Source organism: Bacillus sp. N12A5 (genome assembly GCF_026790125.1).
In the GTDB taxonomy this organism is placed as follows: domain Bacteria; phylum Bacillota; class Bacilli; order Bacillales; family Bacillaceae; genus Bacillus.
Genome location: NZ_JALAMR010000006.1, coordinates 1 through 57,671, shown reverse-complemented (window position 1 = coordinate 57,671; position 57,671 = coordinate 1). Strand labels below are relative to the sequence as shown.

Sequence of the window (57,671 nt, the reverse complement as noted above, 5' to 3'; positions counted from 1 at the left end):
GATTTGATCGCCGATTTCATCTTTCAGCTCAGTCGGGAAAGGACCGTCGCCGACACGAGTCGTATATGCTTTTGATACACCGACAACGTGCTGAATTTTGGTCGGACCGACACCAGAACCGATCGTGACACCGCCGGCAACCGGGTTAGATGACGTAACAAACGGGTATGTTCCTTGGTCGATATCGAGCATAACCCCTTGCGCGCCTTCAAACAATACACGGCGCCCTTCATCAAGAGCATCATTTAAGACAACAGATGTATCGCAAACATACTTTTTAATCTGCTGGCCGTACTCATAATATTCGTCTAAAATATCCTCAATTTTAAATCCTTCTGTCTCGTACATTTTCTCAAGCAGACGGTTTTTTTCTTCCAGATTGCGTTCAAGCTTTTCCGCAAATGCGTCACGGTCTAACAGATCCGCGATGCGAATTCCGATGCGGGCTGCTTTATCCATGTAAGCAGGGCCGATTCCTTTTTTCGTTGTACCGATCTTGTTAGCCCCTTTTCGCTCTTCTTCCACTTCATCCAATTTCAAATGATACGGCAGAATGACATGAGCCCTGTTGCTGATTCTCAGGTTATCTGTACTGACGTTGCGCTCATGAAGATACGCAAGCTCTGTGACTAATGCTTTCGGATCTACAACCATTCCGTTTCCGATCACACACGTTTTATCCTTATAGAAAATTCCTGACGGGATTAAGTGAAGCTTGTATGTGATGCCGTCAAACTTGATTGTATGCCCTGCGTTATTTCCGCCTTGATAACGGGCGATCACTTCTGCATTTTCTGACAGGAAATCTGTGATTTTACCTTTCCCTTCATCGCCCCATTGCGTACCTACTACAACTACTGAAGACATGTCCGTGCACCTCCGTTAACCTTTCAAAACGATTCTATTCAAACAAATCAAGTTTATCAGTGAAGAAACAGAAAGTCAATTGTAAATCCGAACATTAAATTCTTGTAAATCTATATTCGTTCGCTTTCATTCGTTTTATAAGCGTTTTCTCACCGTTTTGTCATAAAAAGCTCGTGAAACTTTCATTCTTTAGCATAAAAAAGACTCACTTGCCTGATATTCCTTTTGTATTCATAAAAACGACTCGCCATCCATCCGGATCCTCTATTGTGACGCCGCCATGGCTCCAGTACGGATTCTCAGATTCGACCTCTTGATAGCCCATTCTTTTCAGCCTTAAAGTGATTGCTGTCAATTCCTCTGCATTCGGCACATAAAAAACGAGGAGGCTGTCGGGGTGAGGAACAGGGACACTGCTTTCCTCCTCATGCTGAGTGAATTCGAGATGATAATCGGCTTGAGGGAGACCGAACATGACACCGTCATACCCATTATGCTTCGAAAACCCTCCTATTCGTTTTAAACCCAGCCCTTCTTCATAAAAAAGAATGATCTCACGAAGCTGGCCCGTAGGCCGCGCAATCCGTATTTGCGCTGCATGAAAATATGAAAAATGATTTCCCATATTACCATCTCCTTTTTGCACCATTTTATTAAAACGCTTTCAAATAAACATCCGCTGAGCGGACGGTATTTCTTCCGCCTTTCGAATGAAAAAACCCCAAGATCAGCTCTTGGGGGTTATGCGCCGGGCGGAACACCTGCGTCATCAAAACGCCGTTCCAGATTGACGAATTTGTTGTATTCTTTTACGAACGCAAGAGACACGGTTCCTACCGGGCCGTTACGCTGTTTGGCAATAATGATTTCGATAATGTTTTTGTTCTCTGTTTCTTTGTCATAGTAGTCATCACGATAAAGGAACGCAACAATATCCGCATCCTGCTCAATACTTCCTGATTCCCGGATATCAGACATCATCGGACGTTTGTCCTGACGCTGCTCAACGCCACGTGAAAGCTGAGAAAGCGCGATAACAGGGACTTGCAGCTCCCTTGCAATCGACTTCAGTTCACGGGAAATTTCGGATACTTCCTGCTGGCGGTTATCCTTCGAACGTCCGCTTCCCTGAATCAATTGCAGGTAGTCGATCAAAATCATGCCAAGTCCGCTTTCCTGCTTTAAGCGGCGGCATTTGGCGCGGATTTCACTCACACGGATCCCCGGTGTATCATCAATGTAAATTCCGCTGTTCGACAGGCTTCCCATCGCCATCGTCAGCTTGCCCCAATCCTCTTCCGTCAGGTTGCCGGTACGGAGATTCTGGGCATTGATATTTCCCTCGGCACAGAGCATACGCATAACCAGCTGCTCAGCACCCATCTCTAGACTGAAAATCGCTACGCTCTCGTCAGTCTTGGTCGCCACGTTTTGTGCGATGTTCAGGGCAAAAGCGGTTTTCCCCACTGACGGACGGGCAGCCACAATGATCAGGTCGTTGCGCTGGAACCCGGCAGTCATCCGGTCAAGCTCGGTAAACCCTGTCGGAATCCCCGTGATATCGCCTTTTCGATTGTGAAGCTGTTCGATATTGTCATAGGTCTGCACAAGGACGTCCTTAATATTTTGAAAGGCACTCGTGTTCTTGCGCTGCGCCACTTCCATAATCGTTTTTTCCGCTTCACTGAGTAAATCCTCGACCTCATCCTCACGGGTATACCCATCTTGAGCAATCGTTGTCGCTGTTCTGATCAATCTGCGAAGAATCGATTTTTCCTCAACGATTTTCGCATAATATTCTATGTTAGCCGCTGTCGGCACCGAGTTTGCGATATCTGTCAGATATGAAATCCCGCCGACTTCTTCCAGCAGGTCTGTATTCGCAAGCTCTGACGTTACCGTCACTAGATCAACCGGTTCACCTCGGTCACCGAGCACAAGCATCGCATTATAGATTTTTTGGTGGGACATTCTATAAAAATCATCTGGAATCAATACTTCTGAAGCCAGTGTTAAAGCAGACGGCTGTAAAAAAATAGCGCCTAACACGGCTTGTTCAGCTTCTATATTTTGCGGAGGAAGCCGATCATTCAGAAGGTCTGTCATGCTAAGCACCGTCCTCTCATTAAAAAATCTCCAAACTCCATTCTACCATTTCTGCAGAAAAAAAATAGAAGAATTGTCTGTTTCCTGTTTTTTTCAGCTAGCAGATTGAATCGTTTCGGACCATAACAGGGCGGGAAAAATGCAATAAAACATAAGGGAGGAATGAAAGATGATCAAAAAATATGCGGTTACACCTAATGTTGATGCGGATGGCTGGTTTATTAAGGTGGAGAATGTGGCCCCGACAGCTTTGTATACATCTAAAGACGCCGCGATTGAAAAAGCCAAACAGATGGCAAAGGAAAACAGCCCGGCAAAGCTTGTGATCTATGACCAGTTTAAGAATGTGGAAGAAGAACACTCATTTTAAAGAATGAAAACCTTCGCTGCAGCGAGGGTTTTTTAGCGAATATCAGCTTATTTCATCCATTGGATGCCTGTGTGCATCATCAGATCCGCCGCCTTTTGATACAGATCCCACTCCTCGAACGAAGCACATTTCCCCATCAACTCCTGAAGCTTTAGCCTCACCGCTATATATTCTTCAAAAGTGTCAGCCTTCTCAGAGTCTAATTGGTGTTCCTTCAGCATTTGTTTTAATAATGACAACGGTGCATACATAAGACCCCTCCTTTCCTCTTTTATAACGGTCATTTTCGGATTGCTCCATTCCTTTGTGACATCTTCTTACATTTCACATCTGATTCTTGTACAATGGACAGAAGAGAGGAGGGATCTTTTGTGAGACCTTTGCAAATTTCTGCTGAAACTGCACAAAAGCTTGCAGCGTCCTTGAATCTGCCGCTTGAACAAATGATGCATATGCCTCAGCATATCCTGCTTGCCAAGTTGGCTGAATTGCAGAAAGAAGAACAACAATCGTAGCGTTCATTCGCATACTTGCTTACACCTTACGGAATCATAATCATTATATGTTAGAAAGAAGGAGTAACTGCTTTGCCACATACACAAAATAAAAAAGTCCAATCATTTTGGCTGATCGCCGGCATTATCTTTATCGCGTTTAACTTACGGCCCGCGATCACTTCAGTCGGTCCGGTCATCAGCTCTATCCGCGCAGAGCTGCACATGTCCAATGGGGCAGCCGGGTTTTTGACCGCACTTCCGCTACTTTCGTTTGCAGTTCTCTCTCCGCTTGCGCCTAAGCTCGGACAGCGACTCGGAAATGAGCGAACCTTATGGCTGGGTCTCATGGTACTTTTTATCGGGGTTTTGACTCGTTCTATCGGCTATACTGCCGCTTTGTTTTTCGGAACAGCACTCATCGGTGTCGGAATTGCGATTGGAAACGTGCTTTTGCCAAGCTTAATCAAACATAAATACCCTGAAAAGCCAGGGATTATGATTAGCCTGTATACGACATCAATGAACATATTCGCTGCTTTAGCATCGGGTGTCAGTGTTCCTTTAGCGACCCAGATGGACGGCGGATGGAAGCAGGCCTTTCTCTTATGGGGCGGACTGGCTTTCCTTGCATTGCTGATCTGGATCCCTCAGCTGCGCCACCGGGATACGGCAAACCAGACGATGAAACTTCAATCAAGTTCCATATGGGCTTCCAAAATGGCATGGTTTGTCACAATCTTTATGGGACTCCAATCATTTTTATTTTACAGCAGCATCGCCTGGTTTCCTGAAGTACTCCGTTCTCATGGGATTGATACGTCAACAGCCGGATGGATGGTGTCACTCATGCAATTTGCGAGTCTGCCCTCCACTTTTCTGACACCGGTTTTAGCTGACCGTGTGAAACATCAGCGCGGAATCGTTGCGGCGCTGGCCGCAGTCTATTTGATCGGCCTATGCGGATTATTAGCAGGCGGCAGCCACACCATGCTTGCCATCTGGATGGTGATTATCGGTATCGGGCAGGGCTCCAGCATTAGTTTGGCGCTCACTTTGATTGGTCTCCGCAGTGAAAATGCCCAGCAGGCCGCGGCGCTGTCAGGCATGTCACAGTCATTCGGCTACCTGCTTGCAGCCGTCGGGCCTATCTTTGTCGGCTATCTCTTTGACCAGACACATTCATGGACAATGCCGTTAGTGCTTCTCATAGCCGCCTTGATCGCTATGGGTGCAGCCGGGCTGGGAGCCGGACGAGATCGATACATTCTTCAGACAGAGAAGCAAAGAAATTCAGCATAATAAAGCGGGGAGATATCTCCGCTTTTTTCTTTGAAATTCTACGAATATTTATGGTTTATTCATAAGTTTTTCATATTTGTTTTTTACAATAAGACACCATAAAGAGGTGAAAAACGATGAAAACCAAACGACTCGACTTCATTCTTATTCTCATTTTGCTTACAGCGGCTTTTCTGAATATGTACAACATTTGGCAGGATGACACTGCGAACCAGTACTATTTGGCAGCGGTGAAAAGCATGACGCAAAGCTTCCACAATTTCTTCTATGCATCATTTGACCCTTCCGGATTTGTAACAGTGGACAAGCCGCCAGTTGTGTTATGGATTCAAACGATTTTCGCACTGATTTTCGGTGTTCACACGTGGAGTGTGATTCTTCCTCAGGCTCTCGCGGGAGTTGGATCTATATTCCTTCTCTACAGAATGATCAAACCGGCCTTTGGAATCGGGGCGGCCCGCATTGCCGCGCTTGTCATGGCACTGACGCCTATCTCAGCGGCTGTCAGCCGGACAAACAATATCGACAGTATGCTGGTCTTTACCTTATTGCTCGGTTCAGCTTGCCTGCTTCAGGCAGTGAAACAAGGCAAGCTGATTTGGCTGCTGACAGCATTTAGCCTGATTGGACTCGCCTTTAATATGAAAATGATGCAAGCGTTTATGGTATTGCCTGCGTTTGTGTTATTCTACTTGATTGCATCTTGGGCATCTCTGAAGAAAAAAATCGGGTCACTGATTCTGTCTCTCGTCCTTCTGACGGGCCTTTCCCTCTCATGGGCAGTTGTGGTGGATTCAACCTCATTCTCCAGCCGGCCTTATGTAGGAAGCAGCCAGACCAACTCAGTGTTAGAATTGGCCTTCGGCTACAACGGCACAGAGCGTCTGCTAGGACAAACCACCGGCCTTGCAAGGGGTGATATGAATGCCGTTGGCGGCGGGAAGATGCAAAATCAAAACACCACGCAGGTGCCAAACGGAAGCGAATCATCTTCCTCTCAGAACGGAAACAGCAGGCCTGACGGAAGTGCCGCTAATCAAAATGGCAATCAGTCATTCGGGAATCATTCGGCGCCTCAGCCGCCTAGCGGACAAAACGGCACCTCCAGTGAAGGCAGAGGCACACCACCAATAGGCGGTGGCGGACCTGGAAAGGGAGGGCCTGGCGGTGGCGGCGGAAAAAGCATGAATATGTTTGGCACCGGTGATGCTGGACCGCTTCGTCTCGTCCAATCGGCGCTTTCAGGCCAAATCAGCTGGATGCTTCCATTCGCATTGATCGGATTGCTGGGCGGTATCGTCAGCTGGTACCGTGATCGCCGAGGACAGGCAGCTGAAATGAAAGAAACGATTTTCTGGACGGCTTGGCTCGTTCCTGTGGCTGGTTTCTTCAGCATCGCAGGATTCTTCCACCAGTATTATTTAATTATGCTGGCACCTCCGATTGCTGCCCTTTCCGGTATCGGATGGTATACGATGTACCGCTTATACAAAAACAATAAAGACTGGGCCAGCTATCTTCTGCCGGCAGCCGTTCTGATCACAGCCGTGTTCCAGGTGTATATTCTAAGCGATTATACAAGCCAAATCGGCAGTGTATGGATGTACGTACTGGGCCTCTTAGGACTCGGCATCACCCTTGCGCTTCTGATGCTTAAACGCAGCCATCCGTTCAGTAAGCAGCTGACCATCATCAGCTTATGCATTCTGCTGCTCACACCGGTCTACTGGTCAGCAACGCCGCTTCTATACGGAGGCAACAGCGTCCTACCTGAATCGGGCCCGCAGCTCAAAAGCCCAACAAACGGCGGGAACATGTTCTCCTCGGAGGTTGATACCGGACTCCTGTCCTATTTGAGAAAACATAATACCGGCGAAGAGTATCTATTTGCTACTTTGACAACCGTAACCGCTGCGCCATACATCATTCATGAAAATGAATCAGTGATGGCAATGGGCGGATTTAACGGCACAGATCCCATTCTGACTGTGTCCGAACTGAAAAAGCTGGTCAAAGAAGGCAAAGTGAAATACTTCCTTCTCACCGAAAATAACTCAGGCAACAGCGAACTTGTTTCTTGGATTAAGAAAAACGGAAAGGAAATATCAGCTGACAAGTACAGCAGTTCCACAGGCAGCTCAAACAGCAGCCTGCAAGGCATGAGAGGAGGACCTGGCGGAGAAAGCCAGCAAACTCTTTATCTCGTGGAATAAAAAAAGAGGCTTGGGTTGCCCCCAAGCCTCTTTTCTATTAAGCTTCTTCTTTCACATGTACCTTCAACACAGCCTGCACCTCAGGATGCAGCTTCACAGGCACGTTGGTATATCCTAACGCACGAATGCCATCCGGCAGTTCAAGCTTCCGCTTATCCACTTTAATATTATGGTCTTTTTGGAGCTGTTCAGTAATTTGTTTGCTTGTCACAGAACCAAATAACCGGCCGCCTTCACCTGATTTTGCACTGAGCTCAACAGTCAGTTTTTCTAATGTCTCTTTTAAGCTCTTTGCCTGCTCAAGCTCAGCGATGGCTTCTTTTTTCTCTTTCTGCTTTTGTCCGTTTAACGCGCTGATGTTTGACGCGTTCGCTTCAACCGCGAGGCCTTTTTTAATCAGAAAGTTATGCGCATAACCGTCTGCTACGTTTTTGACTTCGCCTTTTTTCCCTTTTCCTTTTACATCTTGTAAGAAAATAACCTTCATCTCTGTACGCCTCCCTCAAAATACTCATCTATGGCGTGCTTCAGCCGTTCCAGCGCTTCAGAAACTGATATGCCGGACAGCTGAGTCGCCGCATTTGTTAAATGTCCTCCGCCTTCCAGCGCCTCCATGATGATTTGAACATTTACCTCGCCAAGTGACCGTGCACTGATACAAACGGTTTGTTCATCCCGTCTCGCCACCGCAAACGAAGCCTCAACCTCACTCATCGACAGCAGCGAATCAGCCGCCTGCGCAATCAGCACTTGATCGAAGTATTCCTCTTCATTTTCAGGAAGAGAGGCAATCGCAATGTTCTCTTTATAGAGGACCGTATGCTGAATCAGCTTAGCCCGTTTAATATAGGAATCAACGGTTTCTTTCAAGAACTTCTGTACAAGCACCGTATCGGCGCCCTTTGCCCTTAAATAAGAAGCCGCATCAAAAGTCCGCGAACCTGTGCGGAGAGAAAAGCTCTTTGTATCCACTATTATACCAGCTAATAGGGCAGTTGCTTCAATCATATTGATTTTTAAGCGCTTCGGCTGATATTCAAGCAGCTCTGTGACCAATTCCGCTGTCGAAGAAGCGTACGGCTCCATATAGACGAGCAGCGGGTCTCTGATAAACTCCTCACCCCTGCGGTGATGGTCGATGACTACGATATGTTCAATTTTATTGACCAGCCGTTCCTCCATGACAAGTGACGGCTTATGTGTATCAACGATCACAAGCAGCGTGTCATCATTGGAAATCTCCATTGCTTCCTCAGGGGTAATAAACCTTGACCACAGTTCTTCATATTTTTTGATTTCCTCAATCAAACGCTGCACACTGGAACCGATTTGATTTGGGTCAATCACGATAAACCCATCTTTGTTATTTGCCTGAGCCACCTTTAAAATCCCGATCGCAGCGCCGATAGAATCCATGTCGGGGAATTTATGCCCCATGATAATCACATTGCTGCTTTCGGAGACAATTTCCTTTAAGGCATGAGAAATCACGCGGGCCCTCACCCTTGTTCGTTTCTCCATCGGGTTTGTTTTACCGCCGTAAAACTTCACCTTGCCGTTCGGCAGCTTGATGGCTACTTGGTCTCCCCCGCGTCCCAACGCTAAGTCCAAGCTGGATTGCGCCAAATCGCCAAGTTCTTTCAGTGAGGAGACGGAAGCTCCAATACCGACGCTTAACGTGAGCGCTACACCGTCAAAAGAGGTTTTTTCCCGTACCTCATCAAGGATCGAAAACTTCGAATTTTCGAGTTCAGTTAAGATGTGTTCATTAAGTACAGCGATAAAGCGTTCTGAAGACGTTCTTTTCAGGAAGATCCCGTACTCCTGTGCCCAGGCGTTCAGCAAGGATGTCACCTGGCTGTTCATCGTGCTTCTCGTCTGGTCATCTAATCCTTGTGTCACATCATCATAGTTATCAAGGAAAATATACGCCAGCACGGTTCTTTCGTTTTCATATCGCTTTTCAATCTGGATTTGTTCCGTTACATCAAAAAAATACAGAAGGCGCTCATCCCGTTTGATGACAACCTTAAACTTGCGGTCATTCAATGTAACCGTTTCCGATTCCACCTCTTGTTTGATGAGCGGCACAACCGATTCACACGTGTCGTAAAGGGATCTCCCCACTAATGTGCTTTCATTAAAGCAAGAAGAAAGAAACGGATTTGCCCATTCTATATAATATTGGTCATTAAAAAGCATGATGCCGATCGGCATTTCCATCAATGCCTCTTCACCGACTTTTTTCAACCTGTAGGATAACGTAGAAATATAAGCATCAATCTCTTGCCGAATAAGAGAATCAGCACGTTTAATAAAAAACAAAATAACTGCAAGCAGCAGCACTTCGACGGTTCCTAAAATCCAGTTAAAATAAAAGCTGATGAGGATTGTAATGATTGACAAAGCAATCAAAGCATAGATGGGATACCGAAACAGCGGTTTTTCATAAAAGCTTGGCATTTCTATCACTCCCCACCATGTGAGTAAAACTCATGTTCACTTCACCTTATTCCTTATATTAAAGCCCATATCTATAACGCCTAAAATGCGAATGGCTGCCATAAAGATCGGAAGCATCAGTCCAAGAACCACCGCAATCACAGCCGCAGCCTTCGGATAATTTTTCTTATGGCAATAGAAAAAGATAAATGATAAACCTTGGATGAAAATCAGAAACCCGAGTATAAACTCCCCATTTAAAGCGATAGAGTACAGCATATGGCCTTTTTCTAAAGGCAAAAATGATAGCATGACAATCATTAAATACAGCACTACAACACTTTGCGGAAACTTCAACTCTCTAAAAGGCTTTAGATTAGGAATATCGGGGGAGAATCGCCTTAAGAGCGGCTTAGCGATAAGGTAACTGAGGAAAGAAAAAATAGCTCCTACCATCACAATAGCTGTTGGAAAAAGATATTGAACGATACCCAATTGTTCTTCCATCAGTTTCAATTGCTTCTCAAGCTGTTCAGCATTCCCCGACTGCTTCACTACATTTTCTACAATATCAAGGGACTGCCGGTATTGTGTCATCGCTTCATCAATGATATTGATACCCAAAAACTGAATGCTTATCACAAAATAGATGACAATACAAAGCATATAAATAAGAGCGCCCGAAATAATGGCGTGCCCGGGTTCTTTCCTTTTGAAAAAATGCCCCATGGCAATGCCGGCGCATGCTGACATAAAAGCTACAGTAAGCCCGGTAAAGGACCCGACAATAAAAACAACCGGAAGACTGACAGCACCCATCCATATCCCTAACCTCAATCCATGTCTGATTGTATACAGGATCATGGGCAGCGGCAGTGCAAATAACAGAATTGTTCCAATCACAGGAACATAAACGACCAAAAGCGTGATGATCGCAAACAGACTGATTAAAATAGCACCTTCCATTAATGCTCTCGTTTGTTTCACTTAGTCACCTCGTATCATCCTGAACATACGAATAGAAAAGAGCAGCATAAACGACTGCTCTTTTTTCATCGCTGCAACATGTTTTGCACCGAATGTTTTTATATCATCTCTACATTTTGCTTTTATATTTTAACATAAGTCCAAATCGCAAGTAAAATGACGCTAATGTTTCATGTGGAACATTGCAAATGAAAAGACATTCTTTAAAAAAGAATGCCCATCTCGATTAATGTTTATCATCCATAAAGCCAGAAGATTCCTTGTTTTTCTTTTTTGTTTTTCTGACATACATAAAGATTAAGATCACCAGTAAAAGGGTTGTTGCTTGCAGAACGCCGCTGCTAAACAAGAAAAAGTCCTTTATCATGTCCCACATCGTGTTTCACCTCTTTTGCATGTTCTCAACCCGTATCCTATATAATGTGAATTTCCCTTTTTAAAAACTTCAAAACATCATGAACAACATTGAGCGCTGGGCATATGCTGATATGGAATCTGATTGATAAAGGAGAATTGTTACATGGATGAACGCAGAACATTGGCTTGGCATGAAACATTAGAAATGCACGAGCTGGTTGCTTTTCAATCAAATGGACTCATTAGACTGAAGAAAATGATAAGAGAAGTAAAAGACCCTCAGCTCAGACAGCTTTATAGTGTGTCCATTCAGGCCGTTGAGCAAAATTTAAGAGAGCTTCTTCCATTTTTTCCGCAGGCGCCGCACAGAGAGGATGAAGAAGAAGAACGTGCAGATAACCCTTTTTACAGCGGTGATCTGCTCGGTTTTGCCAAAACATCTGTCCGAAGCTATGCCATCGCGATTACAGAAACAGCAACACCTCAATTAAGAAACGTACTGGTCAAACAGCTGAATGCCGCCATCCAGTTGCATGCCCAAGTTTATCGATACATGTATCAGCATGGTTACTATCCATCTTATAACCTGGCTGAACTGTTGAGAAATGACGTCAGAAATGCCAACAGAGCCATTTCAATGAAATAAAACAAGCAGCAAAGGAGCTCCCTTTGCTGCTATTTCTGCTGATCCTTCAGCATGCCGTTCGAACGATAAGATTCTAGGACATCTCTGTTGGATTCTCCCCATTCTTTCATTTGCAATACAATCGGTTCAAGCGTTCGCCCAAATTCCGTCAGAGAGTATTCGACCTTGGGCGGCACCTGGTGATACACCTCGCGATGCACGATGCCGTCTGCTTCCAGCTCCCGCAGCTGAAGGGTGAGCATTCTTTGGGTGATACTCGGACAGATTCGGCGAAACTCATTAAACCGTTTCTTGCCATCTATCATGTGATATAAAAGAATTCCTTTCCACTTTCCGCCAATGACATCTAGTGTAAATTCAACTGGACAGCCTTCTTTGTTCGGGTATATATTCTTTTTTTCACTCATTCTTGACCCTCCAATAGTACCTTTTTTGATACTACACTACGTTTCGCAACTAAGCTACCCAGTATTTTACACACCTTTCCTTCTCAGCTCAACGAAAATGCTTCTTATTCACATCAATTTTTAAGGGTTTGCATGATTACACCTGCAGCAAGACGTGTTAAACTATATAAAGATTACACTACTTAAAAAAGGATAAGGAGCTATCATGGAAAAGATACTTATTTTCGGACACCAAAACCCAGACACAGATACGATTTGTTCTGCGATTGCTTATGCTGATTTGAAAAACAAACTCGGCTTCAATGCTGAGCCAGTCCGTCTTGGACAAGTCAACGGCGAAACACAATACGCGCTTGACTATTTCAAACAAGAAAGCCCGCGTCTTGTTGAAACCGTTGCAAACGAAGTCAACGGCGTCATTCTGGTTGACCATAACGAACGCCAGCAAAGCATCAAGGACATTGAAGATGTTCAGGTTCTTGAAGTAATCGACCACCACCGCATCGCTAACTTTGAAACAGCGGAGCCGCTTTACTATCGTGCTGAGCCTGTAGGCTGTACAGCTACAATCTTAAACAAAATGTACAAAGAAAATAACGTGAAAATCGAGAAAGAAATTGCCGGCCTTATGCTGTCTGCGATCATTTCCGACTCACTGTTATTCAAATCTCCGACTTGCACAGACCAAGACGTAGCGGCAGCAAAAGAGCTTGCGGAAATCGCTGGCGTAGATGCTGAAGAATACGGCTTGAACATGCTAAAAGCTGGCGCTGATCTAAGCAAGAAAACAGTGGAAGAGCTGATTTCTCTTGATGCGAAGGAATTTACACTCGGCAGCAAAAAAGTCGAAATCGCACAAGTGAACACAGTGGACATTGAAGATGTGAAAAAGCGCCAAGCTGAATTAGAAGCTGTGATCTCAAAAGTTGTGGCTGAGAAGAACCTTGACCTGTTCCTTCTTGTCATCACAGACATCTTAGAAAATGATTCACTGGCGCTTGCGATCGGCAACGAAGCAGCGAAAGTGGAAAAAGCGTTCAACGTTACATTAGAAAACAATACAGCCCTCTTAAAAGGCGTTGTCTCCCGTAAAAAACAAGTCGTTCCTGTCTTAACAGACGCAATGGCTGAATAATCAAAAAGCATCCCGTCATCGGGATGCTTCATATTTACTGACAAAATCCTAAAACGGTTTATCGTTTTAGGATTTTGTCATCTTTTCAGCGTGATTAAACCCTTGAAGTCTAGGAAGGTCGGAGCACAGGCCGGACAACAAATGTGAGGTTTTGTCTGTTACTCTAATTTTTCTTATTCGCCAAGCTTTTCAATCTGTCCCATCACATCAGTGATTTGCTTTGCATTTTGGACAAGATCTGACTGCTCCAATTCTTCAAGTGACACCTTGCCTTCCTCCACTTGTTTCAGCACATCTTCAGCACTTTTCTGCAAGGTTTCATTATGCTCCTGAATGGATTGATGGATCTCTGCGGCGGCATCAGGCGGTGTTAATTCATTAAAATCAGCGGCGGCCTTCTGAATCGATTCAAGCTGTGCCTCTAGTTTTTCTTTCGCCTCGGTGTCATTCACAGCCTTCTCTGCCAATTCTGGCGCCTCCTCTGCAAAAGTCTTGACCTTCTCCACATAGCCCGTTGCTTCGCTCGTATAGTTCAAACCGTCATTCACCTGATCAAGCATGCCGCATCCGCTCGCACTCATAAGCCCCACTCCGGCAAGAACAGTCAAAAAGATTTTCATCGTCAGCCTCCTCATCGTTTCTTCTTCATTTTTTCTTTTAAGATCGGAATCAATTTCTCTTTCGCTAACGGTAGCCCTTTCTTCACCAATTCACGCTTTAGCCACTTTTTCAGCTTAGACATCCTGACGCTCCTCTCCCTTTTTGATAAAAATGAAAAAACTCCACCGATTTGGTGAAGTTCCGAAACAAAAAGACCTTCACCAAATCAGATTTGGCAAAGGTCTCGCTAACAATTAGATTGCCAGCAAAGCCGAGGACGCCTTGTCCCGTAATGACGACTTTACTGTGAAAGCTACTCCCCTTTGGAGTGTTCATTTTTATTACTTTCATTTTAAAGTACAGGGCTTTTCCAGTCAAATTCCTGCTGTCCGTTTACACAAAAGCGCGCTGTGGTATTTAAAATTTGAATGGTATTTCCATTAGGAGATCATGCTATGACAGAGGAGGTTTTCATCATGAGTCAAGAGCGCGTGAAACGGCCTGGGCATACCAGATGGTACATATCTTCGTTACTTAGCGGCATTATTATTCTAAATTACTTTGACCGAGTGGCCATCTCAGTAGCGGCCCCTGCGATACAAGAGTCGTTTCACCTTACTGCAACTGAACTCGGTATCGTGTTTTCCATATACACTTATTCCTATACACTGATGCAGCTGCCTGTCGGAAGCTTGCTGGACCGGTTTGGGGTCGCATGGGTCACGAGGGTTGGAATGACAATATGGAGTTTTTTAACGATCCTTCTTGCTTTTTTACAAGGAAAACTGCTGTTGTATCTGTTCCGGTTTCTCATTGGCCTGACGAGCGCCTCTGCGTTCCCTGCTGCCTCAAAGGCAACCGCTCTTTGGTTTCCTCCAAGTGAGCGGGGATTGGCAAACTCACTGTTCGATTCGGCCGCCAAGTTTTCAAACGTCATCGGAGCGCCATTGGTCGCCTTTCTTGTCACCACATTTGACTGGCGTGTCGCCTTTTTGACGATTGGATGCATCAATGTGCTGTTTACGATCTTTTTCTGGCAGTATTATGAGCAGCCGGAACGGCACAAACGAATTTCCAAAAGCGAATTAAACTATATTCAAAAACACAATACCATCACAACAGAGCAAATCCCTTACAAAACGGGCCCGCTTTTAAAAAAGCTTTTCACCAACCGCAAAGTATGGGGCTTAATGATCGGATTTACAGGGTACGGCTATACGTTCAACCTGCTGCTTACCTGGCTTCCGACTTTCTTTAAACATACATACGGAATGGATCTCATGTCGTCCGGTTTATTTACAGCCGTGCCATGGCTGATCTCAACCATTTCCGGAATCGCGGTCGGCGGATGGCTCGTCGATTACTTTATTAAGAAAGGCTATACTAACACCAAGGTGTACCGAACCGTGATCATTGTCGGAATGAGCTTCGGCTTTTTCTTTTTAGGCTCCATTCTGACGGACAATATCACCGTAGCGATTATCTGTATTTCAATCGGCCTTGCCGGGATTTCTGCAACGGCCCCAGTCGGCTGGTCCATTTCCGCAGAACTGGCGCCCATCGGTTCTGTATCTATGCTGAGCTCCATGGTGAACCTGGCAAACAACCTGTTTGGAGGCATTATTGCTGCGTCACTGACGGGATATTTGTTTGATGTGACAGGCTCCTTTACGCTCAGCTTTCTGGTAGCCGGTTTTGTGCTGCTGCTGGGATTGGTTTTTTATGTGTTTGTATTAGGGGATGTGAAACGAATTAAATTGGAATAAAGAGTGCTTGCTGAAAAGGCACTCTTTTTTGCATACATGTATCTTACGTTAGGCTGCTCCCGAAAATTGAAACATTCTGGCGGTCATACGAAAATCCCCGCCCGTTCCATTTCAATACAGTTTGGACATATCCCAGCGAGTCAGCGTTATACCTCCCGGCGATTCGTTGATACGCCACAAGTTCGTATGTGCCGTCTCTGTCAAAATCAACTGGATATAAGCCGGATAGAGGATTCACCCAGCCTTCTATTGGCATTTTCAACACACCCTGGCTGGTATAAATCTCATTCAAATATTCCCTTCCCTTGTAAGTTAGATCAAGGGTATACGTTTCGTTTTGATGGTGGCTGATGACATTTGCTTTATACTGATTTTGATAACTCACACTGTACTTAAATTCATTATTAAACACATCCGAATTGAAAATCTGCCTGAACTGCCGGTTGAGATAGACAAAAAGATACGCATATATAGCGCCCCCGCTTCCCCCGGTGTCTATTACCACTGCCACATCATCAATCTTGTCGCCTGTCATATCCCCAAGAATAAGAGACGGATTGTATCCCATATTGTTTTGGAGCTGTATTCGCTGTTCCTGACGGGTTCTGCCATCACGGATCACCAATGTGATATTTCTCCATAAAGGGCTTCCGGACATTTGGCTGCCAGTTAAAAAGACCTCGTCAATAACGCCGTCACCCGTTACATCGCCGCGAGTAGATGCAATGATTGCACGTGAGGAGACAGGCTGCCGAAATACGTATGGATGTTGAACAAGTCCTCTGCTTTCATAAAACCAATAAGGAGCCATTCTGATGTCATACACATTCAATTGTGTCACCTTCCCTAATCAGCTGAATGAATCATTATATGCAGGAATGGCACATCAAAGACATATCTTACACACCAATTACATCCGTACCATATGAGTTATCGATTACACAAAGCCACTCGCCTTGCGCATTCTTCTTAAATACATAGGTCGCCCTTCTTTCCATCGCATACTCGGAGTCCTTTTTATCCGAATCAAGCAGTGTCTGAGAAAGGACGAGTACCGTGTCACCTGCTTCCAGGAGGATCATTTCCCCTTGTGTCGGGACAATATGATGATTGAAATCGTTCGCGGTCTTATTACATGCTTTTTTGATTTCTCTCTTGCCGATTGAATATATTTTACATTGTTTACCTGCTGAAACCGTAAAAACAAAATGAAAAGCATTCCTATTTCCTATATAATCAAATAGATATATTTAACAAAGTACCCAAGTGAAGGGGTGGACGATATTGTCTGCGGAAGTAACGTTACATGACAATACACATCATAGTTTAAGAGCGGATTGCCAGCATTGTTTTGGCCTGTGCTGCGTTGCCTTGCCTTATGCGAAATCAGCGGATTTTGCTTTTGATAAGGACGGGGGCACGCCATGCCGCAACTTACAATCAAACTATCAATGTTCGATACATAAAGATCTTAGAGAAAAAGGGTTTCGGGGCTGTTCTGCATACGAATGCTTTGGCGCTGGCCAGAAGGTATCCCAAATCACTTAAGAGGGAAAGGATTGGCGAACCAACCCGGAAACGGCCAACGAGATGTTTGACATTTTTCCTATCATACAGCAGCTGCATGAAATGCTCTGGTACTTACATGAAGCCCTTTCGATAGATATAGCTAAACCGATTCATCATGAGCTGCGAACCTGTTTCGAAAAAATAGACAAGCTCACCAGACTCAGCAAGGAAAACCTGCTGGCACTGCAGGTGCACGAGCACCGAGCTGAAGTCAATGAATGGCTGTTAAAAACGAGTGAGCTGGTGCGCGCCCAAGCACGTAATACAAAACTGCCGAAAAAAATCAGCCGGGGAAGTGTCCTGATCGGCGCAAAACTGAAAGGGCTTGATCTGCGAGGAGCAAACCTAAGAGGGGCACTGCTCATAGCCGCCGACTTGAGAAAGGCTGATCTGAGAATGACAGACATTATCGGTGCAGATATGAGAGACGCTGATCTCAGCGGAGCCGACCTGACCGGAAGCATCTTTCTGACGCAGGCACAGGTAAATGCCGCAAACGGCGATGCAAACACAAAGCTGCCGCCGTCTTTACGAATCCCTGCCCATTGGAAATAAAAAAGGACCCGCTTATGGTCCTTTTTTGCTGTCATCAATTGAATCCTTTTTCGTTGCTTTTATCCGGCACTTTCGCACTTCTTGCCAAGTATCCCGACAGCCATAACGCAATCAGCAGCATGAAGGTGATCATACCGACAACGCCCAGCCAATGAAAACCAGACCAGAATAGCCCTCCGATTGTTCCGAAAACACTTGAACCGGCATAATAAAAGAACAAATACAGCGATGAAGCCTGTGCTTTGTTGTGAAGGGCTCTCCGTCCCACCCAGCTGCTGGCAACTGAATGCCCTCCGAAAAAACCGAAAGTAAAGAGGGCAATCCCCAGAATTTTCACTGCCAGCATACTATTTATCGTGAATAAAGCACCTGCAATGACGATGAAAATATTCATCACCAATATTTTCGGATAGCCATACCGATCAACCATTCTTCCAATGAAAGACGAGCTGAAAATGCCTACAATCATCACAATAAAGATCCAGCTGGAAAATGCTTTATTAAGCGAATACGGCGGGCCCAACAGCACATACACAATGTAATTAAACAAGGCAACATTGCTTCCGAGCAGCAAAAAACCAATGAGAAACAAGCTGAATAGTTTTCGGTCCTTCAAGTGGCCGATCAGAGACATTCCCAATTTCCCGAGCTTCAATTTTCTTGGCGTAAAATGCCTGGATGGCGGCAAATTTATAAAAAATATAACACTAGCAATCAAACTAATGACACCAATTGATCCCATCGCCATATGCCAATTCAAGTACTCGCTCAGGAGCCCGGAAACGATCCTTCCGAAAACGGCGCCGATTGCATTTCCGCTGATATATAGCCCCATCGCTGATCCAAGACTTCCAGGTTCAATTTCTTCCCCAAGATAAGCCATCGCAATCGATGGAAGGCCTGCGAGCGCCACGCCTTGAATGGTTCTCAATACGAGCAGCGTATGAAAGTTCGGACTAAAGGCCGATGCCAGACAAAGAACCGATGCGGCTAGCATGGAAATACCCATAATCGGCTTGCGCCCCCACACCTCGGATAATGAACCAAAGACAAGCATGCTCACAGCTAACAGCATTGTGGTAACAGATAAAGAAAGACTCGCCGCAGTAGGCGTTACATGAAATTCCCTCGTGAATTCCTCCATGAGCGGCTGTACGCAATATAGAATTGCAAATGTATTGAAACCCGCAGCGAAGAAAGCAAACGTAATTTTTCGAAAAACCGGTGTGCCTTTTTGAATGTATGTCATCGGGACTTTATCGGTCCCTCATCATGTTGTGGAGCACTGCCATTCATAAACAATCATCCTTTATTTCTTCCGACTTCAAACATCCTCGAGTCTGTTTATATTATTATCTTAGCACCGTTGATATATGTTGTATAATGCATATAAAATATCCTTTTCATGCTTATATGTAATAAGGAGGGATGATAATTGGAATGGGAACAACTTGAATATTTTCAAACACTGGCCCGGATACAGCACGTCACGAAAGCCGCAAAAAGCCTCTCCATCACACAGCCTGCGCTTTCACGCTCTATCGCCAGGCTGGAAAATCATTTGGGCGTCTCGCTATTTGACAGGCAAGGACGATCCATCAGCTTAAATCAATACGGACACATTTTTTTGCGACGGGTTCAGGCGATGATGAAGGAGTACACCGAAGGAAAAGAAGAAATCCAAGCTTTATTAAAGCCAGACCAAGGCATAGTCTCTCTCGGTTTTTTACATACATTAGGCACCATGCTCGTGCCCGATCTCATCGGCTCCTTTCAGCAGGAATACCCCAACATTGCCTTCCAGCTGAAGCAAAACCACTCTTATTGGCTGCTTGAACGATTAAAATCCGGGGATCTGGACCTCTGTCTCCTCGCTTCGATTAAGCCTGAAGATCCGATCCAATGGATCAAGCTGTGGAGTGAAGAACTCTTTGTATTTGTGCCAAATGATCACCCATTAGCCAGTCGCGAAAGCATTACCCTGAATGAGATTTCCGGGGAGCGTTTTATTTTATTGAAAAAAGGCTACGCGCTTCGGATGACGGTCGATGAGCTGTTTGAGAAGGCCAATATACAGCCGAACATTATGTTTGAAGGAGAAGAAGCAGCTACTGCCGCAGGTTTTGTGGCAGCCGGTCTGGGCATATCTATTCTCCCAGACCTGAAAGGCTTAGACCAAAGCAAAATCACCAAAATCCGCGTCAGCTGGCCGGAATGTCAGCGTGTCATAGGAATTGCCTGGATAAAAGGCAGGTTTTTATCACCGGTTGCTGAGACCTTTAAACAATATGTGATCAGCCATTTTTCTGAGTAGGGGGATTCAAGCATGAATATCAAAAAAATCACGTCAGAACATGATTTACATACAGCGTTTGAAATCAGAAAAACAGTATTTGTAGAGGAACAAGGCTGCCCCGTTTCCGACGAATTCGATGCGTTCGATACACTCCGCGAAGATTGCCGGCACATCCTCATTTATCATGAGAATGAACCCGTTGGCACTGCCCGTGTCCGTATCGTCGATCAGGTGGGGAAACTGGAAAGAATCTGTATTCTGAAACCCTATCGCAAACTCGGGCTGGGCAAAGTAATCGTCGATGCGTTAGAACGCATTGTGAAAGAACAGGGCATTTCTGCCTTTAAACTGCACGGCCAGACACAAGCGGCAGGCTTTTATGAAAAGCTAGGCTATCAGACAGCATCAGAAGAATTTATACTCGACGGCATTCCGCATGTACTGATGATAAAAAAAGATGATTCCCGCCTATAAATTGTTCACAATTTTGTCACTTATGAGCATGAGTGGTTCATTGGTATACTAATCACCGATTATGGAGAGAAGGATTGATTGTATGCCAACAAATAAAAAAGAAGGTCTGATATTTGGCGTGATGATGTGCTTTGGAATGGTCTGCATCATGTCGATTTACAACGCTATCATCAACGGAGCCATTAAGGATTTTTCACTGGTGACGGTTTTCGAAATGGTCATCGGTTTTATGGTCGCACTGCTGTTAGATTTACTGTTAGTGGGTCCCCTTGCCAAAAAGATTGCATTCAGTTTGCCGTTCGACAAGTCTAAAAAAATATATGTCATCCTCGCCATGTCAACGTGTATGGTGATCGGCATGGTGCTTTGTATGTCTGTGTTCGGTTTAGTGACAGCAGCTTTATCAAATGGACTTAACGGGGACAGCCTCTTCAGCGCTTACCTGATGATTGTATTGAAAAATTTCATCTTGGCTTATCCCCTGCAATTACTGATTATGGGTCCATTAGTTAGAGGGATTTTTATGAGATTTGTAAAACCAAAGTTCACAGCTGCAGTGTAAACAGAAAAGGAGTGAGCCTGATCCTCACTCCTTTACTCACAAATCAAATGTAAAACAAGCTCCGCAAAAGCCTCTGCGGCAGGCAGCTGCCATTTCTTCTTTTTAAGTACAGATGAGAGTAAATCAGATCAAAGATTTCAGCATGTTGAAGGATTTTCACGGTGATATGAGGCAAAACAGAAAATCCAGGCCGCTCGTGACGTTTGTTTGATCGCTTCAATACTCCACAGCTCCATTGTTTGAAAGCTGCGTATGCCATTCTTCATAAGATAACTGTAGCTCTCTTCGGCCCGATTGACTTGTTTATATAAGAAACCCTGATCAGAACCTCATTAAAATTTTCTGAGTATGTTTAAGTTTCTCTGCACAAACCAATATTGATTGGTATGTTTTTTACTTGGTTAGTCCCTATACCTTAACACATAGCTTTTATACAACTCTTCGTTATAAAGAATTTCTTCGCCATGTGAAGAGCAAATGAGTGTTGGTTTGATTTCATCTATGATTGCGCCGCTATCGATATTATCATTCATATCGATGCTGAATTTTCTGACAGGCGGATGTAAAGCTTCCTTACTTGTCGTAAAAAGATCTCCTGTTAATAGAATACGATCGATTTGATGATGATACACGACATGCCCCGGGGAATGTCCGGGTGTTAAGTAATATTGCAGAGGCAAGTGAGCCAGCGTTTGCTCCGTCAGCGGCTGGACAATATGGGCTACCCCTGTATGCTCCAATTCATTTTTGTTCGGATATGGCGCTTCTCCATTGATATACACGAGTTCTTTTTGATGCGCATAAATCGGAAGATCAAATCTCTCTAGCCACTTTGAAGCCCCTTGAATATGATCGATGTGGCCATGAGTAAGCAAAATGGCTTTTGGATTGCCGATCGCTAACGCTGCCCTAATTTGAGCATCAGCAAAACGTTCTATCCCCGTATCAACAATATAAACATCATCACCATCTTTGATAAACCAGGTATGAACCGGGACGCGAAGGGGCACATCAAGCTCAAATTCACATTGAAAGACATGTTCTGATAGTTGTCTCAAGTTCATGCAAATCACTCCCTTTGGAAATTTTTGATATCATTACTGTAATACATCTGAGTTAGATATGTAAGGACGCACATTTTTGTAACTTACTTTGCGAGGTGACGGGTGTGGGAAACCGGTTAAATGGATTTACCGCTTGCAGTGCAGAAGTAAAAAAGGCTTGTCCTGTGGAAATGACTTTGCATATTATCGGCGGAAAATGGAAAGGAATCATCATCGATATTCTATCTCGGAAAACAGTCCGGTTTAATGAGCTGAAACGATTCATACCAGGCATTACACAAAGAATGCTGACGCTGCAGCTGAGAGAACTGGAAGCAGATGGTGTTGTGAAGAGAAAAGTAGAGCATACTGTGCCCAAGAAGGTGGAATATTCCCTAACCGAACTCGGTGAAAAGCTTTCTCCCATTATTGCATCCATGAGGACGTGGGGGAATGAGTATATGAGTGAAAATGAATGAAAATGACTTTAAAGTTTTTACAGCAAACAGAAGGGATTCCTTTTACGTGAACAGAACATTTTCAAGGCAGATTATCTTGAAAATGTTCCTATACTCCAGCAGGACGGTTCTCGCCAGGATCAGCCCGACTTGTTACGTTTTCCATTAATAATCCCTTTTGTTCCCCTTCTTCACATCTTCCCAATCACGTTCTATATTTTTCCTGACTCTGTATAGAAGTGCAGAGATTGTTTCCTTTTCCTCAGGTGTAAAACCCGACAAGGCCACTTCCGTGGAATGTTCTCCTTCTCTTCTTAACAACGGATAAACCTTTTTTCCTTTCTCAGTCGGGAACAGCTTTTTTATTTTTTTATTCTTCTCATCCGGCTGTTTTTGAATAAACCCTTGCATTTCAAGCTTCTTAATGGCCCGTGCGGCCGTTGTTCGGTCTACTTTTATCATTTCCGCCAGCTTTTCTTGAATGATTCCCGGATTTTCGTATATACGTACAAGATAGAGATACTGCCCTCTAGTTAAGTCCAACTCTTTAAATTCGATATTGCTTATGGAATCCAGCGCTCTTGCTATCATGCCGATCTCTCGCAAAATGTCATTCATTCCTAAAACCCCTCACGTACTTTTGTTGCAATTACAACAAAATTATTTTACCCTTACTATTATAAGACCACATGCATGCTGTACAGTCCAGACTCATACAGAAAAGGATGGATGGAATAATGAATATAAAAAGAATAACAACTGAAAGTGATTTACACATTGCTTTAGATATTAGAAGAACGGTATTCATCGAGGAGCAACATGTAACTGAATCCGGTGAGTTTGATGAATTTGATACGCTCCAAGATCAGTGTCAGAAATATCTTGGCATATTATGAAAATCAGCCTGTTGACACAGGCCGTGTGTGCGTCGTTGGCCATACAGCTAAGCTGGAAAGAATCTGCATCCTAAAACCTTACCGTAAGTACGGATTGGACAAAGCCTCATAAGCGGGTTAGAAAAAATAATGCAGGAAAAAGGAATTACAAATTAATTATTCAGAAGAAAGATTAATCCAACGTGCTTTAAAGTATGGAGTAAAAGTATATCCTACTAACATTTATTTCGTTAATAGAAATCCTAATAGACCAATCATAAAGTTAGGTTTCGCTCATCTCGACTTGGATGAAATAACACAGGGTGTAAAACTATTGAAAAGTGTTTGGTTGTAATACACATATCTTCGTTTTCTCGTTAAAAAATACTCCCATGCCAGCGAACCAGCAATAAACCCATAATGAAAAATAAGTTCCATCTTAAGTCTCCTTTTCAATTTACGATTTTTATATTGGTTTTATAACGCTTTTCATTCATGATTTTAGGCAGTTTTTGGAAAAGGAGAATTAAATAAATAAAATGTGGTATGTTATCTTTAGATAAATTCAGAAAGAAGGTGATCCCATGCCAAATAAAAATAAACCCAATAGATTAATCGCTGAGAAATCACCATACTTACTTCAACACGCCCACAACCCCGTAGACTGGTTCCCCTGGGGAGAAGAAGCCTTTGAAAAAGCAAAACGCGAAAACAAGCCGGTTCTCGTCAGCATCGGCTATTCGACATGTCATTGGTGCCATGTCATGGCCCACGAAAGCTTTGAGGACGAAGAAATTGCACGTCTTCTCAATGAACGGTTTGTGGCGATTAAGGTCGACAGGGAAGAGCGGCCTGATGTGGATTCTGTTTATATGAGAATCTGCCAGCTGATGACCGGGCAGGGCGGCTGGCCGCTGAATGTGTTTATTACGCCTGATCAGAAGCCGTTTTACGCGGGTACATATTTTCCAAAGACGAGTAAATTCAATCGTCCTGGCTTTGTTGATGTGCTTGAGCATCTGTCTGAGACGTTTGCGAACGATCGTGAGCATGTCGAGGATATTGCAGAAAATGCCGCTAAGCACTTGCAGACCAAAACAGCCGCAAAATCAGGCGAAGGCCTTAGCGAGTCTGCAATTCACCGGACATTTCAGCAGCTTGCCAGCGGATTTGATACGATCTACGGCGGTTTCGGGCAGGCGCCCAAATTTCCGATGCCTCATATGCTGATGTATTTGCTTCGTTATGAACACAGCACGGGGCAGGAGAACGCTCTATACAACGTGACGAAAACGCTGGACAGCATGGCGAATGGCGGCATTTACGATCATATCGGTTATGGGTTCGCCCGCTATTCAACTGATGATGAGTGGCTCGTTCCCCACTTTGAAAAAATGCTGTACGACAATGCGCTGTTGCTGACTGCTTATACAGAAGCCTATCAGGTAACACAAAATAAGCGCTATAAAAAGATTTGCGAGCAGATTATCACGTTCATCCAGCGGGAAATGACCCATGAAGACGGAAGCTTTTTCTCCGCTTTAGATGCGGACACAGAAGGAGAAGAAGGAAAGTACTACGTGTGGTCAAAGGATGAAATCCTGAAAACGCTCGGAGACGATCTTGGAACGCTGTATTGCCAAGTGTATGACATTACTGAAGAAGGAAACTTTGAAGGCAAAAATATTCCGAACCTCATTCACACAAAGCGGGAACAAATCAAAGCAGATGCCGGGTTAACCGAGGAAGAGCTCCGCCTCAAGCTTGAAAACGCAAGACAACAGCTCTTGAAGACTCGCGAAGAAAGAACCTATCCGCATGTCGATGATAAAGTGCTGACCTCATGGAATGCGCTGATGATTGCGGGTCTTGCTAAAGCGGCAAAGGTATACCAGAAACCGAAATACCTCAGCCTAGCGAAGGACGCTATCACATTTATTGAAAACAACTTAATCATCGACGGCCGTGTGATGGTCCGATATCGCGACGGTGAAGTGAAGAACAAAGGGTTTATCGATGATTACGCTTTTCTTCTATGGGCCTATCTGGATCTCTATGAAGCTTCGTTTGATCTTTCTTATTTACAAAAAGCGAAGAAACTGGCAGACGATATGATCGGCTTATTTTGGGATGAGGAGCATGGCGGATTCTATTTTTCCGGACACGATGCAGAAGCCTTAATCGTCCGGGAAAAAGAAGTGTACGACGGCGCCGTGCCTTCTGGAAACAGTGTGGCAGCCGTTCAGCTGCTGCGTCTCGGACAAGTCACAGGCGACTTATCACTGATTGAAAAAGCAGAAACGATGTTTTCCGTATTCAAGCCGGACATCGACGCGTATCCGAGCGGCCATGCTTTCTTTATGCAAAGTGTGTTAAGGCATCTGATGCCTAAAAAAGAAATCGTTATTTTTGGCAGCGCAGACGATCCAGCCAGAAAACAAATTATAGCGGAGCTTCAAAAAGCCTTTAAGCCCAACGACTCCATTCTGGTGGCGGAGCATCCTGATCAATGCAAAGACATTGCCCCCTTCGCGGCAGACTACCGCATCATAGACGGCAAAACAACCGTGTATATTTGTGAAAACTTCGCCTGCCAGCAGCCGACAACAAATATTGAAGAAGCCATCCAAACATTAATAAGCAGCAGGGATTAAATTCCTTGCTGCTTGCTTTTTGATTTCTTATGGTACCATAACGCGATCCCCGCAAAAACAAGATTGACCGTTATCGTAAATAAAGCCTCCCACATCGGGTTCCCCCGCGTAACCGTAAATAAAGAGGGTATTCCTCCATACACACTGTTTTTTTCTGTGAAAAACATACACAAAAACATATTATTGGCGGCATGGGCGCCAAGTGATATTTCAATACTCCCTGTTTTAATCGTGTAATAGGTCCACACAAAACCAAATGTTAAATACTCAATTCCTGCCCAGACAGCGCCGTTGTTCATTTCTGGATTAGCAAAATGCAATACGCCAAACAATCCTCCGACAATCAATGTCAAGATCAGAGGGTTTTTCGTTACTCTTCCGAAAGCCTGAAGCAAAAATCCCCTGAAAAACAGTTCCTCAGCTGATGTTTGAAACGGAACCAAAATGAGGGCGGCCGCTAACAGCCAAATAAACCGTGATGCATCAAACTCCTGCATTGAATAGCTGCCAGGGTGAATCGCAAAATCAATTAATTGTACGGCGATCATCAGCAAGAAGTATGCAATAAAGCCAAACAAAATTCTCCGCCAATTGATCTTTGCATTTGGTGTAATCACAGTTCGGAAAGGCCGTTTCAGAATGAAACGCACAGCCAGCCATACTCCTGGAATCGCAAATAAATAAATGACATGGGACAAATAAAGATCAACCAGAGGATCACTCAGCACAGCTTCATCCAGATCAAACGTGATATCGGGATTCACAATAACCGTAAACAGTATAGCGAAAAGGTAAGCAATATTCCCGAATAGATATAACCCTACCATCACCAAAAAGGAGAAAAAGTATCTCCACAACGTATTGTTTCCTTCTAGAGGACGGATAAATGAATTCATTCCTTCTATGTCTCTTCCTTTCAATGAGAATATTCCTATATATTTGCATAAATTGGCCTATGAATCTACTATTTTGGAAATCTTTTAAGCCAAAATGACAAAAAAAGTGTGAATTTAGTTCTCCCATCTAGTGATTTGAACTCTGTCGCCAATGAACCAAGATACTTATAATATTCACAAGAGGGGAATTTTCAGTCTTTTCTCACTACTCAAAAGGGGGTTTTTTATGAATACGATCTTTAAACAGAAAAATACACATCCTTTCTCAAACGCAGCGAATCGTTTAGACCGCCTTCCGATTTCGCGTGTTCACTTCCAAGTATTAACCGCTCTCGGCATTGTTTATTTCTTCGATCTTGCAGATTTATTTACCCTCAGCAATGTAGCGCCGGCACTGATTGAACATTGGGGCATCCCGCTTTCAACCATTGCCAATGTAACAGCGGCTTCGTTTTTAGGCATGTTTTTAGGCGCCTCATTAGGAGGAAGGCTGTCGGATCGAATTGGCCGAAAAAAAGCCTTAAATCTATTTGTCTTTGTTTTCTCAATTGCATCGCTATGCAATGCCGCAGCATGGGACATCCCGTCTTTAATGATATTCCGTTTTCTCACCGGGTTTGGCGTCGCAGCCGCCATGGTCATTACCAATAGCTATTTGGCGGAAATTTTCCCTTCCAGTGTCCGCGGAAAATATATATCTTTCTGTGCCATGATTGGATTGATCGGCGTTCCAATTACCAATATTGTGTCTGCCTTTGTCATTCCACTCGGCTCATGGGGATGGAGGCTTGTGTTTGTATGGGGTGCCGTCGGCCTTATTTATTTTTTCTTCATCCGCCGGCTGGAAGAATCACCTCGCTGGCATGAAAATCGCGGTGAATATGCGAAGGCCGATGCGATCCTCAACCGTATTGAAGCACAGGTTGAAAAGGAGAAAGGCCCGCTTCCAGCACCAGCCCAGCCTAAAGTAAGTGAAACTGTTCAGAAACATGCTGGTTACGCAGGATTATTGAAAGGAAGAAACCTCAAAATCACCATCGTTTTATCTGCTGTATGGATTTTTGAAACGTTTGGATTTTACGGATTTGCCTCATGGGTTCCAAGCCTGTTAAAAAGCAATGGCGTCACCATGGAAAATACGTTGTGGTATAACGTATTGCACTCCGTCGGCGCTCCGCTGGGCGCACTGCTCGGTTCAATGATTTCTGAAAGATTTCAAAGAAAATGGATTTTAGCCGCCAGCGCGTTTCTGACAGCCATCGCCGGTCTCTTATACGGCATGACTTTTATTCCGATCATGATCATTGTGTTTGGCTTTATCGTGAATATCACGGAACGGGTTTTCACCTCGAACTTATACGCTTATACGTCAGAACCTTATCCGACTGAATACCGTTCGTCCGGCAGCGGTTTAGCCTATGGCCTCGGCCGCTTTTCAAACATTTTCGGCTCACTGCTTGTCGGGTTTATCGCTGTTCAGCTCGGCTATGTCAGCGTCTTTTTATTTATCGGCGGATGCTGGCTCGCGTGCTCCTTGCTGTTAATTTGCTTCGGTCCTAATACGAACGCAAAACAGATTTAAAAAAAAGTCAGTGCGGATCTGCCGCACTGATCTCACTGCATTTCCTCAACTTCCTCGCGGGGTTTCCGCGATGTCAAATTGTAATCTCAATCAAATTCCCTTCATCATCTTCAATCACACTTTCATAGTAGCCGTCTCCGGTTGTCCTTGGGCCGTTGACTACTGCAAAACCATCCTTCTTCAATCGATCAGTCAGTTCATCAACCTTCTCCCGGCTTCCAACGGAAAAGGCAATGTGTGCCCAGCCTGTCATTGTTTGTGAAGGCGGGTCAGTCACATTCCCTTTATTCATAATTTCCAGCCTTGCTCCGGAATCAAACGTAATAAAATAAGACTTAAAATCTTTTTTCTCATTATGATACAAATCATTCGCTTCGCCATTAAAATACGTTTCATAAAAAGACTTCATTCGCTCTAAATCTTTGACCCAGATCGCTGTATGTTCAATCCGCATGTCTTCCTCCTCCTTCACCTTCACTGAAGTTATAAGGTATGAAATGCATTTCAGTTCAAGCCTTTTTCTCAAATTGATGCTGAATTTTAATATCAACGGGTTCATCCTGCAAAAATAGGGAAAATGCTGCGATGCCGAGCTGCTCAAGATTCAAATCAAGCGACGGAAAACCGAGAACACGGCTGATAGAAGAATTCCCCTCACCGATGATTTCAACATCCCATTTATTCTTTTGGGCAAATACGTGAATTCCAGCTGCCACTTCATCACTATTTGCATAAATAGCCGTTGGAACCTGTCGGCTATTATAAAAGTGTTTAGCTGCCCGCTCACCGTCATTCATATCGTTGCATCCGGACAGCATATGACGGTTCTCCAGGGTCCCGCAGACGGCTTTATAGGCCGCAGCTTTATCAGCGGTGCTCGGACTCCTGTCGGCTTCTCTGACGCACGTAAAAGCGATATTCTCATGTCCGCGGCTCTTTAGATAGCGAAAGCTCTCTGCATAAGCAGTCTTTCTGTCGTTGTACGCACAAGGCACATCAATGTCGCTGGTATCCTCACAAGCGATGATCGGCCCATACTCCTGATAAGCGATAATGCTGTCCCAGTCATTGGCACGGGATGTAATAATGAGACCATCTATTTTCTTCGTTCTTAACAGCTCTAAATATTTGATTTCAATAGCGGGGTTATAATTGGTGGGGAGGAGGGTCGTTGCGTATTCATGCTGAAAGGCCGCCTTGGTGATCCCGTTTATGATTTTATCAAAGCAGGGATGGTCGTTATAAGGCAGAATCACACCGACCGTATGGGTTTTCCCGCGAATGAGATCGATTGCAGTTCGATTTGGTGTGTAATCTAATTCCTTTATGACTTGATGAACATGTCTTCTCTTTTCTTCAGACACGTACGGATGATGATTCAATACACGTGAAACAGTCGAAACAGATACATTTGCCAGTCTCGCAATCTCTTTTATGTTTGCCATCTCTTTCTCCTTTTTCAAATAAAAAAGCAGTAAGTGTAAAATCCTTACTGCTATCACATCATATATTGATCATAAGTTCAACAGGACAATGGTCGGAACCCATGACGTCTGCTGATATGCCGGCATCCTCAATCTGTTCCTTAAGCCTTTCAGAAACAATAAAATAATCGATGCGCCATCCAATATTTCTGTCCCGGGCGCCGGCACGGTACGACCACCAGGAATAAGCGCCTTCAAGATCTGGATAGACATGACGGAAGGAGTCAATAAATCCAGCTTCCAAGAAACGAGTGAATGCTCCTCTTTCTTGATCTGAAAACCCAGCGTTATTCCGGTTCGCCTTTGGATTCTTCAAATCAATTTCCTGATGCGCTACATTCAAATCACCGCATAAAATGACTGGTTTTTTCTTGTCCAATTCGAGGATATATGATAATAAAGCCTCTTCCCATTGCATACGATAATCGATCCGCTCCAATCCTCTTTTAGAATTAGGCGTGTAAACGGTCATCACAAACACGTTTTCAAACTCCAGCGTAATCACTCTGCCTTCTTGGTCATGCTCTTCTATTCCGATACCGTACATGACACGCAGCGGCTCTTGTTTTGAAAAAACAGCCGTGCCAGAGTATCCTTTTTTTACTGCATAATTCCAATACACATGATAGCCATCAGGCTGAAGATCAACCTGGCCGGCCTGTATCTTCGTTTCCTGAAGACATATGATATCTGCATCCTCTTCTTTCAAATAAGAGAGGAAGTCCATCTTTCTCATGACAGCCCGCAGGCCGTTTACATTCCAAGAAATCAGCTTCATGTTCATCCCCCTATAAAAAAGAGCAAGAACCCGAAGGCCCTTGCTCTTTACGTATCAGCTTACTCACCGCTTACGTACGGAAGTAAAGCCATTTGACGAGCGCGTTTGATCGCTGCAGTCAATTTACGTTGGTATTTAGCGTTTGTTCCAGTTACACGACGTGGTAAAATTTTACCGCGCTCAGAAACAAACTTTTTAAGAAGATCTACATCTTTGTAGTCGATGTGCGTGATACCGTTAGAAGTGAAATAACACACTTTACGGCGTTTCGCACGACCGCCTCTGCGTCCTCCTGCCATTGTCATTTCCCTCCTTTCTTTTTCATTTTAGGCGATAATCACATTAGAATGGAAGATCATCATCCGAGATGTCAATCGGTTTGCCATCGTTGGCAAATGGGTCATCATTAAAGCTATTCCCCTGATTTCGTCTCTGGTTGTTTTGATTTCCGCCGAATGGATTATCGTTTTGGCCTCCGCCAAAGTACTGGCCTCCGCCGCTGTTTCCTTCGTTGTATCCACCTGAACCAGAACCGCCGCCGTTTTTCGGCTCAAGAAATTGAACACTTTCAGCTTGGACCTCGGTCACGAAGACACGCTGTCCTTGCTGGTTTTCATAATTTCTTGTTTGTAAACGGCCATCTACGCCTGCAAGGCTCCCTTTTTTCAGGAAGTTTGCAACGTTTTCGGCTTGTCTTCTCCAAGTGACACAATTAATGAAATCGGCCTCACGTTCTCCGGACTGGTTCGTAAAAGTACGATTCACAGCAAGAGTAAACGTAGCAACAGCCGCACCGTTTGGCGTATAACGAAGCTCTGGGTCTTTTGTCAGTCTTCCGACTAATACAACTCGGTTAAGCATAAGAAAGACCACCTTTTACCATTATATATTTCAATATTGCTTACTCTTCTTCTTTAACAACAATGTGGCGAATGATATCGTCACTGATCTTAGCTAGACGGTCAAATTCTTGAACTGCCGCAGCTTCAGATTGAACGTTTACGATTTGGTAGAAACCGTCGCGGAAATCTTTGATTTCGTAAGCAAGACGACGTTTACCCCAATCCTTTGTTCCAGTGATCTCCGCACCGTTAGAAGTCAGAACGTTGTTGAAACGTTCGATAACTGCTTTTTTAGACTCATCGTCAATGTTTGGGCGGATAATGTACATAACTTCGTACTTTCTCATCTGTTTGCACCTCCTTTTGGACTAAGCGGCCCATAATGGGCAAGGAGCAATAATTCTATTACTCACAATTTTATATTATACCAAAGCTCTTGTCCCTTTACAACTGCATCCTATACATTAAATCGGAAATGAATGACATCTCCGTCTTGGACCACATATTCTTTTCCTTCGAGACGGACTTTTCCTGCTTCTTTGGCTCCTGCCATGCCGCCTCCCGCAAGAAGATCCTCATAAGCAACAGTTTCAGCACGAATGAAGCCGCGCTCAAAGTCACTATGAATAATTCCTGCACACTCAGGGGCTTTCATGCCCTTTTTGAACGTCCAAGCTCTCACTTCCTGTTCACCTGCTGTGAAATATGTTGCAAGGCCTAGAAGGGAGTAAGATGCTTTGATCAGCTGATCTAAGCCTGATTCTTCGATACCCAGCTCCTCTAGGAACATTTGCTTTTCTTCGCCTTCAAGCTCAGCGATTTCAGATTCGATTTTCGCACACACAACGATAACTTCCGCATTTTCGCCGGCAGCATATTCACGAATCTTCGCTACATACTCATTGTCAGACGGATCAGCCACTTCATCTTCGCTCACATTCGCTACGTACAAAATAGGCTTAGATGTAAGTAAATGAAGCTGTTTCACAAGCTTTTGCTGCTCGTCAGTAAACTCAACAGAACGGGCTGGCTTTTCGTTCTCAAACGCTTCTTTCAGTTTAGACAAAATCTCAAACTCAAACACAGCGTCTTTATCTTTTTGCTTCGCAAGTTTGCTGACGCGTGTAATCCGCTTTTCAACCGTTTCCATGTCCGCGAGAACCAGTTCAAGATTAATCGTTTCAATGTCATCAATCGGATCAACTTTTCCGGAAACGTGTGTTATGTTGTCATCAGAAAAAGCGCGGACAACGTGGCAAATTGCATCAACCTGGCGAATGTGGGAAAGAAATTTATTTCCGAGCCCTTCTCCTTTGGATGCGCCTTTCACGATACCTGCAATATCAGTAAATTCAAAAGCAGTTGGCACAGTCTTCTTCGGTTTGACCAGCTCAGTCAGCTTTTGCAGACGTTCGTCGGGTACTTCTACAATTCCCACGTTCGGATCAATTGTACAGAACGGGTAGTTGGCTGATTCGGCACCGGCCTGAGTAATTGCGTTAAATAGTGTTGATTTCCCGACGTTTGGCAAACCAACAATTCCAGCTGTTAAAGCCATTCTTTCATCTCCTCTATATAAAACCATCATTGTATAAACGTATTTTGAACCTAGAGCAATTATAAGGAGGTTCACTGGAAAAGACAAGCTGACAAAACTGCATTTTCAGCCTGCCAATCCCTTTGATTATGCTTTTTTCAAGCCTACTAAACAGTCAAAAAGCGTACTTCCCATGCCATTATCGGAATTTGTATCATTTGTAAGCGCATTGACTGAACCTCCAAAAGCCGCCCACATGCCTTCATCTATATTAATCGTCTTCGGATGAGCCTGCTTCATCACTTTCACCTTGCCCGCCAAGCGCCCGCGGTCATTAAAGACAGCAACCTCGTCTCCGTCCTGAAGATTCTGCTCAGCCGCTATATCCGGAGAAATATCCACTTGAATGTGCTGAAGCTTTTCAATAAACGGCACATGCTGCGAATGGTTAGAGCGCTGCGGGTGAATTGATAAAAGTGTGTAAGGATACTTTTCAGCTAACTCCTCATTATGGAATACAGATTCTTCAGGCACATGTAATTGAAGCAAACCGCTCAATCCTTTTTCCTCAGCTAGCGACGAAGTAAATTCATATTTGCCGCTCGGCGTCAGGAACTTATAATCATCCCATGGCACCTGCTTAACTGGAAGAGGGAGGTGCCCTTTTTCTTTCAATCGCTCCAGTGTCACATCCTCAGTTTCCAATGAAGAAAGCCCCATCTCCAAAAACTCGTCAGTACTGTATTCAAACAGCTCACCAAATCCGAGGCGTTTTGCAAGCTCTGACCAAATCCAGCTGTCCGGCTTCGCTTCCCCTTGCGGCTCCACAAGCTTCTTCCCGTACTGAACGTAATGATGATACATACTAGAATAGTAGATATCCTCTTCTTCAAAAACAGTGGCTGTCGGCAGCACATAATCACACAGCTTTGCCGTATCTGTCATGATAGAATCAATCGCCACCGTCATTGGCACGTTTTCAAACGCTTGTCTTACCTTATTGGTATTCGGCACCTGAGTCAGCGGGTTCCCGCACGTCACAATGATCATCTCAATCGCTGGATCAGAAGCCGTCAACACCTCTTCAGCCTGTGTCATCATTGAAAACGAACGCGACGTTGTTTTTAATTCCGGCAGTGTCAGCTTCGTTTTTGCAAAGCTCTCCCCAACCTGGACATTCCCGAAATTTGCGCCGCCGCCTTTGATTCCAACATTTCCGCTTGCCGCAACGAGTGCATCAATCCAGCGAATCGTTTCGCCGCCGTTTTTATATCGCTGCATGCCAAGCCCCATAAAGGTGGACACCGGGCCGTCAGCATACAAACCAGCCAGAAACTCCAGCTCCTCCATTGAAGTTTCTGTTTTCACAATAAACTCCTCTAAAGAAACGCTGTCCAAAAGCTCTTTTACATCATCAAAACCGACAGAGTGCTCAGAAATAAACGTCTCATCCGTTCTTCCTGTCTCAATCAGAACCTTCAACACAGCCGCCGCAAGCCATCCATCCATTCCAGGCTTTACAGAGATATAGCGGTCTGCAAGCTTGGCAGTCGGGTTGAAGATCGGATCAATCACTGTAAGCGTGGCACCCTTTTTCTTTACCTGCTGCAAATGATGGTATAAGTGCATATTCGTTCTCGATACATTTCTTCCCCACACCACAACATGCTTGCTGTTGTAAATATCAAGCGGGCCGTGCCCATATGAACGTCCGAAATCCCAGCTTTGCGCCTCGATACCGGAGCCCCAGCATATGCTCCCGACAATTTCAGTCACGCCGCCATATCCATTAAAAAAACGCTGATCTAGCGCTTTTAACAAACCGTTATTGGCATAATCATGGCTGTGCAAAACAGCAGTCGTTTCTGACGTTTCCTTGATCTCCCGAAGCTTATCGGCAATTTCATCTAGCGCCTGCTCCCAGGAAATCCGCACAAACTCGCCATTTTGTTTTTTCATCGGATAGCGAAGCCGCTCAGGCGAATTTGTTTTTGTCTCAAGCATTCTGCCGCGGCCGCAGATTTTGCCTTCCGTAATCGGGTGGTTCGGATCTCCGTCCACTTTTGTTACCTTTCCGTCATCAACCGTCACCAAAAAGCCGCAGCTGTCCCAGCAATTCAGCGGACATGCTGACTGATGCACTTTGCTCATCGCCGTCTTCTCCTTACCTTCTATATGAAAAAGCATGAGTGCCAGCCTTTTACGAAGTAGGCTCCTCATGCTTAATTAGTACTTTTTTTAGTTTTCTTTCAAATTCTTTTCTCGGAATCATCACACTGTGAGAACATCCCTCACACTTAATTCGAATATCCATTCCCATGCGTATAATTTTCCAGCTGTTCGCGCCGCATGGATGCGGTTTTTTCATTTCTACAACATCATTCAGGCCAAAGTCTTTATCCGCCAAGACCCTTCACCTCTTTTCATAAACTGCTGTATCTATTGTACAAAAAAACTGATCATAAGAGCAATCAAGATATCCGAAAAGAGAGAGATCCTCTTATTTCCATTTACTCAAAATAGGATATAACAGCAAACAAACCAACAAATACAAATTCAGCATCCCGTATATCGGGTACAAAAACGCGATCAAATCAGAAAAGCCGAAAGAAGTAAAAGGCACCATCAACGCTAATAGAATCAACACAATCATCCATCTCGGCAAATGAACAAACGCCATCAGCCGGCTGGACAGCCCCAGCAACCCTGCTACCGTCGTCGTGTAAATCGCCAGGCACAGCACCGCTGTCATACATAAAAAAAGAAGATAAGGCGCACCCTCCAGAACAGCGAACAACGGTATTTCAAACTGAGAAAGGGAGCCAGCCAGCTCCACTAACGTTTCATTATAAACAAAAGAGATCACGCCAAAAAAAAGTCCGCTTGCCACACTTGCAATCTTCGCTTCTCCGAGTCCTTTCATTTCTTTCCCAACTGAGGATAAAATCGCGACAACTGAAAGGATGTTTAAAGAGGTAAAGGTAATGCTTGCAGGCCAGTTATACTGCCGAGTCAAATCAATCGTCCACGTATGGTGATGCGTGCTCTGAAAGGAAATCAGCGCATACAGCAGCCCCGCTACTAAAACAGGTATTAAAATGCCATTCACTGATAATATTCCTTTCACATCCCAGAAAAACAAACACACTGTCACAATGCAAATCAGCGCGATTCCCCACCAGAAAGGAAGCTTGTACATTTGAAGTGTCACACCGCCTCCGGCAATCATCACCATAGTCGTCGAAAACAAATAGAAAATGATGAGGACATCATAAACTTTCGCCAGCCATGGTCCCATCAAATGTTCCAGAACCGGCAGAAAATGAGTGGATTGAACCTTAAAGCTGATTTTCATCACAATATAAGACGTGAAAATGAACATGATTGTAAACAACACAATAGCAAGGCCGCTTTCCGCCCCAAAAAACTGCCAAATCTCCTGACCGCTCGCATATCCGGCCCCGATCAGGCTCCCTAATATGAGCAGCATCCACTTCATTCCGGCTCTCCACAACATCATCACCTCATAGCACAGAGTTCAGCTGTTCCCGTTATTGCTACTATATAAATAACAGAAAGCAAACATGCCATATTTTCACAGACATTGGCCACAAGGTGAAATTATCATACGAAATACACATAAAAATACTGCCGATGAAGGCAGTCTAAAATGGGATATTAGTTTGTCCGCGGAAATAAGGAAAGACCCTCTGCATGCATCTTCCCCAGCATCCTAACCTTTTTCGGTATGGCCCTATCCCAATATAAACATCTATTCATTATCAACTGTTTTGTCAGCAGACCACAGCTTGATCATCATCGAGGCATCGGGGCACAATACGTATAAGCAACCAACTAACCACTCATATCATTCCTCTATTTTGATACCATACACAAAGCATAAAAGAACGTTCTGCTGGATATACTGTAAACAACCTTACATATCTACACAAACACCATAGCTATTCTGTTACCTACTATAACAAGGAAGTGAAACCTATGAATCGAAAAGGCGGGCTTTTTTCCTCCCAGGAACGAGTAAAGCAATATGTTTCACATACAGATGCAGCTGCACCAAAACAAATCCAAACCATCCTTTCATCATCCTTACGTAAAGCTGCCGGCAAACCAATTGTTGTGGTTTGTATCGGAACAGACCGTTCAACCGGTGATTCATTAGGCCCGCTCGTAGGAATGAAACTTAATCAGATGCAGCTCTCCAGATTCCACGTCTATGGCACCTTATCAGACCCCGTTCATGCTGTGAACATGAAGGATAAAATCAATGATATTCAAAAATTACATAAAAACCCATTTATTATTGCAGTCGATGCATGCTTAGGACGCGTCAAAAGTGTAGGGTCGTTTCAGATTGGAGACGGGCCATTAAAACCCGGAGCCGGCGTGCAAAAAGACCTTCCTGAAGTGGGAGATCTTCATATTAATGGAATTGTGAATGTGAGCGGTTTTATGGAATACTTTGTTTTACAAAATACAAGGCTGAACCTGGTCATGAATATGGCAAATGTTCTGGCTGAGGGACTAAGTTTAACAGATCGGACAGAGTGGAGGCAGGAACGCCTGAGCCCGCTGCAAAGACTCACCGGACGAATATAAAACAAAAACCATCTTCACTTGAAAGATGGTTTCTTCATTTACGATTCTCGTTCAGACAAAAGCTCTAAAATCCGGTCAAGGTCTTCATTAGAGAAAAATTCAATTTCAATTTTGCCTTTTTTCTTCTGTCTTTTAATATTAACAGTTGTTCCAAAATAATTTTGGAGATAGGATTCCCGTTCCTTTAGAATCGCGTCTTTCACAGGTTCTTTTTTCTTTGTTTCACGTGGAACATTCTGATTTAACTGCTGAATCAGCTGCTCAAGCTGACGGACATTGAGCTGCTCTGCAATCACCTTTTGAACAAGCGGCTCAAGCTTATTTTTGTTTTTCAAGCCAAGAAGCGTGCGTCCATGTCCCATAGAAAGCGTACCTTCGGCAATAAGCTGTTGAATGTTTTCTGGAAGTGTCAGCAATCTTAAATGATTCGCAATATGCGGTCTGCTTTTCCCAAGACGTTTGGCAAGCTGTTCTTGCGTGAGGTCTAAGTGTTTCAGTAATGAATCATAGGCCTGAGCCTCTTCAAGCGGTGATAAATCTTCACGCTGAAGGTTTTCTAATAAAGCAATTTCTCTCATTAATGCCTCTGATAATTCCCGGACAATCGCCGGAACCGTGTCTAAGCCCGCCAGCTTTGCCGCTCGAAAACGCCGTTCACCCGCAACAATATCATAGCCTTTTAAAGATTTTCTGACGATTAGCGGCTGAAGAATGCCATGCTGCAGCACAGATTCTTTTAGTTCAGCTAATGCCTCGTCATCAAAGTGTTTTCTTGGCTGATAAGGATTAGGGCGTAAATCGGCAACTTTTATTTCTTCTACTGTCTCTTCAGACAAATCGACCTGATTAAACAACGCATTAATCCCTTTTCCAAGGCCTTTAGCCATTCGCAGCCACTTCCTTTGCTAAATCTAAATATACTTCCGCACCTCTTGACCGCGGATCGTATAAAATGATGGGTTTTCCGTGACTCGGTGCCTCGCTCAGACGGACATTACGCGGAATAACCGTCTTATATACTTTATCTCTAAAATATTTTTTAACCTCTTCAATAACTTGAATGCCGAGATTTGTCCGTGCATCAAGCATTGTCAGCAATACTCCTTCAATCATTAAATCAGTATTCAAGTGCTTCTGCACAAGGCGTACTGTGTTTAATAACTGGCTGAGCCCTTCTAAGGCGTAATATTCGCACTGTACAGGAATCACCACGGAATCTGAGGCCGTAAGCGCATTAATCGTCAGGAGTCCCAATGACGGCGGACAATCAATGATAATATAATCATAATTCTGCTTTACTGCTTCAAGCGCCCTCTTTAGTCTTACTTCTCTTGAAATCGTCGGAACCAGCTCGATTTCAGCTCCGGCAAGCTGAATCGTTGCTGGAATTACGTCCAAATTCTCTACTGTCGTTGCTTTAATAATATCTATTACATCTGCATCATCTACTAAAATATCGTACACACACTGCTCTACATCGGCTTTTTCAATCCCTAATCCGCTTGTCGCATTTCCCTGCGGATCAATATCTACCAGCAGAACCCTTTTCCCTATGTAAGCCAAACATGCCCCAAGGTTGACAGACGTCGTTGTTTTGCCGACCCCGCCTTTTTGGTTCGTAATTGCTATGATTTTTCCCACGATGTCACCTACTTTCACATGAACATGTACTATCTTGCTTCTATTCTATCAAAAAAAGATTAAAGCGTTTCATTTTTTTCATCATTTTGTTCCGATTCAGAAGGGAAATAATTGAAAATTCAAGCACGCTTTATGCTTTCCCTTATAAATTCTGCAATTTCTATGTTTTTTTGACTTAAAAAAGGAATTTCTTAAAGAAAAAAAGAAGAAGTAACAGTGCATAACGCGGAAACAGGACGGTGAGATAATGGTTTATCAAACAAAGAGAGATGTACCCGTTACGCTGATGATTGTGTTTCTCATATTACTGATACAGGCAGATGCCATTGTTCCTTTCGTACTGGGAAATATGAGTGTTTCCGGTTGGATCATTTTCATTCTGCTGACTCTTTTAAATGTGCTCATCATTTGGAGCTTTATTGACCTGAGATATCTATTGAAGGAGCACCACCTGATCATTAAAGCCGGACTGATCAAACATCAAATTCCTTACGAAAAAATCGAAAGAGTGGTTCAAAAAAAGAAGCTATGGTCAGGGTTTCGCCTGATCGGCTCTCGCCATGCCATCACGGTATATTATCAGGGGGGATGGGGACATGCAGTGATATCACCGCGACATACAGAAGAATTTATCCACAAGCTCAAAGAAAAGAATTCTAATATAACAATACACACTAAAAGTAATTAAATTCCTTTTAGTGCAATTATAAAAAGCTCTCCTGCTTTTCAGGAGAGCTTTTATTTTGGTATGCGAATCGTTAATTGAATATACTCTTCAAATTCTTCTTCTTCCGTATTCAATTTTACACCGCTGTCTTCAACCATTGATAGAGACTGGCGAATCGTGTTCATTGCTATTCTTGTATCTCTGCTGAACGCTTTGCGCCTCGGCTTTGGTTTTCTTTGACCTTGCTCCAGCATTTTCACCACGCGGTCTTCCGTCTGCTTTACATTTAGACTTTTCTCAATAATCTCTGTGAGCAGTGTAACTTGGAGCTCAGGCTGTTTCAGCGGAATCAGCGCTCTGGCATGACGCTCGGTGATTTTCTTCTCCATAATCGCGTCTTGGACCGGCTGAGGCAGCTTTAATAACCGCAGCTTATTCGCAATTGTAGACTGCCCTTTTCCTAAACGTTGTGCAAGTGCTTCCTGTGTTAAATCATGCAGTTCAAGAAGCCGAGCATAGGCATGCGCTTCCTCAATAGAAGACAGTTCTTCCCGCTGCAAGTTTTCAATTAACGCAACAGAAGCGGTTTCCGTGTCGGAAAAATCCTTAATAATTGCCGGAATCTTTTCCCACTCGAGCGATTGCACCGCTCTCCAGCGTCTTTCACCTGCAATGAGTTCGTATTGGCCTTCTTCTTCTGTATGCCTGACAACAATCGGCTGAATAATGCCGTGTGTATGAATGGTCATTGCTAACTCTTTGATTTTTTCATCTGAGAAAATGGTGCGTGGCTGAAAACGGTTGGGAACGATAGCATTTACCGGTATTTCCAGAATCTCTTCTTTGTTTGTATCATGTTCAGCAATCTCCGGTTCCTGTTCCTTCTCACCAAGCCCGAAGAAACGAGAGAATGAATGCTTCATGTACCTACACCACCTTTAAAAACTGCCATTTTTATAATTCTATTTTCTCATGGTTTTTCCTGCTGTACATCCATCAATTTTGATGAAAATATGATGGTATTGTCATATCAGGCTGGCTAAATTACCCTTCAATTGGCGATTTATTAGGAGTTCCCGGTTTTCTTGGATACTTCTTAGGTGTATTTTTTGTCTTGCGTATCACCATAATATTACGATCGCTTTCTTCAATAGGCAGCTTAAAGGAATGGATATTCTCAAGTTCTCCTCCAAGCGTCGTGATTGCTTTTTTACCTGCATTCAGTTCTTCTTCAGCTGATGCCGCTTTTAAAGCAACAAATAAACCGTTTTTCTTCACTAGAGGCAGGCAAAGTTCACTTAAAACAGATAGTCTTGCAACTGCTCTCGCCGTCACAATATCATAGCTTTCCCTAACGTCTTTCCGCTGTCCGAATGTTTCAGCCCTGTCATGGCAGAATGTCGTATTCTCCAATTGCAAAGCTTCAGACAATTTCTCTAAAAACGTAATCCGTTTGTTTAGTGAATCCACGATTGTGACATGAAGGTGCGGAAAGCATATTTTAATCGGAAGACTCGGAAAACCCGCTCCCGCTCCGACATCACAAATCGTGTTCACCTGATTGAAGTCGACATAAAAAGCTGCTGTAATGGAATCATAAAAATGCTTAAGATACACTTCTTTTTTCTCTGTAATTGAAGTCAGATTGATTTTTTCGTTCCATTCAACCAGCATGTCGAAATACAGTTCAAATTGCTCCAGCTGACGGGGAGAAAGGGAGATCCCTTTTTCCGCCAAACCAGAAGTGAATTCTTCAATATTCATGCCGTCATCCTTTCTATTCGGCTATCTTCGCAATGCGTCCCTGCTCTAAATACACCAATAGAATTGAAATGTCCGCCGGGTTTACACCGGAAATGCGGGAAGCTTGGGCAACAGACAAAGGCCGCACGTTTTTCAGCTTTTGACGCGCCTCAGTCGCAATCCCTTTAATTGCGTCATAATCAATTCGATCCGGAATTTTTTTATTTTCCATCTTCTTCAGTTTCTCCACTTGCTGAAGAGATTTTTCAATATATCCTTCATATTTCACTTGGATTTCTACTTGTTCTGCCACGTCTTGAGGAACCGGCACTTCTGGCGGCGCCAGTTTTGTGACTGTTTCATAGTTCATTTCAGGACGTTTCATCAAGTCTGTGCCGCGAACGCCATCTTTCAATTCGCTTCCGCCAAGAGAACGGATATATTCTTGATTTTCCGGAGACGGCTTGATAATCACAGAATGCAGACGTTTTTTCTCCGCTTCAATTGCCGCTTTTTTCTTTTCGAAAGCAGCATAGCGCTCATCAGAAATCAATCCAATGCGGTGTCCGATTTCTGTCAGACGCAAATCAGCATTGTCATGACGGAGAAGCAATCTGTATTCAGCACGTGATGTCAAAAGACGGTATGGTTCATTTGTTCCTTTTGTCACAAGGTCATCAATCAGAACACCAATGTAAGCGTCAGAACGGCTCAGAATCACTTCTTCTTTTCCAAGCGCTTTTCGACCTGCATTGATTCCCGCCATAATGCCTTGTCCCGCAGCCTCCTCATAACCGGATGTTCCGTTAATTTGGCCTGCAGTATAAAGGTTTGCGATTTTTTTCGTTTCAAGTGTCGGCCATAGCTGTGTCGGTACAATCGCATCGTACTCGATCGCATAGCCGGCTCTCATCATTTGCACGTTTTCAAGACCCGGAATCGTTGCAAGCATTCTCTGCTGTACATCTTCTGGAAGACTTGTAGATAATCCTTGGACATAGACTTCCTGCGTATTTCTGCCTTCCGGTTCAAGGAAGATTTGGTGGCGCGGTTTATCATTAAAACGGACCACTTTATCCTCAATGGATGGGCAGTATCTTGGGCCTGTACCCTTAATCATACCGGAATACATCGGTGAACGATGCAGGTTGCTGTCAATAATCTCATGTGTCTCAGGGCTCGTATATGTCAGCCAGCAAGGGAGCTGATCTGTAATATACTCCACTGTTTCATATGAGAAAGCGCGCGGCACTTCGTCACCAGGCTGAATTTCCGTTTTGCTGTAATCAATCGTGTCACTTTTTACGCGAGGCGGCGTACCTGTTTTAAACCGAACAAGGTCAAACCCCAGTTCCTCCAAATGCTCAGAAAGCTTAATAGAAGGCTGCTGGTTGTTCGGACCGCTTGAGTAAGACAGATCGCCAAGGATGATTCGTCCTCTTAAATATGTCCCTGTTGTCATGACAACTGCTTTCGCACGATAATGTGCGCCGGTTTGTGTAATCACACCGCGGCATTCGCCGTCTTCAACGATCAGCCGCTCCACTATTCCTTGGAGCAATGTTAAGTTTGGTTCTTTTTCAAGCGTATTTTTCATTTCGTGCTGATATTGGAATTTGTCTGCTTGCGCACGCAATGCACGGACCGCAGGACCTTTTCCAGTATTCAGCATTCTCATTTGAATATGCGTTTTATCGATGTTTCTGCCCATTTCTCCGCCTAGCGCGTCAATTTCGCGGACGACAATCCCTTTTGCGGGGCCGCCGACAGACGGATTACATGGCATAAATGCAACCATATCTAAGTTGATGGTCAAGACAAGCGTTTTGGCGCCTTGGCGTGCAGATGCGAGGGCAGCCTCAACACCGGCATGCCCGGCGCCAATCACAATCACATCGTATTGGCCTGCTTCATACCCCATGATTCTTGTTCCTCCTTTTATTATTTTCCTAAACAGAATTGTGAAAAGAGCTGATCAATTAAGCTTTCGTGGACGGAATCTCCGATGATCTCGCCTAAAAGCTCCCAGCATCTTGTAAGGTCAATTTGCACCATGTCGATCGGGACATCCTGTTCGATGCCGCTAAGCGCATCTTCAATGGCACGTTTTGCTTGCTGTAAAATAGAAATATGACGTGTATTGCTGACATAAGTCAGATCTCCGCTTTCAATGGCACCCGTGTAGAACAGCGACTGAATCGCTTCTTCCAGATCATTGATGCCTTCCTCTTTTAAAAGAGATGTCGTAACAACTGGACGTCCATTGGCAAGCTCACGGACACGCTCAGTGTCGATCTTCGCCTCAAGGTCAGTCTTATTCATAATCACGATAACGTCCATGCCCTCAACGGCTTCAAAAAGCTTCACGTCTTCTTCAGAAAGCTCTTCACTATAATTAAGCACAAGTAAAATCAGATCTGCTTCCTTTAGAACCTGGCGAGAACGTTCAACACCGATTCGTTCTACAATATCCTCTGTTTCACGAATACCTGCTGTATCAACCAGACGAAGCGGAACACCTCTTACATTGACGTATTCCTCAATTACATCCCGAGTCGTTCCGGGAATATCGGTGACAATAGCTTTCGCTTCATGAACGAGACTGTTCAAAAGTGATGATTTTCCTACATTCGGCCGGCCGATAATGACAGTAGAAAGACCTTCACGCAAGATTTTCCCTTGCTCAGAGGTCCTCAGCAGCGCCTCGATTTCTTTTTTCACGGCTGTTGCCTTTTCAACCAAAAGCTGATGCGTCATTTCTTCTACATCATCGTACTCCGGATAATCGATATTTACCTCAACATGAGCCAGTGTTTCTAAAATCTCACTGCGCAAACGGCGCACCAAAGCAGAAAGACGCCCTTCCATTTGATTCATGGCGACATTCATTGCCCGATCCGTTTTCGCTCTGATTAAGTCCATAACCGCTTCCGCCTGTGAAAGATCGATTCGGCCGTTTAAAAACGCACGTTTCGTAAATTCCCCCGGCTCAGCAAGTCTCGCTCCCTCTCTCAATGCGAGCTGAAGCACTTGGTTCACAGTCACAATTCCCCCGTGACAGTTAATTTCGATGACATCTTCACGTGTAAAAGTTCTCGGTGCCTTTAACACTGATACCATTACTTCCTCAACGACACGATCCGAAGGTCTGTCTACGATATGACCATAATGAATCGTATGTGATTCGACCGAGCTAAGTGTTTTCCCCTTCGGCCCTTTATAAATTTTATCTGCGATTTGAATTGCCTCTGGTCCGCTCAACCGTACAATCGCAATCGCGCCTTCACCCATCGGTGTGGAAATTGCTGCAATTGTATCCATGCTGTTCACCTCTCTTTACTTATACTTTCATCTATATAAAAAAATTTTTATTATGCCAAAACTAAAAGATAACATAGTTTGGTTCGAAGTGGAAGACGTGTTATCCACAGAATTAGGAATTCGCCCCCTATTACTTTAACTTATCCACATGTGAATAACAATTAATTTTATTTCCTGAACTTCCTTTTTATCAACAGGATACACCTAAAAAGAAAAAACTTAAACGGCAAAAGCTTGATATTACTAGGGAAAATAGATTTTTTCATATAAAAAAACCGAAATCCGATTTTTACCGGACTTCGGTTTTATGCTATCTTTTATGGGAAATAACGAGATGACGATTTTCGCCTTCACCCATTGAATACGTTTTGATCTGGTGATTTGCATATCCAGAAAGAGTATCATGAATGATTTTTCTTTCACTGGATGGCATAGGTTCAAGATGAACTGCCTTTTTCGTTTTCAAAACCTGGTCTGCAAGCCTGATAGCCAGCTGACTCAGTGTATCTTTTCTTTTCAAACGATAATTTTCTGCATCCACCGTCACATTTTTATATTGGCCTGGATACCGATTAAGGACAAGCTGTGTCAAAGTTTCAAGGGCATTCAAGGTTTGTCCTCTTTTCCCAATCAACAATGCCGCTTTTTCACCTGTTATATGGAAACGTACTGTCTTTTTACTTTCTTGAACAGTCACATCAGACTTCCCGGCAATGGCTTCGGCAATCCCCTGAAGATAAGACTTCGCTTGCTGAATCGGGTCTATCTTTTCAACAAGCTTTACGACCGCCGGCTTTTTGCCGAAAATACCGAGAAACCCTTTGTTTCCCTCTTCGATAACGGTAATTTCTACCTTATCCTTCGTTAATTCCAGCTCTTGCAATCCGGACTGTACTGCTTCATCGACATTTCGCCCTGCAGCAGTCACATTCCTCACTTTTTCTTTCCTCCGGCCTTTTGCGGTTCAGGATCTTTTTTAATATCAGGTCCTTTGATGAGGAAAGTTTGCGCAATCATAAACAAGTTACCGACTACCCAATAAAGAGAAAGTGCCGCCGGGAAATTAATCGCAAATACGATAATCATAATTGGCATAATCCAAAGCATCATCGCCATTTGCGGATTTTGCTGCGCGTTGCCCGCCATCATCAGCTTTTGCTGAACAAATGTAGCGACACCGGCAACGATAGGAAGAATATAGTAAGGATCTTTTTCTCCTAAGTCAAACCATAAGAAACTATGCTCTGAAATCGCCTGCGTTCTCATGATCGCATGATAGAATCCAATTAAAATCGGCATTTGGATTAAAATCGGGAAACATCCCGCTAACGGATTGACACCATGCTTTTGGAATAAAGCCATGGTTTCCTGCTGAAGCTTTTGCTGAGTTTTTTGATCCTTTGAGCTGTATTTTTCTCTAAGCTTTTGCATTTCCGGCTGTAAAGCCTGCATCGCTTTCGAACTTCTCAGCTGCTTAATCATCAGCGGTAAAATTAATAAACGAATTAAAATGGTAACAAGAATAATTGAAAGTCCATAGTTATCTCCCGTCAATTTCGCTACATACGTAATGAGCTCAGACAATGGATATACTACGTACTTGTCCCAAAAATGCGGACTATCTGCAGTGATCGGCTCTTTCACACTCGAGCATCCAGCCAAAAGCATGAATACGCCAACCATACTTAATAGCAACCCTATTCTCCTTTTCAACAACATTTCCTCCTATAATTAATCTTTACTCTCTTTTATTGCAAAGCATACTTGTATGTATTTTAGCATCTTTCAGTTTTAAATGGTGTCTTTTTCTGATCAACCAGAAAGGAAGCGCTTTTAAAAGTAGTAAGAAAGCAGTCGCAATGCTTACTTTGACGAAGATTTCTTATACAAAGAAGACTTCCTGAATAGATGCTGCAGACTTTTTTTCGTTTCCTCATATGTCAGCTGGCTCGCCGGTTTTCTGGCAATAATGATGTAATCCTTTTCCTTCAGTCTCTCTTTCTCTTCAAGAAAAGCCTGCCGAATCAAACGTTTGATGCGATTTCGCATCACAGCGTTGCCAATTTTTTTGCTGACGGAAAGCCCGACACGCAGCTCATCGTTTTCAGGCTGATCAAGCGTATATAAGACAAACTGGCGGTTCGCTACGGATGTCCCCTGCTTAAACACTTTTTGAAAGTCTTCATTTTTCTTTAAACGATTTCGCTTCTTCAATTGACTCACTCCATACTGGCTGGCAGAAACTTTTAAAAATTTATTATGAAAATGAGATGCACCAGAACCAGGAAGCATGCCCCGGTTCATTATGCATCACATCTATCTTTTCCCATAACGTGAAAAAAGACCACTGACATTATTCAGTGGCCTAAGCTGATAATACTTTTCTGCCTTTGCGGCGACGGCGTGCTAAAACTAGACGACCGTTTTTTGAACTCATACGGCTTCTGAAGCCATGAACTTTACTGCGTTTACGGTTATTCGGTTGGAATGTTCTTTTCATTTATGACACCTCCCTCGAGGAATAGCTGTTAAAGACAGTCTTACTTATTATATTTGCGTTACCTATTCATTGTCAACTTCACTAGTGCGTTTATTTCTTGCAACCATAATAGGATACCATACCTTTTCAACTTTCGAAACCTTATTTTTCAGATTCCTTAATTTAACGTAAAAAAGTCAAATCCAAACAATTTACCTCTAAAATCACGATGTGTGGATATCTTTTTCGCCTTTTTTTAATATCCACAGAGGTTATCGACAACATTTTCACATTACCAACCCCTGTGGACAAGATTTTTTCAACAGGTTGTCCGCTTTGTGGATAAGATTGTGACAACCATTGCAAGCTCTCGTTTATTTTGGTATTATATTTGTGTTTTAACTCTTGATTACTAATCTTGCCTTCTTCCTTTATCCACAAAGTGTGGATAAGTTGTGGATTGATTTCACACAGCTTGTGTAGAAGGTTGTCCACAAGTTGTGAAATTTGTCGAAAAGCTATTTATCTACTATATTATATGTTTTCAACAATTAATGTGTACGAATGGCCAGCGCCATTTGCTCTTTTTTTGTGTTCTATAACAGAGAAAGACAACATTTTCTACGAAAAGGAGGGACGTGCCGGAAGATGGAAAATATATTAGACCTGTGGAATCAAGCCCTTGCTCAAATCGAAAAAAAGTTGAGCAAACCGAGTTTTGAGACTTGGATGAAATCCACCAAAGCCCACTCACTGCAGGGAGATACATTGACGATCACTGCTCCTAATGAATTTGCCAGAGACTGGCTGGAGTCCAGATACTTGCATCTGATTGCAGATACTATATATGAATTAACCGGGGAAGAATTGAGCATTAAATTTGTCATTCCCCAAAATCAAGATGTTGAAGACTTTATGCCAAAACCGCAAGTCAAAAAAGCGGTTAAAGAAGAAACATCTGATTTTCCTCAAAACATGCTCAATCCAAAATATACTTTTGATACTTTTGTCATCGGATCTGGAAACCGATTTGCACACGCAGCTTCTCTTGCGGTAGCGGAAGCACCAGCAAAAGCATACAACCCTTTATTTATCTATGGGGGCGTCGGCTTAGGGAAAACACACTTAATGCATGCAATCGGCCATTATGTAATAGATCATAATCCTTCTGCCAAAGTGGTTTATCTGTCTTCTGAGAAATTTACAAACGAATTCATCAACTCTATCCGAGATAATAAAGCCGTCGATTTCCGCAATCGCTATCGAAATGTTGATGTGCTTTTGATAGATGATATTCAATTTCTAGCGGGGAAAGAACAAACCCAGGAAGAATTTTTCCATACATTTAACACATTGCACGAAGAAAGCAAACAAATCGTCATTTCAAGTGACAGACCGCCAAAAGAGATTCCGACACTTGAAGACAGATTGCGCTCACGTTTTGAATGGGGCCTGATTACGGATATTACGCCGCCTGATTTGGAGACGAGAATTGCGATTTTAAGAAAAAAAGCCAAAGCGGAAGGCCTCGATATTCCAAACGAGGTTATGCTTTACATCGCAAATCAAATCGACAGCAATATTCGGGAACTTGAAGGAGCATTAATCAGAGTAGTTGCTTACTCATCTTTAATTAATAAAGATATTAATGCTGATCTTGCCGCTGAAGCGCTGAAGGATATTATTCCTTCTTCAAAACCGAAAGTCATTACGATAAAAGAAATTCAGAGGGTAGTAGGCCAGCAATTTAATATTAAGCTCGAAGATTTCAAAGCAAAAAAACGGACAAAATCAGTAGCTTTCCCGCGTCAAATCGCTATGTACCTATCAAGGGAAATGACTGATTCCTCTCTTCCTAAAATTGGTGAAGAGTTTGGAGGCCGCGACCATACGACCGTTATTCATGCGCATGAAAAAATTTCAAAACTGCTGGCAGACGATGAACAGCTTCAGCAGCATGTTAAAGAAATTAAAGAACAGCTTAAATAGCAGGACCGAGGATTATTCGGGGAAAGTGTGAATAACTTTTCAGGAGTCATACACAGTCTGTCCACATGTGGATAGGCTGTGTTTCCTGTCTTTTTCACAACTTATCCACAAATCCACAGGCCCTACTATTACTTCTACTATTTTTTAAAAATATATATATTAATCCATTATCCGTTAGGAGGATAAAAATGAAATTCACGATTCAAAAAGATCGTCTTGTTGAAAGTGTCCAAGATGTATTAAAAGCAGTTTCATCCAGAACGACTATTCCGATTTTGACTGGTATTAAAATCGTTGCATCAGATGATGGAGTATCCTTTACAGGAAGTGATTCAGATATTTCTATTGAATCCTTCATTCCAAAAGAAGAAGGAGATAAAGAAATCGTCACAATTGAACAGCCCGGAAGCATCGTTTTACAAGCCCGCTTCTTTAGTGAAATCGTAAAAAAACTGCCGATGGCAACTGTAGAAATCGAAGTGCAAAATCAGTATTTGACGATTATTCGTTCTGGCAAGGCTGAGTTTAATCTAAATGGGCTTGATGCTGATGAATATCCGCACTTGCCGCAGATTGAAGAACATCATGCGATCCAGATCCCAACTGATTTGTTAAAAAATCTAATCAGACAAACAGTATTCGCAGTGTCCACCTCAGAAACACGCCCTATCTTGACAGGTGTAAACTGGAAGGTAGAGCAAAGTGAATTATTATGCACTGCAACGGATAGTCACCGTCTTGCATTAAGAAAAGCAAAACTTGATATTCCAGAAGACAGATCATATAACGTTGTTATTCCGGGAAAAAGCCTGACTGAACTCAGCAAGATTTTGGATGACAACCAAGAACTTGTAGATATCGTGATCACAGAAACTCAAGTTCTGTTTAAAGCGAAAAACGTCTTGTTCTTCTCGCGGCTTCTGGACGGAAACTATCCAGACACAACCAGCCTGATTCCGCAAGACAGCAAAACAGAAATCATTGTGAATACAAAAGAATTCCTTCAAGCCATTGATCGTGCATCTCTTTTAGCTAGAGAGGGACGCAACAACGTTGTAAAACTGTCTGCAAAACCGGCTGAATCCATTGAAATTTCTTCCAATTCGCCGGAAATCGGTAAAGTTGTGGAAGCAATTGCTGCGGATCAAATTGAAGGTGAGGAATTAAATATCTCTTTTAGTCCAAAATATATGCTGGATGCACTAAAGGTGCTTGAAGGAGCAGAAATACGCGTAAGCTTTACAGGTGCAATGAGACCTTTCTTAATTCGCACGCCGAATGATGAAACGATTGTACAGCTTATCCTTCCTGTCAGAACCTATTAATCCGATACACTGCTGCCGACCCCTTCGGCAGCTTTTCTATTCGGTGTCTGCTCCGACAAGTTTTCCCTTTCCCTAATTCGTTTTTTTTTAGTACAATTAGATATTAGTGATATTTGAAAGAGGTCGATATAATGGCAAATCCGATTTCAATTGATACAGAAATGATTACACTCGGACAATTCTTGAAATTAGCCGATGTCATTCAGTCAGGCGGTATGGCGAAGTGGTTTTTAAGTGAACATGAAGTGCTTGTGAACAACGAGCCGGACAATCGCCGCGGCAGAAAGCTGTATGTTGGAGATGTGGTAGAGATTGAAGGATTTGGTTCATTTCAAGTCGTCAATTAAAGCGGGTGACACTGATTGTATATCCAGAACTTAGAACTGACATCTTACCGCAACTACGACCATGCTGAACTTCAATTTGAAAATAAAGTAAATGTGATCATCGGAGAGAACGCCCAGGGGAAAACAAACCTCATGGAGGCGATCTATGTCTTGTCCATGGCGAAATCGCATCGGACATCAAATGACAAAGAACTTATACGGTGGGACAAAGACTATGCTAAAATAGAGGGAAGAGTGATGAAGCAAAACGGGGCGATCCCGATGCAGCTCGTCATCTCCAAAAAGGGTAAAAAGGGCAAGGTCAATCATATTGAACAGCAAAAGCTCAGCCAGTATGTCGGGGCCCTCAATACCATCATGTTTGCTCCGGAAGATTTAAATCTTGTAAAGGGAAGCCCTCAAGTGAGAAGGCGGTTTCTTGACATGGAAATCGGACAGGTTTCTCCTGTCTATCTTCATGATCTTTCTCTTTACCAGAAAATCCTTTCCCAGCGAAATCATTTTTTGAAGCAGCTGCAAACGAGAAAACAAACCGACAGAACGATGCTTGATGTTTTGACCGATCAGCTTGTAGAAGTTGCGGCAAAAGTTGTCGTAAAACGCCTGCAGTTTACAGCTCAGCTCGAAAAGTGGGCACAGCCTATTCATGCGGGCATTTCCAGAGGGCTTGAAGAGCTGACCCTGAAGTACCATACGGCTCTTGAGGTATCAGATCCTGCAGACTTGTCGAAAATAGGAGATAGCTACCAAGAAGCGTTTTCTAAATTAAGAGAAAAAGAAATTGATCGCGGTGTCACGCTGTCAGGGCCTCATCGTGATGATGTTCTTTTCTATGTAAACGGACGCGATGTGCAGACGTACGGTTCTCAAGGGCAGCAGAGAACGACGGCATTATCCCTTAAGCTGGCGGAGATTGACCTGATCCATGAAGAAATTGGAGAATACCCCATTTTACTATTGGATGATGTACTGAGTGAACTGGATGATTATCGCCAGTCACACTTGCTTCATACGATCCAAGGCCGCGTACAAACGTTTGTCACAACGACAAGCGTTGATGGCATTGATCACGAAACCTTACGTCAAGCAGGAATGTTCCGTGTGCAAAATGGTGCGTTAGTGAAGTGAAGAAATGAGGTGGGCAATTGTATATTCATTTAGGTGATGACTTTGTGGTTTCAACACGAGATATTGTCGGCATTTTTGACTTTAAAGCCAACATGTCGCCTATTGTTGAAGAATTTCTGAAAAAACAGAAACACAAGGTGGTGCCTTCCGTAAATGGCACGCCCAAATCTATCGTAGTCACGGTTCAGAATATATATTACTCTCCCTTATCTTCCAGCACATTAAAAAAACGTGCGCAATTTATGTTTGAAATAGATTCTTAGAAATTTTTATCACGAATATATCGTTTAGAAAAGTGTAGGTGAATGACGTGGCTATGGAACAGCAGCAAAACAGTTATGATGAAAATCAGATACAGGTATTAGAAGGATTAGAAGCTGTTCGTAAAAGACCGGGGATGTATATCGGTTCAACAAACAGCAAAGGCCTTCACCATCTGGTATGGGAAATTGTCGACAATAGTATTGACGAAGCTCTCGCCGGTTATTGTACGGACATCAATATCCAAATCGAAAAAGACAATAGCATTACGGTGACAGATAATGGCCGGGGTATTCCAGTCGGTATTCATGAAAAAATGGGCCGTCCTGCTGTAGAGGTCATTATGACAGTGCTTCACGCCGGAGGAAAATTTGACGGAAGCGGTTATAAAGTGTCCGGAGGATTGCACGGTGTAGGTGCATCAGTCGTAAACGCGCTTTCAACGGAGCTTGATGTGACGGTACACCGCGACGGTAAAATCCACCGCCAAACCTATAAACGCGGGGTTCCGGTTTCAGATCTAGAGGTCATCGGTGAGACAGATCATACGGGAACGACGACACACTTTGTGCCGGATCCTGAGATTTTCACGGAAACAACAGAGTATGATTATGATCTGCTTGCTAATCGTGTGCGCGAATTAGCCTTTTTGACAAAAGGCGTCAACATCACGATTGAAGATAAACGTGAAGGACAAGAGCGCAAAAATGAATACCATTACGAAGGCGGAATTAAAAGTTATGTAGAGTATTTAAACCGTTCTAAAGAAGTTGTCCATGAAGAGCCAATTTACATTGAAGGCGAAAAGGACGGCATTACGGTTGAAGTGGCTTTGCAATACAATGACAGCTACACAAGCAACATTTACTCGTTTACAAACAACATTAACACGTACGAAGGCGGTACCCACGAAGCTGGCTTCAAAACGGGCCTGACTCGTGTTATCAACGACTACGCCAGAAAAAAAGGGCTTATTAAAGAGAATGACCCAAATCTAAGCGGAGATGACGTAAGAGAAGGGCTTACAGCGATTATTTCAATCAAACACCCTGATCCGCAGTTTGAAGGCCAAACGAAAACAAAACTAGGCAACTCAGAAGCGCGGACGATCACCGATACGTTATTTTCTGCAGCATTGGAAACATTTATGCTGGAAAATCCAGATGCGGCCAAAAAAATTGTCGAAAAAGGTTTAATGGCGGCAAGAGCAAGAATGGCTGCAAAAAAAGCGCGTGAATTGACACGCCGCAAGAGCGCTTTGGAAATCTCAAACCTTCCCGGTAAGTTAGCGGACTGCTCTTCGAAAGACCCGAGCATCTCTGAGTTATATATCGTAGAGGGTGACTCTGCCGGAGGATCAGCTAAACAAGGACGCGATAGACATTTCCAAGCTATTTTGCCGCTTAGAGGTAAAATCCTGAACGTTGAAAAAGCCAGACTGGATAAAATTCTGTCTAACAACGAAGTTCGCTCTATGATCACAGCGCTCGGCACAGGTATCGGGGAAGATTTCAACCTGGAGAAAGCCCGTTACCACAAAGTTGTCATTATGACAGATGCCGACGTTGATGGCGCGCACATCAGAACACTGTTGTTAACGTTCTTTTACAGATATATGCGCCAAATTATCGAAAATGGCTACGTGTATATTGCGCAGCCGCCGCTCTACAAGGTTCAGCAAGGAAAACGTGTTGAATATGCATACAATGACAAGGAGCTTGAGGAGCTCTTGAAAACTCTTCCTCAAACGCCTAAGCCTGGGTTGCAGCGGTACAAAGGTCTTGGTGAAATGAATGCCACCCAGCTATGGGAGACAACCATGGATCCAAGCTCTAGAACGCTTCTCCAGGTAACTCTAGAAGATGCAATGGATGCGGATGAGACATTTGAAATGCTGATGGGTGACAAAGTAGAACCGCGCCGAAACTTCATAGAAGCTAATGCGAGATACGTTAAAAATCTTGACATCTAATCATAAAAGCCTTATTTCCAATAAGAAATAAGGCTTTTTTCTGAACAAGATCAGACGCAGCAATGCTTGTAATACCTATATATTCTAGCAATTTAATGTGTATAATCATAAGTTTATTGATATAATGGAGAATAGTGAATTCGTATTGAAGATCATAATGGACAATCTACTCCCACATATTTCATGTGATACTTCAGGGAGGTTTTTTAATGAGTGAACAAAACACACCACAAGTTCGTGAAATAAATATCAGTCAGGAAATGCGTACGTCCTTCTTGGATTATGCAATGAGCGTTATTGTGTCCCGTGCTCTTCCGGATGTTCGTGACGGTTTAAAACCGGTTCATAGACGGATTTTATACGCAATGAATGATTTAGGCATGACGAGTGACAAGCCTTATAAAAAGTCTGCTCGTATCGTCGGAGAAGTTATCGGGAAATACCACCCGCACGGTGATTCAGCGGTATATGAATCCATGGTCAGAATGGCGCAGGATTTCAACTACCGTTATATGCTAGTTGACGGCCACGGAAACTTCGGTTCTGTTGACGGGGACTCAGCGGCTGCCATGCGTTATACAGAAGCAAGAATGTCTAAAATTTCGATGGAAATACTGCGAGACATCACAAAAGACACAATCGATTATCAGGACAACTATGACGGATCGGAAAGAGAACCTGTCGTTATGCCTTCAAGGTTCCCGAATCTGCTCGTAAACGGTGCTGCCGGCATTGCGGTTGGTATGGCAACAAACATTCCTCCGCACCAGCTCGGTGAAATTATTGACGGCGTACTTGCGGTCAGTGAGAATCCGGATATTACAATTCAAGAGCTGATGGAAGTCATCCCAGGTCCTGATTTCCCGACTGCTGGTCAAATCTTGGGACGCAGCGGTATCCGGAAAGCATATGAATCCGGCCGAGGCTCTATTACAATTCGGGCAAAAGCTGAGATCGAACAAACATCTTCAGGTAAAGAACGAATTATCGTTACCGAGATTCCTTACCAAGTAAACAAGGCAAAATTAATCGAAAAAATCGCTGATCTCGTTAGGGACAAGAAGATAGAGGGCATCACAGATCTGCGTGATGAATCAGATCGTACAGGTATGAGAATTGTCATTGAAATCAGACGCGATGCCAATGCAAATGTTATTCTGAACAACCTATATAAACAAACTGCTCTTCAAACATCTTTTGGCATTAACCTGCTTGCACTTGTTGACGGTCAGCCGAAAGTTTTAAATCTTAAGCAATGCCTTGAGCATTACCTTGACCACCAAAAAGTCGTCATCAGACGCCGTACAGCTTATGAATTACGTAAAGCGGAAGCAAGAGCTCACATCTTGGAAGGTTTGAGAGTAGCTCTGGATCATCTCGATGCAGTTATTTCCCTCATCCGTAATTCTCAAACGGCTGAAATCGCGAGAACAGGTTTAATTGAACAGTTCTCACTGACAGAGAAGCAAGCACAAGCGATCCTCGATATGAGGCTGCAGCGTTTAACAGGACTGGAACGCGAAAAGATCGAAGAAGAATACCAATCTCTTGTTAAATTAATTGCAGAGCTAAAAGACATCCTGGCAAATGAATACAAAGTGCTTGAGATCATCCGTGAAGAACTCACAGAAATCAAAGAGCGTTTTAACGATGAAAGACGTACGGAGATCGTCACTTCTGGATTAGAGACAATTGAAGATGAAGATCTCATTGAGAGGGAAAATATCGTAGTCACTCTGACACACAACGGATACATCAAACGTCTTCCTGCATCAACTTACCGCAGTCAAAAACGGGGCGGAAAAGGCGTGCAGGGAATGGGAACAAACGAAGATGATTTCGTTGAGCATTTGATCTCAACCTCAACTCATGACACGATTCTCTTCTTCTCGAACAAAGGGAAAGTGTATCGTGCAAAAGGGTATGAAATCCCTGAATACGGCAGAACAGCAAAAGGAATCCCGATCATTAACCTACTGGAAGTAGAAAAGGGTGAATGGATTAATGCGATTATTCCAGTCACTGAATTCAATGAGGATCTGTACCTTTTCTTCACAACAAAGCATGGGGTTTCAAAACGAACTTCGCTGTCCCAGTTTGCTAATATCCGGAACAATGGTTTAATTGCCCTCAGTCTTCGTGAGGATGATGAACTGATGGGTGTGCGTCTGACTGACGGCACAAAACAAATCATCATCGGTACGAAAAACGGATTGCTGATCCGTTTCGATGAAACAGATGTCCGGGAAATGGGTAGAACGGCTGCAGGCGTTAAAGGCATTACTCTTACAGACGACGATGTTGTTGTCGGCATGGAGATATTAGAGGAAGAATCACATGTCCTTATTGTAACTGAAAAAGGTTACGGAAAACGAACTCCGGCCGAAGAGTACAGAACCCAAAGCCGGGGCGGAAAAGGACTCAAAACAGCTAAAATTACTGAGAACAACGGCCAATTAGTAACAGTGAAAGCCACTAAAGGCGAAGAGGATCTAATGATTATTACAGCCAGCGGCGTACTCATTAGAATGGACATCAATGATATTTCAATTACTGGACGTGTCACACAAGGTGTGCGCCTCATCAGAATGGCTGAAGAAGAGCATGTCGCTACAGTAGCATTAGTAGAGAAAAACGAAGAAGATGAGCAAGAAGAAACACAAGAAGAAGCGTAAGAAAAAGCGCAGCTGAAGCAGCTGCGCTTTTTTGTATCAAACCCCTTTACAGCTATAAGAATTATGGTATAATCATTTCTGTTGTCTTTTAAAAGACACACTCATAACTAGTTAAAAACTTTTTCAAAAAAGTATTGACCTAGTTAACTAAAAATGTTACTATTAAGTAGTCGCTTCGAGAGAAGCACACAAAGTTCTTTGAAAACTAA

General features: G+C 43.5%; 58 protein-coding genes and 4 pseudogenes (1 of these 62 running past the window's edge). 25 read left to right on the top strand and 37 right to left on the bottom strand.

Going from position 1 to position 57,671, the window contains the following annotated elements; genetic code table 11:
* From purA to dnaB, 3 genes are all read right to left on the bottom strand, one after another.
* Positions 1-867, bottom strand: the 5' portion of a protein-coding gene (gene purA / locus MOC09_RS07720) for an adenylosuccinate synthase (protein WP_268358598.1). 426 nt of this gene lie to the left of the window's left edge; 867 of the gene's 1,293 nt are visible here — the first part of the coding sequence; its start codon is at positions 865-867; its stop codon lies beyond the left edge, outside the window.
* A gap of 205 nt (positions 868-1,072) precedes the next feature.
* Positions 1,073-1,492, bottom strand: a complete 420-nt coding sequence (locus MOC09_RS07715) for a VOC family protein (RefSeq protein ID WP_268370089.1) — start codon at positions 1,490-1,492, stop codon at positions 1,073-1,075.
* A 116-nt stretch (positions 1,493-1,608) separates the two neighbouring features.
* Positions 1,609-2,973: a replicative DNA helicase gene (dnaB, locus tag MOC09_RS07710; protein ID WP_003226923.1), complete on the bottom strand. Its 1,365-nt coding sequence runs from the start codon at positions 2,971-2,973 to the stop codon at positions 1,609-1,611.
* 169 nt (positions 2,974-3,142) lie between these two features.
* Between dnaB and MOC09_RS07705 the strand changes: the two genes are divergently transcribed.
* Entirely contained in the window at positions 3,143-3,343 is a 201-nt protein-coding gene (locus MOC09_RS07705; protein WP_268358600.1) for a DUF2188 domain-containing protein, read from the top strand.
* 47 nt (positions 3,344-3,390) lie between these two features.
* Here MOC09_RS07705 and MOC09_RS07700 read toward each other — a convergent pair whose 3' ends face one another.
* Positions 3,391-3,594, bottom strand: a complete 204-nt coding sequence (locus tag MOC09_RS07700; RefSeq protein WP_268358603.1) for a hypothetical protein — start codon at positions 3,592-3,594, stop codon at positions 3,391-3,393.
* A gap of 120 nt (positions 3,595-3,714) precedes the next feature.
* Between MOC09_RS07700 and MOC09_RS07695 the strand changes: the two genes are divergently transcribed.
* From MOC09_RS07695 to MOC09_RS07685, 3 genes are all read left to right on the top strand, one after another.
* Complete coding sequence (locus MOC09_RS07695; RefSeq protein ID WP_268358605.1) at positions 3,715-3,858, top strand: YycC family protein; 144 nt, start codon at positions 3,715-3,717, stop codon at positions 3,856-3,858.
* Between the two features lie 72 nt (positions 3,859-3,930).
* Positions 3,931-5,139, top strand: a complete 1,209-nt coding sequence (locus MOC09_RS07690) for a CynX/NimT family MFS transporter (protein ID WP_268358606.1) — start codon at positions 3,931-3,933, stop codon at positions 5,137-5,139.
* 116 nt (positions 5,140-5,255) lie between these two features.
* Positions 5,256-7,352 (top strand): ArnT family glycosyltransferase, encoded by a 2,097-nt coding sequence (locus MOC09_RS07685; RefSeq protein WP_268370088.1) that lies wholly within the window; start codon positions 5,256-5,258, stop codon positions 7,350-7,352.
* A 37-nt stretch (positions 7,353-7,389) separates the two neighbouring features.
* Here the strand turns inward: MOC09_RS07685 and rplI are convergent, their stop codons facing one another.
* The 4 genes from rplI to MOC09_RS07665 all read right to left on the bottom strand — a co-directional run bounded on the left by rplI (position 7,390) and on the right by MOC09_RS07665 (position 11,157).
* Positions 7,390-7,839 carry a 50S ribosomal protein L9 gene (gene rplI, locus MOC09_RS07680; RefSeq protein WP_003226915.1) on the bottom strand — a complete coding sequence of 150 codons (450 nt, stop codon included), beginning with the start codon at positions 7,837-7,839 and terminating at the stop codon, positions 7,390-7,392.
* Positions 7,836-9,815, bottom strand: coding sequence for a cyclic-di-AMP phosphodiesterase GdpP (gene gdpP, locus MOC09_RS07675; RefSeq protein WP_268358611.1), 1,980 nt, complete (start codon positions 9,813-9,815; stop codon positions 7,836-7,838). Before gdpP ends, rplI begins: the two co-directional genes overlap by 4 nt.
* 36 nt (positions 9,816-9,851) lie before the next feature.
* Positions 9,852-10,781, bottom strand: a complete 930-nt coding sequence (locus tag MOC09_RS07670) for a YybS family protein (RefSeq protein WP_268358613.1) — start codon at positions 10,779-10,781, stop codon at positions 9,852-9,854.
* A 226-nt stretch (positions 10,782-11,007) separates the two neighbouring features.
* The gene (locus tag MOC09_RS07665) at positions 11,008-11,157 is read right to left on the bottom strand and encodes a hypothetical protein (protein ID WP_003236551.1); all 150 of its coding nucleotides are present in this window, start codon (positions 11,155-11,157) and stop codon (positions 11,008-11,010) included.
* A 144-nt stretch (positions 11,158-11,301) separates the two neighbouring features.
* On the opposite strand from MOC09_RS07665, the gene cotF reads away from it, so the two are divergent.
* Positions 11,302-11,784 carry a spore coat protein CotF gene (gene cotF, locus MOC09_RS07660; RefSeq protein WP_268358615.1) on the top strand — a complete coding sequence of 161 codons (483 nt, stop codon included), beginning with the start codon at positions 11,302-11,304 and terminating at the stop codon, positions 11,782-11,784.
* Positions 11,785-11,813: 29 nt separating this feature from the next.
* Here cotF and hypR read toward each other — a convergent pair whose 3' ends face one another.
* Positions 11,814-12,191 (bottom strand): transcriptional regulator HypR, encoded by a 378-nt coding sequence (hypR, locus tag MOC09_RS07655; RefSeq protein WP_268358617.1) that lies wholly within the window; start codon positions 12,189-12,191, stop codon positions 11,814-11,816.
* A 205-nt stretch (positions 12,192-12,396) separates the two neighbouring features.
* On the opposite strand from hypR, the gene MOC09_RS07650 reads away from it, so the two are divergent.
* On the top strand, positions 12,397-13,326 hold the full coding sequence (locus tag MOC09_RS07650) for a manganese-dependent inorganic pyrophosphatase (RefSeq protein ID WP_268358618.1): 930 nt from the start codon (positions 12,397-12,399) through the stop codon (positions 13,324-13,326).
* Between the two features lie 173 nt (positions 13,327-13,499).
* On the opposite strand, the gene MOC09_RS07645 is transcribed toward MOC09_RS07650, so the two are convergent.
* Positions 13,500-13,946 (bottom strand): DUF6376 family protein, encoded by a 447-nt coding sequence (locus MOC09_RS07645; RefSeq protein WP_268358620.1) that lies wholly within the window; start codon positions 13,944-13,946, stop codon positions 13,500-13,502.
* Between the two features lie 435 nt (positions 13,947-14,381).
* Here MOC09_RS07645 and MOC09_RS07640 point away from each other — a divergent pair, with 435 nt between their 5' ends.
* Positions 14,382-15,692, top strand: a complete 1,311-nt coding sequence (locus tag MOC09_RS07640) for an MFS transporter (RefSeq protein ID WP_268358621.1) — start codon at positions 14,382-14,384, stop codon at positions 15,690-15,692.
* 43 nt (positions 15,693-15,735) lie between these two features.
* On the opposite strand, the gene MOC09_RS07635 is transcribed toward MOC09_RS07640, so the two are convergent.
* Both MOC09_RS07635 and MOC09_RS20230 read right to left on the bottom strand, forming a co-directional pair.
* Positions 15,736-16,524: a hypothetical protein gene (locus MOC09_RS07635; RefSeq protein ID WP_268358622.1), complete on the bottom strand. Its 789-nt coding sequence runs from the start codon at positions 16,522-16,524 to the stop codon at positions 15,736-15,738.
* A gap of 67 nt (positions 16,525-16,591) precedes the next feature.
* Complete coding sequence (locus MOC09_RS20230; RefSeq protein WP_419901064.1) at positions 16,592-16,942, bottom strand: YybH family protein; 351 nt, start codon at positions 16,940-16,942, stop codon at positions 16,592-16,594.
* Positions 16,943-16,976: 34 nt separating this feature from the next.
* Between MOC09_RS20230 and MOC09_RS07625 the strand changes: the two are divergent.
* Positions 16,977-17,816, top strand: a pseudogene (locus tag MOC09_RS07625) (pentapeptide repeat-containing protein).
* A 34-nt stretch (positions 17,817-17,850) separates the two neighbouring features.
* Here the strand turns inward: MOC09_RS07625 and MOC09_RS07620 are convergent.
* The gene (locus tag MOC09_RS07620) at positions 17,851-19,065 is read right to left on the bottom strand and encodes an MFS transporter (protein ID WP_268358626.1); all 1,215 of its coding nucleotides are present in this window, start codon (positions 19,063-19,065) and stop codon (positions 17,851-17,853) included.
* A 186-nt stretch (positions 19,066-19,251) separates the two neighbouring features.
* Here MOC09_RS07620 and MOC09_RS07615 point away from each other — a divergent pair, with 186 nt between their 5' ends.
* The 3 genes from MOC09_RS07615 to MOC09_RS07605 all read left to right on the top strand — a co-directional run bounded on the left by MOC09_RS07615 (position 19,252) and on the right by MOC09_RS07605 (position 21,148).
* Entirely contained in the window at positions 19,252-20,130 is an 879-nt protein-coding gene (locus MOC09_RS07615) for a LysR family transcriptional regulator (RefSeq protein ID WP_268370086.1), read from the top strand.
* Positions 20,131-20,142: 12 nt separating this feature from the next.
* Positions 20,143-20,586: a GNAT family N-acetyltransferase gene (locus MOC09_RS07610; protein WP_268370084.1), complete on the top strand. Its 444-nt coding sequence runs from the start codon at positions 20,143-20,145 to the stop codon at positions 20,584-20,586.
* A gap of 82 nt (positions 20,587-20,668) precedes the next feature.
* Entirely contained in the window at positions 20,669-21,148 is a 480-nt protein-coding gene (locus MOC09_RS07605) for a DUF2798 domain-containing protein (RefSeq protein WP_268358629.1), read from the top strand.
* Positions 21,149-21,180: 32 nt separating this feature from the next.
* Here MOC09_RS07605 and MOC09_RS07600 read toward each other — a convergent pair.
* Together MOC09_RS07600 and MOC09_RS07595 are read right to left on the bottom strand one after the other, a co-directional pair.
* A pseudogene (locus MOC09_RS07600) lies at positions 21,181-21,420 on the bottom strand (LysR family transcriptional regulator); the annotation flags it as partial.
* A 129-nt stretch (positions 21,421-21,549) separates the two neighbouring features.
* Positions 21,550-22,212, bottom strand: a complete 663-nt coding sequence (locus tag MOC09_RS07595) for an MBL fold metallo-hydrolase (RefSeq protein WP_268370082.1) — start codon at positions 22,210-22,212, stop codon at positions 21,550-21,552.
* Between the two features lie 104 nt (positions 22,213-22,316).
* Between MOC09_RS07595 and MOC09_RS07590 the strand changes: the two genes are divergently transcribed.
* On the top strand, positions 22,317-22,670 hold the full coding sequence (locus MOC09_RS07590) for a helix-turn-helix domain-containing protein (protein WP_311766012.1): 354 nt from the start codon (positions 22,317-22,319) through the stop codon (positions 22,668-22,670).
* Positions 22,671-22,814: 144 nt separating this feature from the next.
* On the opposite strand, the gene MOC09_RS07585 is transcribed toward MOC09_RS07590, so the two are convergent.
* Entirely contained in the window at positions 22,815-23,267 is a 453-nt protein-coding gene (locus MOC09_RS07585) for a MarR family transcriptional regulator (RefSeq protein WP_268358632.1), read from the bottom strand.
* Between the two features lie 119 nt (positions 23,268-23,386).
* On the opposite strand from MOC09_RS07585, the pseudogene MOC09_RS07580 reads away from it, so the two are divergent.
* The 3 genes and pseudogenes from MOC09_RS07580 to MOC09_RS07570 all read left to right on the top strand — a co-directional run.
* Positions 23,387-23,698, top strand: a pseudogene (locus MOC09_RS07580) (GNAT family N-acetyltransferase); the annotation flags it as partial.
* Positions 23,691-23,879, top strand: a pseudogene (locus MOC09_RS07575) (PLP-dependent aminotransferase family protein); the annotation flags it as partial. The pseudogenes MOC09_RS07580 and MOC09_RS07575, both read left to right, overlap by 8 nt.
* Positions 23,880-24,108: 229 nt before the next feature.
* Positions 24,109-26,178, top strand: coding sequence for a thioredoxin domain-containing protein (locus tag MOC09_RS07570; protein ID WP_268370080.1), 2,070 nt, complete (start codon positions 24,109-24,111; stop codon positions 26,176-26,178).
* Here the strand turns inward: MOC09_RS07570 and MOC09_RS07565 are convergent.
* Positions 26,175-27,074 carry a type II CAAX endopeptidase family protein gene (locus tag MOC09_RS07565; RefSeq protein WP_268370079.1) on the bottom strand — a complete coding sequence of 300 codons (900 nt, stop codon included), beginning with the start codon at positions 27,072-27,074 and terminating at the stop codon, positions 26,175-26,177. The genes MOC09_RS07570 and MOC09_RS07565 overlap by 4 nt on opposite strands.
* Positions 27,075-27,300: 226 nt before the next feature.
* Between MOC09_RS07565 and MOC09_RS07560 the strand changes: the two genes are divergently transcribed.
* Positions 27,301-28,656 (top strand): MFS transporter, encoded by a 1,356-nt coding sequence (locus MOC09_RS07560; protein WP_268358635.1) that lies wholly within the window; start codon positions 27,301-27,303, stop codon positions 28,654-28,656.
* A gap of 73 nt (positions 28,657-28,729) precedes the next feature.
* On the opposite strand, the gene MOC09_RS07555 is transcribed toward MOC09_RS07560, so the two are convergent.
* The 10 genes from MOC09_RS07555 to MOC09_RS07510 all read right to left on the bottom strand — a co-directional run bounded on the left by MOC09_RS07555 (position 28,730) and on the right by MOC09_RS07510 (position 36,814).
* Positions 28,730-29,110, bottom strand: coding sequence for a VOC family protein (locus tag MOC09_RS07555; RefSeq protein WP_268358637.1), 381 nt, complete (start codon positions 29,108-29,110; stop codon positions 28,730-28,732).
* A gap of 55 nt (positions 29,111-29,165) precedes the next feature.
* Positions 29,166-30,101 (bottom strand): LacI family DNA-binding transcriptional regulator, encoded by a 936-nt coding sequence (locus MOC09_RS07550; protein WP_268370077.1) that lies wholly within the window; start codon positions 30,099-30,101, stop codon positions 29,166-29,168.
* Positions 30,102-30,159: 58 nt separating this feature from the next.
* The gene (xth, locus tag MOC09_RS07545; RefSeq protein ID WP_268370075.1) at positions 30,160-30,918 is read right to left on the bottom strand and encodes an exodeoxyribonuclease III; all 759 of its coding nucleotides are present in this window, start codon (positions 30,916-30,918) and stop codon (positions 30,160-30,162) included.
* Positions 30,919-30,977: 59 nt separating this feature from the next.
* Complete coding sequence (rpsR, locus tag MOC09_RS07540; protein WP_003219224.1) at positions 30,978-31,217, bottom strand: 30S ribosomal protein S18; 240 nt, start codon at positions 31,215-31,217, stop codon at positions 30,978-30,980.
* Between the two features lie 43 nt (positions 31,218-31,260).
* Positions 31,261-31,779, bottom strand: coding sequence for a single-stranded DNA-binding protein SsbA (gene ssbA, locus MOC09_RS07535; protein WP_003219228.1), 519 nt, complete (start codon positions 31,777-31,779; stop codon positions 31,261-31,263).
* Between the two features lie 40 nt (positions 31,780-31,819).
* A complete protein-coding gene (gene rpsF / locus MOC09_RS07530; RefSeq protein WP_268370073.1) occupies positions 31,820-32,107 on the bottom strand; it encodes a 30S ribosomal protein S6 in 288 nt (95 codons plus the stop codon).
* 110 nt (positions 32,108-32,217) lie between these two features.
* Positions 32,218-33,318, bottom strand: a complete 1,101-nt coding sequence (ychF, locus tag MOC09_RS07525) for a redox-regulated ATPase YchF (RefSeq protein WP_268358647.1) — start codon at positions 33,316-33,318, stop codon at positions 32,218-32,220.
* 126 nt (positions 33,319-33,444) lie between these two features.
* Positions 33,445-35,448 carry a molybdopterin-dependent oxidoreductase gene (locus MOC09_RS07520; protein ID WP_268370071.1) on the bottom strand — a complete coding sequence of 668 codons (2,004 nt, stop codon included), beginning with the start codon at positions 35,446-35,448 and terminating at the stop codon, positions 33,445-33,447.
* Between the two features lie 49 nt (positions 35,449-35,497).
* Positions 35,498-35,704, bottom strand: a complete 207-nt coding sequence (locus MOC09_RS07515) for a DUF951 domain-containing protein (RefSeq protein ID WP_166846114.1) — start codon at positions 35,702-35,704, stop codon at positions 35,498-35,500.
* 93 nt (positions 35,705-35,797) lie between these two features.
* Entirely contained in the window at positions 35,798-36,814 is a 1,017-nt protein-coding gene (locus MOC09_RS07510) for a hypothetical protein (protein WP_268370070.1), read from the bottom strand.
* 482 nt (positions 36,815-37,296) lie between these two features.
* Between MOC09_RS07510 and yyaC the strand changes: the two genes are divergently transcribed.
* Positions 37,297-37,914, top strand: a complete 618-nt coding sequence (gene yyaC / locus MOC09_RS07505; RefSeq protein WP_268358651.1) for a spore protease YyaC — start codon at positions 37,297-37,299, stop codon at positions 37,912-37,914.
* Between the two features lie 38 nt (positions 37,915-37,952).
* Here yyaC and spo0J read toward each other — a convergent pair whose 3' ends face one another.
* Together spo0J and soj are read right to left on the bottom strand one after the other, a co-directional pair.
* On the bottom strand, positions 37,953-38,801 hold the full coding sequence (gene spo0J, locus MOC09_RS07500) for a stage 0 sporulation protein Spo0J (protein ID WP_268358653.1): 849 nt from the start codon (positions 38,799-38,801) through the stop codon (positions 37,953-37,955).
* The gene (gene soj, locus MOC09_RS07495; protein ID WP_003219244.1) at positions 38,794-39,555 is read right to left on the bottom strand and encodes a sporulation initiation inhibitor protein Soj; all 762 of its coding nucleotides are present in this window, start codon (positions 39,553-39,555) and stop codon (positions 38,794-38,796) included. Before soj ends, spo0J begins: the two co-directional genes overlap by 8 nt.
* Positions 39,556-39,802: 247 nt before the next feature.
* On the opposite strand from soj, the gene MOC09_RS07490 reads away from it, so the two are divergent.
* Complete coding sequence (locus MOC09_RS07490) at positions 39,803-40,243, top strand: PH domain-containing protein (RefSeq protein ID WP_268370068.1); 441 nt, start codon at positions 39,803-39,805, stop codon at positions 40,241-40,243.
* Positions 40,244-40,293: 50 nt separating this feature from the next.
* On the opposite strand, the gene noc is transcribed toward MOC09_RS07490, so the two are convergent.
* The 8 genes from noc to rpmH form a co-directional block, all read right to left on the bottom strand.
* The gene (gene noc / locus MOC09_RS07485) at positions 40,294-41,145 is read right to left on the bottom strand and encodes a nucleoid occlusion protein (protein WP_014666147.1); all 852 of its coding nucleotides are present in this window, start codon (positions 41,143-41,145) and stop codon (positions 40,294-40,296) included.
* Positions 41,146-41,266: 121 nt separating this feature from the next.
* Complete coding sequence (gene rsmG / locus MOC09_RS07480) at positions 41,267-41,986, bottom strand: 16S rRNA (guanine(527)-N(7))-methyltransferase RsmG (protein ID WP_268358655.1); 720 nt, start codon at positions 41,984-41,986, stop codon at positions 41,267-41,269.
* Between the two features lie 13 nt (positions 41,987-41,999).
* Positions 42,000-43,886, bottom strand: a complete 1,887-nt coding sequence (gene mnmG, locus MOC09_RS07475) for a tRNA uridine-5-carboxymethylaminomethyl(34) synthesis enzyme MnmG (RefSeq protein WP_268358657.1) — start codon at positions 43,884-43,886, stop codon at positions 42,000-42,002.
* A gap of 20 nt (positions 43,887-43,906) precedes the next feature.
* Positions 43,907-45,286 (bottom strand): tRNA uridine-5-carboxymethylaminomethyl(34) synthesis GTPase MnmE, encoded by a 1,380-nt coding sequence (gene mnmE / locus MOC09_RS07470; protein WP_268358658.1) that lies wholly within the window; start codon positions 45,284-45,286, stop codon positions 43,907-43,909.
* Positions 45,287-45,596: 310 nt separating this feature from the next.
* Complete coding sequence (gene jag / locus MOC09_RS07465; protein ID WP_268367067.1) at positions 45,597-46,223, bottom strand: RNA-binding cell elongation regulator Jag/EloR; 627 nt, start codon at positions 46,221-46,223, stop codon at positions 45,597-45,599.
* Positions 46,220-47,005, bottom strand: coding sequence for a YidC family membrane integrase SpoIIIJ (gene spoIIIJ, locus MOC09_RS07460; RefSeq protein WP_268358659.1), 786 nt, complete (start codon positions 47,003-47,005; stop codon positions 46,220-46,222). Before spoIIIJ ends, jag begins: the two co-directional genes overlap by 4 nt.
* A 144-nt stretch (positions 47,006-47,149) precedes the next feature.
* Positions 47,150-47,500 (bottom strand): ribonuclease P protein component, encoded by a 351-nt coding sequence (gene rnpA / locus MOC09_RS07455; RefSeq protein ID WP_003236647.1) that lies wholly within the window; start codon positions 47,498-47,500, stop codon positions 47,150-47,152.
* Positions 47,501-47,651: 151 nt separating this feature from the next.
* On the bottom strand, positions 47,652-47,786 hold the full coding sequence (gene rpmH, locus MOC09_RS07450; protein ID WP_003178075.1) for a 50S ribosomal protein L34: 135 nt from the start codon (positions 47,784-47,786) through the stop codon (positions 47,652-47,654).
* A 627-nt stretch (positions 47,787-48,413) separates the two neighbouring features.
* On the opposite strand from rpmH, the gene dnaA reads away from it, so the two are divergent.
* From dnaA to gyrA, 7 genes are all read left to right on the top strand, one after another.
* Positions 48,414-49,754, top strand: a complete 1,341-nt coding sequence (gene dnaA / locus MOC09_RS07445) for a chromosomal replication initiator protein DnaA (protein WP_003236652.1) — start codon at positions 48,414-48,416, stop codon at positions 49,752-49,754.
* Between the two features lie 188 nt (positions 49,755-49,942).
* Positions 49,943-51,079, top strand: coding sequence for a DNA polymerase III subunit beta (gene dnaN, locus MOC09_RS07440; protein ID WP_003226811.1), 1,137 nt, complete (start codon positions 49,943-49,945; stop codon positions 51,077-51,079).
* Positions 51,080-51,210: 131 nt separating this feature from the next.
* On the top strand, positions 51,211-51,426 hold the full coding sequence (gene rlbA, locus MOC09_RS07435; protein ID WP_003219264.1) for a ribosome maturation protein RlbA: 216 nt from the start codon (positions 51,211-51,213) through the stop codon (positions 51,424-51,426).
* A 15-nt stretch (positions 51,427-51,441) separates the two neighbouring features.
* Entirely contained in the window at positions 51,442-52,554 is a 1,113-nt protein-coding gene (gene recF / locus MOC09_RS07430) for a DNA replication/repair protein RecF (protein ID WP_268358661.1), read from the top strand.
* A 17-nt stretch (positions 52,555-52,571) separates the two neighbouring features.
* Entirely contained in the window at positions 52,572-52,817 is a 246-nt protein-coding gene (gene remB / locus MOC09_RS07425) for an extracellular matrix regulator RemB (protein ID WP_003219266.1), read from the top strand.
* Between the two features lie 53 nt (positions 52,818-52,870).
* Positions 52,871-54,787, top strand: a complete 1,917-nt coding sequence (gene gyrB / locus MOC09_RS07420) for a DNA topoisomerase (ATP-hydrolyzing) subunit B (protein ID WP_268358665.1) — start codon at positions 52,871-52,873, stop codon at positions 54,785-54,787.
* A 209-nt stretch (positions 54,788-54,996) separates the two neighbouring features.
* The gene (gene gyrA / locus MOC09_RS07415; protein WP_268358662.1) at positions 54,997-57,462 is read left to right on the top strand and encodes a DNA topoisomerase (ATP-hydrolyzing) subunit A; all 2,466 of its coding nucleotides are present in this window, start codon (positions 54,997-54,999) and stop codon (positions 57,460-57,462) included.
* The last annotated feature ends 209 nt before the right edge of the window (positions 57,463-57,671 follow it).

What these genes read in the sequence shown, in the direction of transcription:
- MOC09_RS07715 (WP_268370089.1), bottom strand. Translation starts at nt 1,492, where the DNA reads ATGGGAAATCATTTTTCATATTTTCATGCAGCGCAAATACGGATTGCG.
- dnaB (WP_003226923.1), bottom strand. Translation starts at nt 2,973, where the DNA reads ATGACAGACCTTCTGAATGATCGGCTTCCTCCGCAAAATATAGAAGCT.
- MOC09_RS07705 (WP_268358600.1), top strand. Translation starts at nt 3,143, where the DNA reads ATGATCAAAAAATATGCGGTTACACCTAATGTTGATGCGGATGGCTGG.
- MOC09_RS07700 (WP_268358603.1), bottom strand. Translation starts at nt 3,594, where the DNA reads ATGTATGCACCGTTGTCATTATTAAAACAAATGCTGAAGGAACACCAA.
- MOC09_RS07685 (WP_268370088.1), top strand. Translation starts at nt 5,256, where the DNA reads ATGAAAACCAAACGACTCGACTTCATTCTTATTCTCATTTTGCTTACA.
- rplI (WP_003226915.1), bottom strand. Translation starts at nt 7,839, where the DNA reads ATGAAGGTTATTTTCTTACAAGATGTAAAAGGAAAAGGGAAAAAAGGC.
- gdpP (WP_268358611.1), bottom strand. Translation starts at nt 9,815, where the DNA reads ATGCCAAGCTTTTATGAAAAACCGCTGTTTCGGTATCCCATCTATGCT.
- MOC09_RS07665 (WP_003236551.1), bottom strand. Translation starts at nt 11,157, where the DNA reads ATGTGGGACATGATAAAGGACTTTTTCTTGTTTAGCAGCGGCGTTCTG.
- cotF (WP_268358615.1), top strand. Translation starts at nt 11,302, where the DNA reads ATGGATGAACGCAGAACATTGGCTTGGCATGAAACATTAGAAATGCAC.
- hypR (WP_268358617.1), bottom strand. Translation starts at nt 12,191, where the DNA reads ATGAGTGAAAAAAAGAATATATACCCGAACAAAGAAGGCTGTCCAGTT.
- MOC09_RS07650 (WP_268358618.1), top strand. Translation starts at nt 12,397, where the DNA reads ATGGAAAAGATACTTATTTTCGGACACCAAAACCCAGACACAGATACG.
- MOC09_RS07645 (WP_268358620.1), bottom strand. Translation starts at nt 13,946, where the DNA reads ATGAAAATCTTTTTGACTGTTCTTGCCGGAGTGGGGCTTATGAGTGCG.
- MOC09_RS07640 (WP_268358621.1), top strand. Translation starts at nt 14,382, where the DNA reads ATGACAGAGGAGGTTTTCATCATGAGTCAAGAGCGCGTGAAACGGCCT.
- MOC09_RS07620 (WP_268358626.1), bottom strand. Translation starts at nt 19,065, where the DNA reads ATGACATACATTCAAAAAGGCACACCGGTTTTTCGAAAAATTACGTTT.
- MOC09_RS07610 (WP_268370084.1), top strand. Translation starts at nt 20,143, where the DNA reads ATGAATATCAAAAAAATCACGTCAGAACATGATTTACATACAGCGTTT.
- MOC09_RS07605 (WP_268358629.1), top strand. Translation starts at nt 20,669, where the DNA reads ATGCCAACAAATAAAAAAGAAGGTCTGATATTTGGCGTGATGATGTGC.
- MOC09_RS07595 (WP_268370082.1), bottom strand. Translation starts at nt 22,212, where the DNA reads ATGAACTTGAGACAACTATCAGAACATGTCTTTCAATGTGAATTTGAG.
- MOC09_RS07585 (WP_268358632.1), bottom strand. Translation starts at nt 23,267, where the DNA reads ATGAATGACATTTTGCGAGAGATCGGCATGATAGCAAGAGCGCTGGAT.
- MOC09_RS07570 (WP_268370080.1), top strand. Translation starts at nt 24,109, where the DNA reads ATGCCAAATAAAAATAAACCCAATAGATTAATCGCTGAGAAATCACCA.
- MOC09_RS07565 (WP_268370079.1), bottom strand. Translation starts at nt 27,074, where the DNA reads ATGAATTCATTTATCCGTCCTCTAGAAGGAAACAATACGTTGTGGAGA.
- MOC09_RS07560 (WP_268358635.1), top strand. Translation starts at nt 27,301, where the DNA reads ATGAATACGATCTTTAAACAGAAAAATACACATCCTTTCTCAAACGCA.
- MOC09_RS07555 (WP_268358637.1), bottom strand. Translation starts at nt 29,110, where the DNA reads ATGCGGATTGAACATACAGCGATCTGGGTCAAAGATTTAGAGCGAATG.
- MOC09_RS07550 (WP_268370077.1), bottom strand. Translation starts at nt 30,101, where the DNA reads ATGGCAAACATAAAAGAGATTGCGAGACTGGCAAATGTATCTGTTTCG.
- xth (WP_268370075.1), bottom strand. Translation starts at nt 30,918, where the DNA reads ATGAAGCTGATTTCTTGGAATGTAAACGGCCTGCGGGCTGTCATGAGA.
- rpsR (WP_003219224.1), bottom strand. Translation starts at nt 31,217, where the DNA reads ATGGCAGGAGGACGCAGAGGCGGTCGTGCGAAACGCCGTAAAGTGTGT.
- ssbA (WP_003219228.1), bottom strand. Translation starts at nt 31,779, where the DNA reads ATGCTTAACCGAGTTGTATTAGTCGGAAGACTGACAAAAGACCCAGAG.
- rpsF (WP_268370073.1), bottom strand. Translation starts at nt 32,107, where the DNA reads ATGAGAAAGTACGAAGTTATGTACATTATCCGCCCAAACATTGACGAT.
- ychF (WP_268358647.1), bottom strand. Translation starts at nt 33,318, where the DNA reads ATGGCTTTAACAGCTGGAATTGTTGGTTTGCCAAACGTCGGGAAATCA.
- MOC09_RS07520 (WP_268370071.1), bottom strand. Translation starts at nt 35,448, where the DNA reads ATGAGCAAAGTGCATCAGTCAGCATGTCCGCTGAATTGCTGGGACAGC.
- MOC09_RS07510 (WP_268370070.1), bottom strand. Translation starts at nt 36,814, where the DNA reads ATGTTGTGGAGAGCCGGAATGAAGTGGATGCTGCTCATATTAGGGAGC.
- yyaC (WP_268358651.1), top strand. Translation starts at nt 37,297, where the DNA reads ATGAATCGAAAAGGCGGGCTTTTTTCCTCCCAGGAACGAGTAAAGCAA.
- spo0J (WP_268358653.1), bottom strand. Translation starts at nt 38,801, where the DNA reads ATGGCTAAAGGCCTTGGAAAAGGGATTAATGCGTTGTTTAATCAGGTC.
- MOC09_RS07490 (WP_268370068.1), top strand. Translation starts at nt 39,803, where the DNA reads ATGGTTTATCAAACAAAGAGAGATGTACCCGTTACGCTGATGATTGTG.
- noc (WP_014666147.1), bottom strand. Translation starts at nt 41,145, where the DNA reads ATGAAGCATTCATTCTCTCGTTTCTTCGGGCTTGGTGAGAAGGAACAG.
- rsmG (WP_268358655.1), bottom strand. Translation starts at nt 41,986, where the DNA reads ATGAATATTGAAGAATTCACTTCTGGTTTGGCGGAAAAAGGGATCTCC.
- mnmG (WP_268358657.1), bottom strand. Translation starts at nt 43,886, where the DNA reads ATGGGGTATGAAGCAGGCCAATACGATGTGATTGTGATTGGCGCCGGG.
- mnmE (WP_268358658.1), bottom strand. Translation starts at nt 45,286, where the DNA reads ATGGATACAATTGCAGCAATTTCCACACCGATGGGTGAAGGCGCGATT.
- spoIIIJ (WP_268358659.1), bottom strand. Translation starts at nt 47,005, where the DNA reads ATGTTGTTGAAAAGGAGAATAGGGTTGCTATTAAGTATGGTTGGCGTA.
- rpmH (WP_003178075.1), bottom strand. Translation starts at nt 47,786, where the DNA reads ATGAAAAGAACATTCCAACCGAATAACCGTAAACGCAGTAAAGTTCAT.
- dnaA (WP_003236652.1), top strand. Translation starts at nt 48,414, where the DNA reads ATGGAAAATATATTAGACCTGTGGAATCAAGCCCTTGCTCAAATCGAA.
- dnaN (WP_003226811.1), top strand. Translation starts at nt 49,943, where the DNA reads ATGAAATTCACGATTCAAAAAGATCGTCTTGTTGAAAGTGTCCAAGAT.
- rlbA (WP_003219264.1), top strand. Translation starts at nt 51,211, where the DNA reads ATGGCAAATCCGATTTCAATTGATACAGAAATGATTACACTCGGACAA.
- gyrB (WP_268358665.1), top strand. Translation starts at nt 52,871, where the DNA reads ATGGAACAGCAGCAAAACAGTTATGATGAAAATCAGATACAGGTATTA.
- gyrA (WP_268358662.1), top strand. Translation starts at nt 54,997, where the DNA reads ATGAGTGAACAAAACACACCACAAGTTCGTGAAATAAATATCAGTCAG.